A 55723-nucleotide genomic window follows, 5' to 3' on the forward strand; every position below is an offset into this window, starting at 1 on the left:
AGTGTTGGGATCGAGGCAGTGAAGGGCGAGTAATGCGAGTAGTTCTGACGGGCGGGCGCGGAATGCTTTCCTCGGCGATCGCCCGCGCGTGGCAAACGGAGCGACCTGGAGACAAGATCATCCGGCTCACTCGTGAAGACGCCGACTTGACCAACGCAGCAGACGCCCGTCGCGCGTTGGCGAACGCTCAACCGGACTTGCTGATCCACGCTGCGGCGAAGGTCGGTGGTATCGCGGCGAACGTAGCGGACCCTGCCGGCTTCCTGATGGACAATCTGCTCATCGACACGAGCGTGCTTCGGGCAGCGACTGATCTGGGGGTCCGCGATCTCGTCTATGTGGGCAGCTCGTGTATGTACCCCAAGGACTACCGCCAACCGCTTGTCGAGACGGACATTCTGGCGGCGCCGCTGGAACCGACGAACGAGGGGTACGCGATCGCCAAGATCGCAGCGGCCAAGTATTGCGAGTACGCCTCACAGCAGTTCGGACTCAACTACCGGGTGATCGTCCCCTCCAACCTGTACGGTCCGGGCGATGACTATGCGACCGGTCGAAGCCACCTTGTCGCCGCCGCAATCGCGAAGACCCACGCGGCGAAGATCGCGGGAGCGGGATCGGTAGAGGTCTGGGGAGATGGCACGGCCCGACGCGAGTTCACCTTCGTCGACGACGTCGCACGATGGCTCGCGACGGCCACGGGTGATATGGCCGAGTGGCCAGCGATGCTTAATGTCGGGGCGGGGCGCGATCACACGGTTCTCGAGATCCATCAGATCGCGGCACGCGTGACGGGTTGGGAGGGCGAGTTCGAGCTGCAGCCCGAGCGTCCTGCCGGTATGCGCCAGAAACTCATGGACTCCGGCGAGGCCAAGAAGCGTGGTTGGCGTCCGACTACCTCGCTGGAGAATGGCATGCGCATCGCGTACGAGGCTTTCCTCGCGCGGGAAGCCGAACAGCAGCAGGAAGGCACGAGGGTATGACGAGTAAGGAGCGCGGTCTGCCTCTCGCGACGACGACCTGGGACGACCGCGAATACGCGGCGATCCAGGAAGTGGTTGAAAGCGGTCGATTCACGATGGGCCCACGCGTGGCCGAGTTCGAGCGACAGTTCGCCGAATTCGTCGGTGCACGCTCTGCCGTGATGGTCAACTCCGGGAGCAGCGCCAACCTCGTCGGATTGACCGCAGCGGTATACGATCCCGACATCCCGCTCGGGCCGGGCGACGAGATCCTTGTGCCCGCGGTGTCGTGGGCCACGACCTACTATCCCGTGACCCAGCTGGGCATGAAGCTCCGGTTCGTGGATGTCGACGAGCACACCCTTAATATCGACCTCGACGCGTTGGAACAGCGGATCACTCCTCGGACCAAGGCGGTCTTCGCCGTCAACCTGCTCGGCAACCCGGTCGATTTCGCACGCCTACGGCACATCTGCGACAAGCACGATCTCGTGTTCTTCGAGGACAATTGCGAGTCGCTAGGCGCTCAATTCGAAGGTCGCCACGCGGGAACCCACGGCCTATTCGGCACCTTCTCTTCGTTCTTCTCCCACCACATCTCGACGATGGAAGGTGGGCTAGTCGTTTCCGATCGCCCCTACATCGAACAGGCTTCCCGTTCGTTGAGAGCGCACGGATGGACACGGGAGCTTGCCGCCGACAACCTGATCCATCCCAAGAGCGACGACCCGTTCGAAGACCTGTTTCGCTTCGTGCTACCCGGATACAACGTGCGTCCGGTCGAGATGTCGGGTGCCATCGGTTCCGAGCAGATCCGGAAGCTTCCGGACCTGATCACCGGTCGCCAGCGCAATGCCGAAACATACGTGCGTGTCTTCGCAGAGAGTGATCGCGTCGACATTCAGCACGAAACCGGGTCAAGCAGTTGGTTCGGGTTCGCCCTCCTGCTCAAGGGTGAGCTCGAAGGCCGGAGGAAGGACGTGGTCTCCGCGCTCACCGCTGCAGGCGTCGAAGTGCGGCCCATCGTCGCGGGCAACTTCGCTCGCAACCCGGTCATTCAACGACTTGACGCCGACGTGCCGCCGGAGCTGCCCAACGCCGACCGTGTGCACCACCAAGGGCTATTCATCGGCAACCACCACTACGACATCAGTTCTGAGATCGAGACGGTCGCGGAGATCGTCGAAGCGATTCGCTGACCGGCAGGGCACCTGCTGACCGGCGATTCAAGCTCGCCGGTCAGCGCTGATCCTTATCGGCTCACGACATCGATCCAGTGAGCGTGACCCTCGGTCTCCAAGCGCGCGACGTCGGCGTCGACCATGATCTCCGCGAGACGCGGCGTCAGGACGTTGGGCACCCAGCCGAGCGTTTCCTTCGCGAAAGAAGCGTCACCGATGAGGGAATCGACCTCGGTGGGGCGCAGGTATCGTTCGTCGAACTCGACATACTTTTCCCACTCGAGGCCGACATGCGAAAAGGAGAACTGAAGGAAGTCTCGGACCGTGTATGCCTCGCCGGTCGCGAGCACGTAGTCGTGAGGCTCGTCATGCTGAAGCATCCGCCACATCGCTTCGACGTACTCGGGCGCATACCCCCAGTCGCGAACCGCATCTAGGTTGCCCATGTAGAGCTTGTCCTGCACGCCTGCAGCGATGCGCGCCACGGCGCGAGTGATCTTCCGAGTGACGAACGTCTCGCCCCGTCGAGGCGACTCGTGATTGAACAGGATCCCATTGACTGCGAAGAGACCGTAAGCCTCGCGGTAGTTCTTGGTCATCCAGTACGCGTACACCTTGGCGGCGCCGTAGGGCGATCGGGGGTAGAAAGGCGTGGTCTCGCTCTGAGGGGGAGGAGTTGCGCCGAACATCTCCGAGCTGCTGGCCTGGTAATAGCGCGCGTTGACGCCGCTCACGCGGACCGCTTCGAGCAGTCGCATGGCACCCACGCCCGTAGTGTCGGCCGTATATTCGGGCTCATCGAAACTCACTCGCACGTGGGATTGAGCTCCCAGGTTGTATACCTCGTGAGGCTGGATGTCCCCGAGCAAGGTCACCAACCGGGACCCGTCGGTAAGGTCTCCGTAGTGAAGGGTCAGGGGGTGTACGTCTTCGTGCGGATCGCGAAAGAGGTGGTCGATGCGCGACGTGTTGAACGTCGAAGCACGCCGGATCAGACCGTGGACTTCGTAGCCCTTGCTGACCAGGAGTTCGGCGAGATAGCTCCCGTCTTGGCCGGTCACGCCGGTGATCAACGCGCGCTTTGGCTCGCTTGTGCTCATGATTTCTCCTTAGTACGGCTCAGCCGTACCATCTTGCCGGACGCGGGGGTTCTCGCCGAACCGGTCGCGATGCGCGTCGAAGAAGAACGCGGAAAGAGGGGCGGTCGCTCGCCATCGCCGAAGTCGCGATCCGCAGCTCCCGCGCCATCGACGTCATCTCAGCGGGTCGCCCGCCAGGTACGCCGATGACCCGCGTCTCCGTCGCTCTCGCGACCTTCAACGGTGCGCGTTACCTCGAGGAGCAGCTGTCGAGCATCCTGGTCCAGACCCGGCTGCCCGACGAGATCGTGGTGAGCGACGACGGGTCGACGGACGAGACGCACGAGCTCGTCGAGCGGATACGGGACGAACATCCCGAAGTGGAGTGGGTGATCGAATCCGGGGGAGGCCTCGGCGTCGTCCGCAATTTCGACCGCGCCGTGCGCGGGACCACGGGGGACGTCATCGTGCTGTCCGACCAGGACGACCGCTGGCACGACGTCCGGATCGAGCGCGCGCTCGCCGAGCTCGAACGGACGGGGGCGCTCCTGCACCACTCCGACGCGCGCCTCGTCGACGCGACAGGAACCGACCTCGGGGCGACGCTCTTCGAACGTCTCGAGATCGCCGACCGCACGTTCGGCGAGATCGAGCAGGGTGACGCGTTCGGCGTGTACCTGCGCCGCAATCTGGCCACGGGTGCGGCGACCGCGTTCCGACGGGAGCTGCTGGATGACGCGCTCCCGTTCCCGGAGGCCTGGGTGCACGACGAGTGGCTCGCCATCCTTGCTGCCGCACGTGGCCGGATCGCCATCGACAGGGCGCAGCTCATCGACTACCGCCAGCACGGCGCGAACCAGATCGGTGTGCGCCGGCCGACGCTCGCGCGAAAGGTCCGCCGGGTGTTCGAGCACCAGGGCGGGCGCAACGAGGACCTCGCGGTGCGGGCGCGCGTGTTGTTCGACCGGCTCGTGGAGGTGGGGACGCCGCAGCGGCTGACGGAGGCGGTCGCGCAGAAGGCGGCGATCGAGCAACGCCGCGCCGACCTGCCGCGCGGGCGCGTCAAGCGGCTCCCGGGTGTGGTGCACCTGTTGCGCACCGGCGCCTACGAGCGTTACGCGAGCCAGGGACGCAAGGACGCGCTGCGCGACCTGCTATCGCGGCGCTGAGGAGAACGGTGCGGCAGGCAGGGGCGTCAGCGCCTTGCGCCAGCTCAGGTTCTGGGACGCCTTCACGGCGCAGACGACGAACGTCAGCCAGCCGAACTCGACGAGCAGGTAGCTCTCGGCGAGGCCGACGGTGAGCAGCACGACGAGCACGAGCGCCGGCCAGGAGTAGATGACGCTGCGCCGGCGACCGGCCAGCAGCCACGAGCGCACGAACGCGAGGCCCACGAGACCGAGCAGCAGCGCGAGTCCGACGATGCCCGCCTGCAGCCACACGTCCACGTAGGCGCTCGCCGCGGAATGGCTGCGCTGACCGTCGACCGGGCCGATCGCGAAGTAGGGCGCGATGTTGCGGCGCCACTTGCCGAGCCAGCCCCAGCCCTCGAGCGGGTTGATCTGCAGGAAGGGCACGATCTCGCGCCACACGCCGAGGCGGTAGCGGAGTTCCGCGGACGCCGCGAAGGCGTCGACGAGGCGGCCGCGGGCGAGCCAGGCGAGGCCTGCGAGGCCCGCGGCGAGCACGAGGACCACGAACTGCAGCGCCGTGCGGGCCTCGGGCCGGGCGCGGCGCAGCCCGTAGAGCGCCGCCGCGGCGATGACGAGGATGACGAGCGTGCCGTAGGCGACGGGGGAGCGGGCGACGACGATGACGACTGCCGCGCCGATGAGCGACCAGATCCCCACCTCGCGTCGAACCGAGCGGGTGCGCAGCTCGGTGGCGAACGTGATGAGCGCGATCAGCGCGACCATCCCGAGCAGGTTGCGCGAGCCGAAGACGCCCTGGATCGGGCCGCCGGACGCCAGGTCTCCCTGCACGTCGATGATGTCGAACGAGGTGTCGAGCAGGAGACCGAAGACCACCTCGACGACGAGCGACGCGGCGAGGGCGACGCGCAGTACGTCGCCGAACGCGCGGACGATCTGGATCGTGTCGCGCGCGAGGGCGAGGTAGAGCCCGAGCACCGTGAACGCGAGCAGGTACGCGATCCCGCCGAAGGTCGCCCACTGGTACTCACTCCAGAAGATCGACGACACGATCCACGCGATATAGGCCAGCAGGCTGATGGGCAGCAGGCCGTGCCACTCGATGGCACGGCGGTCGAGGATGAGAGCGACGGCGGCGATGACGACGAGGGACGACAGGATCGCGATGAGGCCCGCCCATCCGATCATCCGGTGCAGTAGGAACGACCCCGCGGCGGTGGCGACGATGGTGAGCGAGAGAGCGCTCGCGAACCGCGGTGAGGCGACGAAGACGTGCACGGCGTGCAGTACGCGGTGGCGCGGTTCCGGGTCGCTCATGGCCCTCCCAACGTACGGTACCTACGCGGCCGTGCGCCGCCGATCCGCTTTGAGTCGCACGGCGAGGGTCACGAGCAGTACCCAGCCGAGCTCGGTCAGCAGCCGGCTCTCGGCGAACGACTGGACGAGCAGCGCGGTGAGCAGCAGGACGGGCAGCACCGATTCGGTCGTGAACCGGCCCGCGGCTCCGGACGCCAGTCGCGGGCGGTGGGCCGCCTGCCACCACGCGCGTACGAATGCGCTCAGGGCGAGCGTGGCGAAGAGCACGGCCCCGATCACGCCGACCTGGAACCAGAGGTCGAGCCACGCGTTGTGCGCCTGCAGGTAGGTCACGCCGCGGATGACCACGAGGTCGTCGAACGGCTCGACCCACGGCACCCAGTAGCTCACCCAGCCCCATCCGCCGACCGGCCGCTGCACGGCGAGGTCGGTCACGGCGGACCAGATGTCGAGCCGGTTCGTCAGGTCGCTGCTGCGGCCCAGGAGTCGCAGGAGCGCCTCCCGGCCGGCGATCGCGCCGACGATCCCGCCGACCGCGAGCACCGCGGTCACCGCGTACGCCGTGAGGCGCGCGCGATCGTCGAGTCGCCGCACCAGCAGGAGCAGAGCGAGGGCGAGGACCACCACGACGGCGGCCACGATGACCGTCGACGAGCGGGTGAGGGCGAGCACGGCGACGGCGACCACGATCCAGGTGATGCCCGCCCGACGGCGCACGGCCCCGCTCACGAGCCGGATCGAGAACACGATCAGCGCCAGCAGGGCGAGCATCGACAGGAGGTTCGCGTTGCCGACGATGCCCTGGATACGGCCGCCGTCGAGCAGGAGGGCGCGCGACCAGTAGAACGATCGCGGCAGGTCCGGCTGCTCCGGATCGAACGCGGGGAAGAAGGGGAGCACCGGCGCGCGGACGATGACCGCCGCGATCGCCTCGAACACGAGCGACAGTCCGAGCACCCATCTCAGCGCGAAGTCGAGTGCGCGGACGAACGCCGCCCAGTCGAGGCAGAACGCGAGATAGAACGCCCCGACCGTCGCGACCGCGGTGGTGCCGAGGGCGAGCGCGGTGGCGCCCGGGTAGAAGGACCAGATCAGCGACAGCCCGGCGAAGCCGAGGAAGAGCCACAGCGTGACGGGGACGCCGCGCCAGGTCGGTCGCTCGCGGACGAGTTCCACGGCGGCGAGGCCGAGCAGCACGAGGCACACCGTCGCCCATCCGGCCCAGCTGATCGAGTTGCGCCAGAAGTCGCCGGCCGAGACGGTGAAGAGGATGAGCGTCGCCAGCACTCCGCGATAGCCGGCCCGGTCGATCATCCCCCCAGGCTAGCGGCGGCGAGTACCGGACCGAGCTGGTCGTCGAGGGCGTCGGCCAGCGAGCGGCTGAACGTCGCCGTGACATGGTGGTCATCCGAGTAGACGAGCGTCGACCCGATGACGGCGGGGCACGTGCTCTCGTTGCAGAACCGGTCCGTCAGGTCGATCCGCGCGAGATCGCCGGCCGAGGCGAGTGCCTGTTCCGCGGCGGCGATCGGGGCGTTGAGCACTTCATCCCTGCTCTCCGCGCAGCGGTCGGCTGCGCTGAGGTTGGCCGACAGGCAGTACCTCGGCGGTGCCGTGAGCTGCGGGGTGTCGGTGACGACCGCCACCCGGGCGGACGGCAACCGCTCGATCGACGACGAGAGCGCCTCCTGCCAGCGCTCCTGCAGGATGCGCGGGTTGCGCTCGGGCATGGGCGGCAGGTGGTTGGCGAGCAGGATGAGGGCGGGCTGCTCGGCGACGAGTTCGGCGAGCGCGGCCTCGCGCCACTGCGTACAGCTCGGGTTCTTCGTCGAGCTCCACGCGACCTCGCTGTCGACGCTGCGGCACCCGGATTTCACGAGCGTGATCAACCGCACGCCGTGCCGGTCGACGACCTCGTGCAGTGCGGGGAACCATCGACCGGCGTGCGAGTCGCCGAACAGCGCCACGGTGGTCGCGGCATCCGGGTCGCCGTACTCGCACACGACGAGTTCGGGCTCGTTCTTCTGCTGCTGGCAGCCGTCGAGCTGCAGGTCTCCGACGTCGCGGGCCGCGCGGTCCAGAGTGGGGGCGAGGTTCGACGGCACGAAGGTCGTGCCGTCGGGGAGCTCCTCGCCGGCGGTGTCCGCGGCGACGCGGTCGGTGGCGAGCCGGGGGTCGGCGGATGCGGCGGCGGCGCCCGTGGCCGAACCGGCGAGCAGCAGCGTGGTCGCGAGCGCGGCGAGCAGGGTGCGGCGTCGCGGTGTCGGCACACCCCGCCGAACCCGGAACGGTCTCTCGACGGTACGGTGCAGCACGCCCGCGAGCGGCACGGCCAGCACTCCGAGTGCGATGGTCACCGCGAGCGGGAGGGGTGTCTGCAGCCCGACGGCCTCTTGCGTCAACCGCAGCAGCGGCCAGTGCACGAGGTAGAGCGAGAACGAGACGGCGCCGATCCATTGCACGGGGCGCAGCCCGAGCACCACGCGCGGCCCGCCGGGGGCGTCCCCGGCGAGTGCCGCGCACGTCGCCGCAACAGGCGCGAGCGCCGCCCATCCGGGATAGGCCGTCTCGGGGGAGAGCAGCACGGCGGTCGCGACGATGCCGCCCGCGCCGAGCCAGCCGAGGACGGCCGTGCCCGCGCTCGCGGGCAACGCGGGGAACAGGGCGAGCAGCGCTCCGGCGGCGAACTCCCACGCGCGGGTGTGCGGCAGGAAGAACGCCAGTGACGGGTCGACGGGAGTCGTCGCGACCGACGCGGCGAAGGAGGCGAGCGCCACGGCCCCGACCCCGGCGATGAGCACGATCCGGCGCCGGGCGAGCGCGAGCAGGATGAGCAGGAGCGGCCACACGAGGTAGAACTGCTCCTCGACGCCGAGCGACCAGTAGTGCTGGAACGGCGACGGGATGCTCTCGGCGAGGTAGTCGACGCCCTCGGCCCCGAAGCGCAGGTTCGGCACGAACAGCACCGTCGCGAGGGCGTCGAGCAGGGTCGTCTCGCGCCGGAGGGGCGCCACGAGGAACAGGCATCCGATCGTCGTCAGGGCGGCCACCACGAGCGCGGCCGGAAGAATCCGGCGGATGCGGCGCACGTAGAAGTCGGTCAGCCGGACGCGTCCGCGTGCGTTCAGCTCGTCGACGAGCTGCCCGGTGATGAGATAGCCCGACAACACGAAGAACACGTCGACCCCGATGAACCCACCTTCGAGGCCGGGGACGCCGACGTGGGCGAGCACGACGAGGGCGACCGCGACGGCGCGCAGTCCCTGGATGTCGGTGCGGAACCCGGTGGCGGAACCCATGGTCCATCGACGCTACGCCTCACGGGTGAACCGCGGGCGAACACGTCCGTTCCCTGAGCCTGTCGAAGGGAACCGGATGGGCGGCTCGCTTCGACAGACTCAGCGGCCGGCTCAGACGAACGCGGCCTTGCCCGTGATCGCCCGACCGACGATGAGGGTGTTCATCTCCCGCGTGCCCTCGTACGAGTACATCGCCTCGGCGTCAGCGAAGAAGCGCGCGACGTCGTAGTCGAGCACGATGCCGTTCCCACCCATCGACTCGCGCGCCCACGCGACGGTCTCGCGCATCCGGCTCGTCGTGTACGCCTTCGCGAGCGACGCGTGCTCGTCGCGCTGGATGCCTTCGTCGAGCATCTGGCTCACGCGCACGACCATGCCGATCGACGCGGTGATGTTGCCGATGCTCTTCACGAGCAGGTCCTGCACGAGCTGGTGGCTCGCGATCTCCTTGCCGAACTGGATGCGCTCGCCCGCGTACTTGAGGGCCGCCTCGTAGGCGCCGATCGAGTTGCCGACCGCCGCCCAGGCGACCTCCGCGCGGGTGAGGCGCAGCACGGCCGCCGTCTCGCGGAAGGAGTGCACCTGCTGCAGGCGGTTGGCCTCGGGCACGCGCACGTTCTCGAGGGTGATATCGGCGTTCTGCACGATTCTGAGGCTCTGCTTGTTCTCGATCTTGGTCGCCGAGTATCCGGGGGTGTCGGTCGGCACGATGAATCCCTTGACCTGACCGTCCTCGGCGCTCTTGGCCCAGATGATCGTGATGTCGCTGAAGGTCGCGTTGCCGATCCACCGCTTCGAGCCGTTGAGTATCCAGTCGTCGCCGTCGCGCGTGGCGACGGTGCGCAGGCCCTGCGCCGAGTCGGACCCCGACAGCGGCTCGGTGAGGCCGAACGCGCCGATGAGTTCACCCGAAGCGAGCCGCGGCAGCCACTCGGCGCGTTGAGCGGGGTTGCCGCCGACGCCGATCGCCCCCATGACGAGACCGTTCTGCACACCGACGAAGGTCGCAACGCTCGCGTCGACGCGGGCGAGTTCGAGGGCGATCCACCCGCGGAACACGGCCGAGTTCTCGAACGGGCGCGTCTCCTCCCACGGCAGCCCGAACAGTCCGAACTCCGCCAGGCGCGGGATGATCTCCCGCGGGAACTCGCCGCGTGCCCAGTAGTCGTTGACGATCGGCCGCACCTCGGTCTCGAGGTAGTGGCGCAGTTCGGTGAGTACGGCCTTCTCGCGGTCGGCGAGCAGGTTCTCGTAGCCGTAGAAGTCGCTGGGGATCGGGGAGAAGGTCATACTCGTCGCTCCATTGCTTGTGGGAAACCTCCATGAGGCTAGGCCCGCCCGACCCGGCCCTCCAGCGCGTTGGTACTTTGATCCAAGCCATCGGGAGGAACGACGACGGATGTTTGTAGCGATCACCAATACCCCGCGCGACTACGCCTGGGGATCGACGACCGCCATCCCGGAACTGCTCGGCACCGAGCACACCGGTGAGCCGCAGGCCGAGCTCTGGCTCGGCACGCACCCGGGTTCTCCCGCGCGCCTCGTCGAGGCGGCCGGGGACCTGCGGGAGGTCGTGCCGGACGGCCTGCCGTTCCTGCTGAAGGTGCTCGCCGCCGCGTCGCCGCTCTCCCTGCAGGCGCATCCGACGCTCGACCAGGCGCGCGAGGGCTTCGATCGCGAGAACGCCGCCGGCGTGCCGCTCGACGCGCCGCACCGCAACTACAAGGACCCGCTGCACAAGCCGGAACTCATCGTCGCCGTGAGCGACATCTTCGACGCGCTGTGCGGATTCCGTCCGGTCGCCGAGACGCGGGCCTCCCTCGACCGGCTCGGCGACTCCGTCGCGATCGACACGCTCCGCGATCGGCTCGCGGGGGACGCGGCCCTCCGTCCGGTGTTCGAGTGGCTCATCACGCGCGGCGAGGGCGTCGACGCCGTAGTGCAGGCCGTCGTGGACGCATCCGCCGACCTCGACGGACTCGAGTTCGAGACCGTGCGCCGCCTCGCCGACGCCTACCCGGGAGATCCGGGCATCGTGATCTCGCTGCTGCTGCACAGCGTGCGGCTCACGAAGGGCGAGGCCCTCTACCTGCCGGCCGGCAACATCCACGCCTACCTCGACGGTCTCGGCATCGAACTCATGGCCGCGTCCGACAACGTGCTGCGCGGCGGACTCACCCCCAAGTACATCGACGTGCCCGAGCTGCTGTCGGTGCTCGACTTCACCCCGCTGCCGGTGCCCTACCTGCGTCCGGAGACCACAAATGACGGGCTGCGCGTGTTTCGGCCTGACGTGCCCGACTTCGTGCTCGTCGAGTACGACGGTCCGTTCGAGGCGACGTGGAAGCTCACCGGTCCGGCGATCGCGCTGTGCACGTCCGGTGAGGTGTCACTCGTCGGCGCCACGTCGTCCACGCAGCTCTCACGATCGCACTCGGTGTACCTCTCGGCCGACGAGGACACGGTGCGGTTCTCCGGCGACGGGACGGTGTTCCTCGCCTCCACCGCGCTCTGACGGTACGACACCTGTTCCGCGGTGGTTCCCTTCGACAGGCTCAGGGAACGGTGGGTCAGCCGACGGCGCGCGCTCCGAAGGTGCGGCGGTAGGCGGTCGGCGTGGTCTGCAGCACCTTGAGGAAGTGGTGCCGCATGACCGCGGCGGTGCCGAAACCTGTCTCCTGCGCAATCGACTCGAGGCCGTTGTCGGTCTGCTCGAGCAGCTGCTGCGCGCGGAGCAGTCGCTGACGGTTGAGCCACGCCGCGGGCGTCGTGCCCGTGTCGGCGCGGAAGCGGCGCGCGAAGGTGCGGGTCGACATGAGCGCCTTACGGGCGAGCTGGTCGATCGTGAGGTCCTGGTCGAGGTGCTCGAGCATCCACTCCATCACCGGGGCGAGTGAGTCGGTACTGCTTTCGACGACGGCCGACTGGATGTACTGGGACTGCCCGCCCTGCCGCTGCGGAGGCACGACCATCCGGCGCGCGATCGCGTTCGTCGCGCCGGCGCCGAGCTCCCGGCGCACGATGTGCAGCGCGGCGTCGACACCGGCGGCCGTGCCGGCGCTCGTGACGATGCGGCCGTCCTCGACGAAGAGCACGTCGGGGTCGACCTCGATGTTCGGATACATGCGACTCAAGCGGTCGGTGTGCATCCAGTGCGTCGTCGCCCGGCGACCGTCGAGCACCCCGGCCTGTGCGAGCGTGAAGGCGCCGCTGCACACGCTGAGCACCCACGCCCCACGGTCGACGGCGTCGCGGATGACCTCGAGGTAGCGCTCGTCGACGTCACGGATGGCGTGGGCGGGCACCGCAATCAGGTCGGCGCCGGCGGCGTGCTCGAGGCCCTTCTGCACGAACAGGTCGACACCCATGCTCGTCGGCACGGGACCGGGATCCGCCGTGACGATGTCGAACTGGAAGCTCGGCCCGCCCGTGTCGCGGCGGTCCACGCCGAACACCTCGCAGACGACGCCGAACTCGAAGGGGGCGACGCCGGGGATGGCGAGCAGGGCGGCGGTCTTCAGCACGGTCACTCCTTGGCAGGAAATCGTCGGACATCGTCCAGTCTGCCACTCGTGGCCGGATCTCACCATTCCTAGAGTCACTGCCATGACCACTCTCCTGCTCGTCCTGCTGCTGCTGGCGTCGGTCGCCGTCGCCGCCACCGTCGTCTCGGTCGCCCGAGACGGCTACCACCGCGTGCCGGTGCGCGCCGGCCTCCCACATCCGGATCGCGTCGATCGGCGCTAGCGTTGGAGCCATGACCTGGCTCGTGACCGGCGGCGCCGGCTACATCGGTGCGCACGTGGTGCGCGCCCTCCTCGACGCCGAGCTCCGCGCGGTGGTGATCGACGACCTCTCGAGCGGACACGAGCGCTTCGTGCCCGACGACGTGCCCTTCGTGCGCGGGTCGATCCTCGACGGCGGGCTCCTGCTCGACGTGCTCGACGAGCACCGCATCACCGGCGTCATCCACGTCGCCGGCTTCAAGTACGCCGGCGTCTCGGTGCAGCGCCCGCTGCACACCTACGAGCAGAACGTCACCGGCACCGCGGTGCTGCTCGGCGCGATGCAGGAACGCGGCGTCGACCGGATGGTGTTCTCCTCGAGCGCGGCCGTCTACGGCACACCGGATGTGGACCTCGTCACCGAGGACACCCCGAAGAGCCCGGAGTCGCCGTACGGCGAGTCGAAGCTCATCGGCGAGTGGCTCCTGCGCGACCAGGAGGTCGCGTCCGGGCTGAGGCACACCTCCCTGCGGTACTTCAACGTCGTGGGTTCGGGCGACCCGTCCGTCTACGACACGAGTCCCCACAACCTCTTCCCCCTCGTCTTCGAGGCACTCGTCGCCGGGCGCACGCCGCGGATCAACGGTGACGACTACCCGACCCCCGACGGCACCGCGGTGCGGGACTACCTGCACGTCGCCGACCTCGCGATCTCCCACGTGGCCGCGGCGCGGCGACTGGATGCGGGAGAGAGCGTCGAGCGCGCCTACAACCTCGGCGGCGGCGAGGGCATCTCGGTCGGGCAGATCATGTCGACCGTGCGCGAGGTGACCGGCATCGAGTTCGAGCCCGACATCGGCCCGCGCCGCGCCGGGGACCCTGCGCGGATCGTCGCGAGCGGCGAACTCGCGGCGCGTGATCTCGAGTGGCGGATGCGGCACTCGTTGCGCGAGATGGTCGAAAGCGCGTGGGTCGCGCGTACCGCGGCACATTAACGACACGCCCGGCGTGCCGCAACCCTCAATACGGGGTGCAGGGTTCTAGGATCGCGGACTTGACTCACGGGTAATCACAACGGTGTAATTACTGCAGCGCCCCAGCCGTTCCGGGGGCGTAACGGGAGGGGAGGGCAGCCATGAGCCTGGTCGAACGACGTGGCGTTCCCGACGACTGGTTCGTCGATCCCGTCAAGCTCGGCGTGCCCGGCGTCCGCCGCCGCACCGACGAGGACGAGGATCCGCTCTCCTGGCAGGCCGACTCGCTGTGCGCGCAGACGGACCCCGAGGCCTTCTTCCCGGAGAAGGGCGGCTCGACCCGCGACGCCAAGCGCATCTGCGCCTCGTGCGAGGTCAAGGCGCAGTGCCTCGAGTACGCGCTCAAGAACGACGAGCGCTTCGGGATCTGGGGCGGGCTCTCGGAGCGCGAGCGCCGCAAGCTCCGCAAGCGCGCCTGAGCCCCGCTCAGCCTTCGGGCGATTGCGCGACTTGCCCCCGTCGTTGACGGGCCGGGTCGTTGCGCACGCATAGTCTCGACGGGATGCAGCCGAGAGTCACAGCGATCCTCGTCGCCCGCAACGGGGACGAGTACCTCGATCGCACCCTCGCCGCGATCCGCGCCCAGACCCGCCGACCGGATCGACTCGTCGGCGTCGAGGCGGGCGGATCCGATGCGACCCTGCGCCGGCTCGAGTCCACCGACGCGGTGGTGTCGGTCGGGCGGAAGCCGGTGGGGGAGGCGATCTCGCTCGCGCTCCGCTCCGACGACGCCCGCGGCGACGACGAGTGGTTGTGGCTGCTGACCCACGACAACGCGCCGACACCGACGACGCTCGCGGCCCTGCTCGGCACGGTCGAGGTGTCGCCGAGCGTCGCCGTCGCCGGCCCGAAGGTGATGCGCGCCGACGATCCCGACATCATCGCCCGCTACGGCGAGGCGGTCACGACCTACGGCGCCTCGCTCACCCTCGTCGAGAACGAGCTCGACCAGGGGCAGCACGACCGGTTGAGCGACGTTCTTGCCGTCGCGGCCGACGGGATGCTCGTGCGTCGCTCCGTGTGGGACGCGCTCGGCGGCTTCGACCCCGGCCTGCCCGCGGTCGACGCGGCACTCGACTTCTGCATCCGGGCCCGCCTCGCCGGACACCGCGTCGTCGGCGTGCCCGGCGCCCGCGTGCAGAGCGCGGGCGGTCCCGAACTCTTCGGCCGCACCTCCGTCTCGCCGAGTACTCACGACCGGCTCGTGCGCACGGCGCACCTCCACCGGCGACTCGTGTACGCCCCGGTGTGGGCGCTGCCGCTGCTCTGGCTCGCCCTCGTGCCCCTCGCCGTCGTCCGATCCCTCGGGCTCCTGCTGGCGAAACGCCCCGGCTCCGTGCCCGGGGAGCTCGGCAGCGCTTTCGCGGTCGCCTTCGGCGGCACCGGTGTGCTCGCCGCCCGTCGCACGCTGCGTCGCGGACGTCGAATGGGGTGGGGTGCGATCGCACCGCTGCGCATCCCCGCCGCCGAGGCGCGCGAGATCCGTGCGGCACGCCGCGACGCGTCGCGGGCCCGCGGCGAGAACGAGGTGTCGCTCACACCCCGCCCCGAGTTCTTCTCCTCCGGCGGTGCCTGGATCGTGCTCCTCGCGCTCCTGATCGGCGTGATCGTGTTCTCCCCACTGCTCGGAGCCGAGGCCGTCGCGGGTGGGGCGCTGCTGCCGCTGGCCGACTCCGTCGGGCAGCTGTGGTCGAACATCGGCGTCGGCTGGCGTGACCTCGGCCTCGGGTTCGAGGGCGCGGCGGATCCGTTCGCCACCGTGCTCGCCGTGCTCGGCACGCTCAGCCCGTGGCAGCCCTCCACCGTGGTGGTGGTGCTGTACTTCGTGTCCCTGGGTCTCGCGGCGCTCGGGGCGTGGTTCGCCGCCGCGCGGTTCAGTCGGCGCGGATGGGGGCCCGCGGTCGCGGCGCTGCTGTGGGCGTTCGCGCCGCCGCTGCTCGCCTCGCTCGAAAGCGGCCACCTCGGAGCGGTCATCGCGCACCTGCTGCTCCCGTGGCTCGTGCTGCTCGTCGTCGACGGGGCGCGCTCCTGGGCCTCCGCGGCGGGGGCCGGTCTCGTGTTCGCGCTCGTCGTGGTCTCCGCGCCGGTGCTGACCCCCGCGCTCCTGATCGCCTGGATCGCCTGGCTGGTGGCGCGACCCCGCGCCATCCATCGGCTCATCGCCCTGCCCCTCCCGGCGCTCGCCCTCGCGGCGCCGCTCGTGCTCGACCAGCTCGCCCGCGGCACGCCGCTCGCCCTGCTCGCCGACCCGGGCCGGCCCTTCGCCGAACCCGTGCCGCCGGCCTGGCAGCTCGCACTCGGGGCGCCCGAACTCGGCCTGCATGGGTGGACACGCGTGCTCGGCGCACTCGGCCTCCCGGATGGCGCCGCCGCGGTCCTCGTCGCCGCACTGCTGCTCGCCCTCGCCGCCCTCGCCCTGCTCGGCGTGTTCCTGCCCGGCACATCTCGCAGCATCCCCGCCCTCGCGCTCGCGGCGCTCGGCTTCGTCACCGCGGTCGCGAGCACCCGCCTCGAGCTCGCCCACTACGCCGATCATCCGGTGACCGTATGGGCCGGCTCCGGCGTGAGCCTCTACTGGCTCGGCCTCGTCGGTGCCGCCGTCTTCGCCATCGGTGCCCTCGGCCGCTCCGTCGCCGGCCCGGCCCTCGTCACGGCCCTCCTGACGCCCCTCGTCGCCATCCCGCTGCTCGCCGCGCTCCTCACCGGCGTCGCGACGGTGCACGCCGACGAGGGCTCGACGCTCCCCGCCTTCGTCATCGCCGAGGCGGAGGCCGACCCCGGAGTCGGCACCCTCGTGCTGACCGCGGAGTCGCCCGAGGCCATCTCGGCCGTCGTGCAGCGTGGACAGGGCGAGACCCTCGACGACCAGTCGACCCTCGCCGCCACCTCCACGCGAGCGAGCGACGACGAGCGGGAACTCGCCCGGCTCGCCGGCAACCTCGTGAGCGAGGCGGAGTTCGACGCCTCCACCGACTTCGCCACGTGGGGACTCGACTTCGTGCTGCTCGAGACCGACGGTGACCCGCGCCGCACGCAGAGCATGGAGGAGGCGCTCGACGCCAACCCCCAGTTCACCCCGGTCGGACAGACCACCGGCGGGCTGTTGTGGCGCTTCGCCGACGACACGGGTCTTCCGGATCGCGGACCCGGCAACACGGACACCGCCTACGGCGTGACCGTGCTCGTCGTGCAGGGCGTCATCATCGGGGCGACGCTCCTGCTCGCCGTGCCCACGCAGCGCCGCCGGCGAGTCCGCCGTTCCGAGGGGACGATCGACGATCCCGCCACGACCTTCGATGAGGATGACGGTGCCTGAGGAACCTCGCAACCAGGATGACGAGCGCCGCGCGCAGGCGTCGGCGTCCGACGAGCACGTCGGCGCGCCCGACTCGCACCCCGAGCGCGTGAGCGACGAGCGAACGACCGAGGCGTCGGTGGCCGGCGGCTCCGCGGACTTCGTCGCCGATGACACCCCTGAGACGCCGGTCGAGGTGCCGGTCCGGCGTCCCGTCGATCGTCGTGGCCTCGCCCTCGTCGGCGCCCGCGCGCTCACGGGCGTCGTCGCCGTCGCGGCCGCCGCCGGCCTCATCGCCGGGGCCTCCCTGCTGCCGCTGCCGAGCCTCCGCACCACCCCGCCGTCGGTCGCCGTGGTCCCCGACGCCACCGAGGAGCGTCTCGCCTGCCCCGGCCCGCTCGTCGAACTGACCGACGCGGGCGATGAGGGTGCCGCGGTGCGCGCCTTCGGCAGCGCCGATCCGATCGCCGATGCGACCGGCGACCTCGAGCAGACCGGGCTCATGGCGGACGACATCTCCGGTGCCGCACCGGTCGCGCTCACCGCGCAGCCGAGCGAGGACGAACCCGGGCTGCCCTCCCTCGTCGCCGGGGCGCAGTCTCAGAGCGCGGCGACCGCCGACGTGCGCGGGTTCGCGGCGACGGCGTGCGGTGTGCCGAGCGGCGACTCGTGGCTCGTGGGCGGCGCGACGACCACCGGTCGCACGACGTTCATCGGCCTCACGAATCCCACCGCGGTCGCGGCGAACGTCACGCTCACCCTCTACGGAGAGCAGGGCCCGGTCACCGCCCCGGGTACGGCCGGCATCAGCGTGCCGGCCGGTGGACAGATCGTGCTTCCCCTCGCCGGTTTCGCGCCCGACCTGGTCTCTCCTGTCGTGCACGTGCAGAGCCGCGGCGGGCAGGTCGTCGCCACGCTCCAGCAGACGATCGTGCGCGGGCTCGAAGCCGGCGGCGTCGATCTCGTCGGCGCTACAGCGGCCCCTGCCGCCTCTCTCACCGTCCCGGGCGTCGCCGTCACCGGGTCCGCCGCGCTCGCCGGGCGGATCGGCGAGGCCGGCTTCGAAGATCTGCAGACCGTGTTGCGGCTGTTCGTCGCCGACGACGCCGATGTCACCGCGAGGGTGAGCGTCGTGCCCGACGACGGCTCGACGACCGGTGCGTCGTTCGACCTGCCGCTGGAGGCCGGTCGGGTCACCGACCTGCCGCTCGACAACCTCACCGACGGCTCGTACACGGTGCACGTCGAGGCGGACGCCCCGATCGTCGGCGCCGTGCGCCTCTCGCAGGTCGGTGCCACCGGCGCGGTCGATGTCGGGTGGCTTCCGGCGGCACCGCCGCTCAGCGACGACGCGCTCGTGACGATCGCGCGCGGCGGTTCTCCGACCCTCTACCTCGCCAACCGCACCGACGACGCGGTCACGGCGGAGGTCTCCGGCCAGGCCGTCGAGGTGCCGGCCGGTTCGTCGGCGCGCGTGCCCGTCGCCGCCGGGTCGACGGTGCCCCTCGCGGGCGTGGAGGGGTTGTACGCCGCCGTGACGATCACGGGTGACGGGGCGATCGCCTCCTACCCCGTGCTGCCCCGCTCCGCGTCGGCCGACCCGGTGCGCGTCTACCCGTAAGCCGCCCGCCCCTCCGTGCCCGCGACGTACCGTCGCGTCAGAAGTGTCGGAACCGCTCGGGGGCGAGGTCCCACGGATCCTTGCCGAGCAGCTCGGCGACGGCGCGGAACGTGCAGCTCTCGATGTACGACCGGCGGTGCCAGTCGTCGTTCTTGTGCAAGCGCGCGAACCGCTCGATCGGCAGCCGGTACAGGATGACGCGACGTTCCCGCGGCACCGTCGACCAGCGCTGCACGCTCGAACGGCCGGTGGGGGAGACGGCGGGCATCGCGGCGACGTCGATGTGCACGTTCGCCATCTCATCCGGCCACTCATCCCGCAGGTACTCGATCGCCTGGGCGATCGCGGACTCGAAGAGGTCAAGACGCGTACGCAGTGGAGGCAGGTGGGGCCCGGTGACCGACGAGCGGATGCCGCGACCGTGACGATCGCGGGATGCCGCCCGGGTCGCGGCGCGACGAGCGGCTCGGGGCATGTCGCCATCCTAGGCCGCGCGTCGAGCGGATAGTCTGACTCCGATGAGTTCCCGGCCGTGCAGCAAAGTGGCGTGCACCAACGACGCCGTGAACACCCTCACCTACGACTACGCGGACTCGATGGCCGTGCTGGGGCCCCTCGCTCCCTCGGCCGAACCGCACAGTTACGATCTGTGCGAGAAGCACTCGCAGCGGCTGTCGCCCCCGCAGGGCTGGCACGTCGTCCGTCACGTCGTCGTAGGGGAAGTATGAGCATCGATCTCGCACCATTCGTGAAGAGCTACGACGTGCGGGGTCTCGTCGGGTCGCAGCTGACGAGCGAGGTGGTCGAGGCTCTCTCAGCGGCATTCGTCGACGAACTGGGCGCCGCCGGAACGGACGTCGTCGTCGGTCACGACATGCGCGACTCGAGCCCCGAGTTCGCGTCGGCGTTCTCGCGGGGCGCCCGCGCCCGCGGTGCGAACGTCGTCTCCATCGGGCTGTGCTCGACGGACGAGACGTACTTCGCGAGCGGCACCTTCCAGGCTCCCGCCGCGATGTTCACCGCATCCCACAACCCGGCGACCTACAACGGCATCAAGTTCAGCAGGGCCGGTGCCCAGGGCATCAGCTTCGACACGGGGCTCAAGGCCATCCGCGACCGCGCGCAGGCGTACCTCGACGGCGGGCTCGACCGCGTGGAGCAGGAGGGTACGCACCGCGAGGTCGACGTGCTCGCCGATTACGCCGCGTACCTGCGGTCGCTCGTCGACCTCTCGGGCATCCGGCCGATCAGAGTCGTCGTGGATGCGGGCAACGGCATGGGCGGCATGACGGTGCCCGCCGTGCTCGGCGAGGCGGCCGGTCTGCCGGCGCTGCCGATCGAGATCGTGCCGATGTACTTCGAGCTCGACGGCACGTTCCCGAACCACGAGGCGAACCCCCTCGAGCCGAAGAACATCGTCGACCTGCAGAAGGCCGTCATCGAGCACGGCGCCGACCTCGGGCTCGCCTTCGACGGCGACGCCGACCGCTGCTTCGTCGTGGACGAGAAGGGTGCCGCGGTCACCCCGAGCGCGGTCGCGGCGATCGTCGCACTGCGCGAGATCACCCGCGTGCAGGCGCAGAACCCGGACGAACACATCCGCGTCATCCACAACCTCATCACCTCGCTCGCGGTGCCCGAGACGATCGAGCGCGCCGGTGCGGAGCCGCTGCGCACGCGCGTCGGCCATTCGTTCATCAAGGACGAGATGAAGGCGAGCGGCGCCATCTTCGGCGGGGAGCACTCCGCGCACTACTACTTCCGCGACTTCTGGGGTGCGGACAACGGCATGCTCGCCGCGATGCACCTGCTCGCGGAGTTCGGATCGCAGTCCGAGCCGCTCTCGAGCCTCGCCGACCGCTTCTCGCCCTACCCGATGAGCGGCGAGATCAACTCGACCGTCGAGGACATCCCGGCCGCGTACGCCCGCATCGTCGACGCGTTCGCGCACGAGGAGATGGACGAGCTCGACGGTCTCACCGTGCGCGGCGAGCAGGACGGCGTCTTCTGGTGGTTCAACGTGCGTCCCAGCAACACGGAGCCGTTGTTGCGCCTCAACGCCGAAGCCGCGACCCGCGAGGTCATGGAGTCGGTGCGCGACCGCGTGCTCGCGCTCATCCGCGCCTGACCCGCCGCCTCCGCCGTTCCCGCGCCGGGCGCGGGTCGGTTTCCCGTCAGTAGGCGCCCCTTCGGCGGCGCTTGAAGGGCGTCTACTGACGGGAAACCGCTCGACGCGGACCGGCATCCGCCGGTGCCCCGGGCGCGACGCAGCGGCGGGTGGGACAATGGGCGCATGCCCACGCTCACCGCTCTGCAGTACAAGGTCGCCGACATCCGCCTCGCCGAGGCCGGACGGCACCAGATCCGGCTCGCCGAGCACGAGATGCCCGGCCTCATGGCCCTCCGCGAGGAGTTCGGCGCCGAGCAGCCCCTCAGGGGCGCGCGCATCGCGGGCAGCCTGCACATGACGGTGCAGACGGCGGTGCTCATCGAGACCCTCGTCGCGCTCGGCGCGGAGGTGCGCTGGGCGAGCTGCAACATCTTCTCCACCCAGGACGAGGCCGCCGCGGCGATCGTCGTCGGTGCGGGCACCCCCGAGGAGCCCGCCGGCGTGCCGGTGTTCGCCTGGAAGGGCGAGACGCTCGAGGAGTACTGGTGGTGCACCGAGCAGATCTTCGACTGGAGCGCCCACGGCGTCGACGGCCCGAACATGATCCTCGATGACGGCGGCGACGCGACCCTCCTCGTGCACAAGGGCCGCGAGTACGAGACGGCCGGCGTCGTGCCGAACCCGGACGCGTCGGCGAGCGCGGAGTGGCGGGTCATCCTCGACGTGCTGCGCCGCTCCGTCGCGGCGGCCCCGGACCGCTGGACCCGCATCGCGGCGGGCATCCAGGGGGTCACCGAGGAGACCACCACGGGCGTGCACCGCCTCTACGAGCTCGCGCGCAGCGGGGAGCTGCTGTTCCCCGCCATCAACGTCAACGACTCGGTGACGAAGTCGAAGTTCGACAACAAGTACGGCATCCGCCACTCCCTGCCCGACGGTCTCAACCGGGCCACGGATGTGCTGATCGGCGGCAAGGTCGCCTTCGTCGCCGGCTACGGCGACGTGGGCAAGGGTGCCGCCGAGGCGCTGCGCGGCCAGGGCGCTCGCGTGATCGTGAGCGAGGTCGACCCGATCTGCGCGCTGCAGGCCGCGATGGACGGATACCAGGTCGCCCGCATCGAGAGCGTGCTCGACCAGGTCGACATCTTCGTCACGGGCACGGGCAACGAGAACGTCATCACCGTCGAGCACCTGCTCGGCATGAAGGACAAGGCGATCGTGGCGAACGTCGGCCACTTCGACAACGAGATCGACATGGCCGGCCTCGAGGCCGTGCCGGGCATCCGCAAGGTCGAGATCAAGCCGCAGGTGCACGAGTGGGTCCGGCCCGAGGGCGGCAGCATCCTCGTGCTGAGCGAGGGCCGGCTGATGAACCTCGGCAACGCGACCGGGCACCCCTCCTTCGTCATGAGCAACTCGTTCTCGAACCAGGTGCTCGCCCAGATCGAGCTCTTCGCGCACCGGGATCAGTACGACACCCAGGTGTACGTGCTGCCCAAGCACCTCGACGAGAAGGTCGCCCGGCTGCACCTCGACGCGCTCGGCGTGGAGCTCACGACGCTGACCCCGCGGCAGGCGGCGTACATCGGGGTCGAGGTCGACGGGCCGTTCAAGCCCGACCACTACCGCTACTGATCGGGTTCTCGATACGGCGGGCTCCGCCGCGCCTACTCGACCAGCGGGGGCGGCGACCCCGCGTCAGCCGCGGTCGGGGAAGCCGTGCGGCATCCCGCCGAGTGTGGGGGAGAGGCGCTCGAGGTGCGAGTGCTGTCCGCTGAGGGCCACCGACTCGCGCTCGCGCCGCAGCGCGGACACTCCGGCGAGCAGCAGCTCCGGGTCGGCCTCCGGCACGGGTGAGACGAACGCGGCCGCTTCGCTGGCCAGATCGCGGGCGAGACGTGCGCGGGCCTCGGGCGACATGGACGCGGCCTGCCCGAGGAACGTGGCGATCCGACGGGCCAGCGGATCGGGCATCCGTGCCACGTCCGCCGTCTGCGCCCACTGCTGCAGCGGCACCGGGACTCCGTAGACCGGCGGGTCCGTCTTCGGCAGCCGCTCGTGTTGCGCGTAGGTGCCGGCGAGCAGGTCGCCCAACCGCTTCGCGCGCGGGTTGAGCAGACCGGACAGCGCGGCGAAGCCGCCGAGGCTGAAATACACCTCGAGCACGCCGGTCAACGCACGGATGAACGCGTGCCGGAACCCGATCGGTCCGCCGTCGTCGCGCACGATGCGCGCCCCGATCACGACCTTGCCGATCGAGCGCCCGTGGGTCGTGAGTTCGACGGCGGTGGGGATGACGACGATGCAGACCACGAGCGTGGCGAGCGAGATCGCGGCGGCGGCCGCCGGGTCGATGCCGAGCGCGTCGACGAGCTGGGCGATGAAGAACAGCAGCACGAGGTAGAGCGCGATGTAGGCGAGGAAGTCGATGATCGCGCCGGCCGCGCGCAGCACGAAACCGGTCGGGCGGAGGTCGAGGCCGACGGCCTCGCCGGTCATGAGCTCGTTCTGCTCCTCCACGTGGTCGACGATGTCGGGCGCGGACGGGCGGGCCATGCGATCATCTAAGCAGATGGACCTCGACGCCTATTCCGCCGCCCACCGCGATGAGTGGGAGCGTCTGGCGCGCCTGTCGCACGCGCGACGGCACACCGGTCGCGAAGCGGACGAGCTCATCGACCTCTACCAGGCGGGGGCGACCCAGCTGTCGGCGATCAAGACGACTGCGGGCAGTTCGGTGCAGGGGGACCGTCTCTCGCTCGCCCTCTCGCGGGCGCGCCTGCGGTTCGCCGGCACGGGCACGAACGTGCTGCGTCAGCTCACCGTGTTCTACGGGCTCCAGCTGCCGGCCGCGCTGTACCGCATCCGCTGGCTCTCGATCATGACGGCGATCGCGACGCTCGTCGTCGGCACGCTCTACGCCGTGTGGATCGCGACCGATCCGCGGGTGCTCGCGAACATCGGGTCGGAGGAGGAGCTGCGGAGCTACGCCGAGCAGCAGTTCGTCTCCTACTACTCCGACAACCCGGAGGGCTCGTTCGCGGGTCAGGTGTGGACGAACAACGCCTGGATCGCCGCGCAGTGCGTCGCCTTCGGCATCACCGGACTGTGGGTGCCCTACGCGCTGTTTCAGAACGCGCAAGGAGTGGGGCAGGCCGCGGGCATCATGGCGGAGTACGGGCGGCTGGACCACTTCTTCCTCTACATCGCGCCGCACGGACAGCTCGAGCTCTACTGCATCTTCGTCGCGGCCGCGGCGGGGCTCATGATCTTCTGGGCGTGGATCGCCCCGGGCGCCCGCACCCGCTCGCAAGCGCTTGCCGAAGACGGCCGCGCGTTGTTCACCGTCGCGATCGGTCTCGCCCTCGCCCTGCTGGTGTCGGGTGTCATCGAGGGGTACGTCACCCGCCAGGACTGGCCGTGGCCGATCAAGATCGGCATCGGCACGATCGCGCTCGGCGCGTTCCTCGCCTACCAGTGGATCGTGGGCGGGCGCGCCTATCGAGCCGGTCAGACCGGCGACCTCGAGGAGTTCGAGGGCGGCGCGCGGCGCCTCGTCGCCGGATGAGTCGCGTCGTGTTCGGCGTGTTGTTTTGAGCCGTTCACGATTGACTGCTTGACTCGGGTCGTGCCCGAGCTCGTCGACGAACTACGCGCCGGCGGACTCAAGGTCACGGCCGGTCGCGTCGCGGTGCTGCGCGCGCTCGAGTCGCACCCGCACTCCGACGCCGAAGAGGTGCTCGCCGCCGTCGTCGACGAGGTGCGCGGCATCTCGGTGCAGTCGGTGCACAACGTGCTCGCCGACCTCACCCGCGCCGGACTCGTCCGCCGCATCGAACCCGCCCGGTCCGCCGCTCGGTACGAGCGGCGCGTGGGCGACAACCACCACCACGTCGTGTGCACCGGGTGCGGTGCCATCACCGACGTCGACTGCGTCGTCGGTCACGCGCCCTGCCTGCATCCCTCGGATGCGGCGGGCTACGTGATCGATGTCGCCGAAGTGATCTTCTGGGGGCGCTGCGCCGCGTGCGCGTCGACCCCGGCAGCCACCGCGGACCGCGGTGGAGCAACACCGACACAACGAGGAGATTCGTGACCGACCCCACGACGACCAACAGCGGAGCCCCCGTCGCGAGCGACCAGCACTCGCAGAGCGTGGGCGCCGACGGCGCCATCGTGCTGACCGACCACTACCTGGTGGAGAAGCTCGCGCAGTTCAACCGCGAGCGCGTGCCGGAGCGCGTCGTGCACGCGAAGGGCGGCGGGGCGTTCGGCCGGTTCGAGACCACCGGCGACGTGAGTGCCTACACCCGCGCGGCGCTCTTCCAGCCCGGTGTCGAGACCGAGGTGCTCGTGCGCTTCTCGTCGGTCGCCGGCGAGCAGGGCAGCCCCGACACCTGGCGCGACCCGCGCGGGTTCGCCGTGAAGTTCTACACGAGCGAGGGCAACTACGACCTCGTCGGCAACAACACCCCCGTGTTCTTCATCAAGGACGGGATCAAGTTCCCCGACTTCATCCGCTCGCAGAAGCGCCTGCCCGGCAGCAACCTGCGCGACCACAACATGCAGTGGGACTTCTGGACGCTGCAGCCGGAGAGCGCCCACCAGGTCACCTGGCTCATGGGCGACCGCGGACTTCCCCGCTCGTGGCGCACCATGGACGGGTTCGGCTCGCACACCTACCAGTGGATCAACGCCGCCGGAGAGCGCTTCTGGGTGAAGTACCACTTCCGCACCAACCAGGGCCACGACATCCTGACCCAGGCGGAGGCCGACCGCATCGCCGGCGAGGACGCGGACTTCCACATCCGCGACCTGTACACCGCGATCGAGCGCGGCGACCACCCGAGCTGGGACCTCTCGGTGCAGGTCATGCCCTACGAGGACGCGAAGACGTACCGCTTCAACCCGTTCGACCTCACCAAGGTGTGGCCGAAGGGCGACTACCCGCTCATCCCCGTCGGCCGGATGACGCTCGACCGCAACCCGGAGAACTACTTCGCGCAGATCGAGCAGGCCACCTTCGCGCCGTCGAACTTCGTGCCGGGCATCGCGGCGAGCCCCGACAAGATGCTGCAGGCGCGCATCTTCAGCTACGCCGACGCGCACCGCTACCGCGTGGGCACCAACCACGCGCAGCTGCCGGTGAACGCCCCGAAGAACGAGGTGCACTCCTACTCGAAGGACGGCGCCGGGCGGTACAGCTTCAACGCCCCGAACGTGCCGGTGTACGCGCCGAACTCGTTCGGCGGTCCGCACGCCGACCCGCAGGCGCACGGGATCGTCGAGGGGTGGCACAACGACGGGGAGCTCGTGCGCTCCGCGGCGACGCTCCACCCCGAGGACGACGACTTCGTGCAGCCGCGCACCCTCGTGAACGAGGTGCTCGACGACGCGGCGCGTGACCGCCTCGTCGCCAACATCGTGGGTCACGTGTCGAAGGTCACCATCCCGGAGCTGCGGGAACGCGTCGTGCAGTACTGGCGCAACGTCGACGAGACGCTCGGTGCGCGGGTGGAGGCGGGCCTGCCGCCCATCCTCGAGCCCGCCGAGACGTTCCTGCCTGCGCCGCAGTCGCAGGTGCCCGCGCCCGTCTCGCGCTGAGTCGCCCGCAGCGGCCTCGTCCTCCTCGGAGGGCGGGGCCGTTCCCGTGCAGTCGGTCGGGGCCGGCGGGTGGCGCGGTCGGTTTTCCGTCAGTAGTCGCCCTCATCGCGGTGGCATGAGGGCGTCTACTGACGGAAAACGGATCGGGTCGTCAGAGGCGCCCGGCCGCCTTGAGGGCGAGGTAGCGGTCGGCGAGAGCGGGCGGCAGGTCCTGCGGGGCGCCCGTCACGACCTCCGCGCCCAGGCGGCGCAGTGAGGCGGCGACGCGCTCACGATCGAGCAGGGCGCGCTCCGCGGCGGCCGCCCGGTACACCGCGTGGCGGTCGCCGCGGTCGTTCGTGGCGTCGATCACGGCCGGGTCGGTGGGTGAGGCGACGACGACCTGGTGGGTCCGCGTGAGCTGCGGGACCGCAGCGAGCAGACTGCGGGATGCGCCGGGTGCGTCGATCGAGGTGAGCAGCACCACGAGGGAGCGGTGGGCGGTGACGCCGCGCACGAGGGTGGGCACGGCCGCCCAGTCGGGCTCGATCAGTTCGGGCTCGATCGGCGCCATCACGTCGACCATCCGGGAGAGCAGTTCCGCGCCGGTCGCGCCTTGCACCCGACCGCGCACCCGCCGGTCGTAGACGACGAGATCGACGCGGTCTCCCGCACGGGTGGCGAGCGCCGCGAGCAGCAGGCTCGCCTCGAACGCGGTGTCCAGGCGCGGTTCGTCGGCGATGCGGGCCGCCGACGTGCGACCGGAGTCGACGACGAGCACGACCCGCCGGTCCCGCTCCGGGCGCCAGGTGCGCACCATGAGCTTCTGCGTGCCGACCCCGTCGGCTCGGCGGGCGGTCGCCCGCCAGTCGATCGATCGCACATCGTCGCCGCGTACGTACTCGCGCAGACTGTCGAACTCGGTGCCCTGCCCGCGGATCATCACGCTCGTGCGCCCGTCGAGCTCGCGAAGGCGCGCCAGACGCGAGGGCAGGTGCCGTCGCGACGCGAACGGGGGCAGCACCCGCACCGCGCCGGGCACGGCGATCGTCGCCTGCCGGGCGGCGAGACGCAGCGGACCGAACGACCGCACCGTCACGTGCGCGGCCCGCCGTTCACCGCGGCGGAACGGTGTCAGCGTCGTCGTGAGCGCACGGCGCTCGCCGGGCGGGAGGTCGAGCGGCATTCGGGACCGGCCGATCCCCGCCGATGGCGTCCACGCGTCACGCAGGATGCCGCGCACGCGGCGCCGGCCGGTGTTCGAGACGCGGAGCACCGACGACGCGGTCTCGCCCAACCGCATCCGCGACGGCAGCTCCCGTTCGAATCGCAGCAGCCGCGGCGACCCGGCGAACGCGAGGTCGACGGCGAGCAGCAGGGCGAGCACTCCGAGCCACGCCGCCGGGAACCAGGGCGCGTCGAGCAGCACGGTCGGCACGACGCCGGCCGCGACGAGCGCGACGAACCAGCCGGAGATCGCCACCTAGATCGGCACCTGCACCTGCTGGACGATGGAGCGCAGGATCGCGTCGGCCGAGACGCCCTCGAGTTCGGCCTCGGGTCGCAGCTGGATGCGGTGCCGCATGACCGGCAGCACCATCGCCTGCACGTGGTCGGGGGTGATCGCGTCGAACCCCTGCAGCCATGCCCACGCCTTCGAGGCGGCGAGCAGCGCGGTCGCTCCGCGGGGGCTCACGCCGAGCCGCACCGACGGGCTCGAGCGGGTGGCGCGCACGAGGTCGACCGCGTAGCCGAGCACGTCCGCACCGGCGGTCACCCGGCGCACGGCGGCTTGCGCGTCCGCGAGCTGGGCGGCGTCGAGCACGGGGGAGACGCCGGCGCCGGCGAGGTCGCGGGGGTTGAATCCGGTGGCGTGCCGGGCGAGCACCTCGACCTCGGTCTCGCGCGCGGGGAGGTCGAGCACGAGCTTGAGCAGGAACCGGTCGAGTTGCGCCTCCGGCAGCGTGTAGGTGCCCTCGTACTCGATCGGGTTCTGCGTCGCCGCGACGAGGAACGGCACGGGCAGCGGCCGTGTCTCGCCGTCGGCCGACACCTGACGCTCCTCCATCGCCTCGAGCAGCGCCGATTGCGTCTTCGGGGGCGTGCGGTTGATCTCGTCGGCGAGCAGGATGTTGGTGAACACCGGCCCCTCGCGGAACTCGAAGCTGCCGCTGCGCGGGTCGTAGACCGTCGACCCGGTCACGTCCCCGGGCATGAGGTCGGGCGTGAACTGCACGCGCGTCGTCTGCAGCCGGAGCGTGTGGCTGAGGGTGCGCACGAGCAGCGTCTTGGCGACGCCGGGCACCCCTTCGAGCAGCACGTGCCCGCCGGCGAGCAGGGCGATGATGAGGCCGGTGACGGCGCCATCCTGTCCCACGACGGCCTTGCCCACCTCGCTACGCACCTGGCCGATGGCCTGCCGGAGGTCGTTGTCGGTCATGCGTTCATTCTCCCTGGGTGGTGGATCGGGGATCGAGGCGCTCGGCGACCTCGCGTTCGAGCACGAGCAGGCGGTCCGAGAGGGCGACGAGCTCGCCGTCGGTGACCGGTTCGCTCTCGAGCAACAGGGCCCGGATGTCGGGGTGCGGCCGGGCGAGGAGTTCGGCGGTCGCGATCACGACCTCCTCGACGGAGGCGGAACGCGACAGGCCGAGGGTGTTCGCGAGGCGGGTGACGGTGCCCACGCGCAGTGCGTCGAGGGCGCGCAGGCGGGCCGCGTTGCGTTCGTAGAGCCGGGCCCGACCCTCCATCGTCTCCCCGGCCCGCACGGCGACGGGCAGGTTCTCCACCACGAGCGGTCCGAAGCGTCGACCGCGCCACACGGCGCCGGCGAGCGCCGTGATGAACAGCAGCGCGACGGTCGGCGTCACCCACGACGGGGTCAGCTGCCCGAGGGTGGGGAGGGAGGCGGTGTCGAGGTCGGCGGTCGACGGGACGTACCAGACGAGCCGCTCGTCGGTGCCGAGCAGGTTGAGCGCGAGCGCCGCGTTGCCGGCCCGGCCCACGACCTCGTTGGTCAGCGCGTCGCCGAGCCCGAACACCACGACCTCGCGGCCGTCGGCCTCGACGGTCACGAGCGAGAAGGTGTCGTCGTCGCCCGCGAGGCAACCCGTGGCGGCCGCGGAGTCATCGATCACGCGGTACGCCTCGCCGTCCGCGGCGACCTCGCCCGCCCGCCCGACGGCGGGTACGGCGCAGTCCGCGTCGAACCGGTCCGTCGACGCGGAGCCCGCGTTCGCCACGGCGGGCACGACATCCTCGAGCTCGTCCACGCCCGGCTCGAGTAGCACGAGCCGCTCGGCGGAATCGGCGAGACGTTCGCGTCGCTCGGAGTCGAGGATGCCGTCGCGGTCGTGGAGCAGCACGGTCGCCCCGGTCGTGCGGTCGAGCGTGCCGTCGAGGTCGCGGGTCAGCTCGACGTCGACGCCCTGATCGCGGAGCACCTCGACGACCGCGCGGGCGCCCTCGGGGGCAGGACTCGACGGGTCGAGCCGCACCGCTTCCTGTTGCAGCCCGCTGCGCGAGATCGCGACCGCCGCGACGACGAGGATGAGCAGGAGCGCGCCGACCCAGAACAGCGATCGCCGGGCGGTGGTGCGGACGCGCGGCGTCAGCACCTCGGGTGCGCTCACGCGGGAGCCCCCGTCGGCTCCGGCAGCACGGGCCGCGCGGCGCTCAATCGGGCGTCGAGCGCGCTCACACGTTCGTAGCCCGCGCGGTCGCCCGCACGGCCGAGGTACCGGACGGCGTCGAACAGGTCGGCCGACCAGCGCAACTCGTCGGCGGCATCCGGAAAGGCACCGGCGGCGCGATCCGCGAAACCGTGGGCCGTCGTGCCGGGGCTCACGGTCACGAGGGTGCGCTCGGCGAGGCCCCGAGCAAGGGCGCGGAACCCCTCGACCGAGGCGAGCGTCCAGTCCTCGCGGGCCGCCGCATCCGCCGCCGCCCGCCGGATGGTGGCCGCGTCGCGCTCGTCGTCGACACCGAACAGGTCGAGGTCGGCCCTGCTGCGGCGGTTCACCCGCGGCAGGCCGTAGATGAGGAAGGCGAGCAGCAGGGCGACCAGCACGAGCGCGCCGACCACGATGAGCGGGAGCACCGGCGGTCCGTCGACCCCGCCGAAACGGAGCGACGTGAACCACTCCCATATGGCCTGCGAGATGCGGTCGAACAGCGTCGGTCGCGCGGCCTCGTACTCGGGGCCGGCGAGCTCGCGCAGGATCCACTCGCGGGCCTCCGGGGCGTCCGGATCGACCGGGACGTCGAACGCGCCGGTCATCCTGCGGCGGCCGGCGACGCGTAGGGGTCGGGCACGTCGTGCCCCGCCTGCCGCGCCTCGACGTAGCGCACGAGGTCGAGGTCGAAGCCCTCCTTGCGCATCCGCAGGTCGAGGTACAGCAGCGCCGTGACCGCGGTCTGCACGACGGCGCCGATCGCGCCGAGCACGAGGCTGACGAGGATCACGAGGATGTTGAGCGCGAGCAGCACGCCGATCGACCCGGACGGGTCGTCCGGGTCCGCGCCGTTCGGGAACAGCAGGGCACCGCCGAAGCCGCCGAGCAGTGAGACAGGGAAGGTGACGACCTGGGCGGCGGTGCTGATGATCACGGAGACGAGCAGCTGGGTGCCGAGCGTCTTCCAGAACGGGGCGTACCCGGTGGTGAGCCACCAGGAGCGGCGGATCGCGGCGCCGAGGGGGAGACGTTCGATCATGAGCACGCTCGGCACGAGCGAGAGCTTGGTGCCGAGCCAGAATCCGAGCGCGACGAGGGCGAGGAATCCGAGGATGCCGACGAGCACCCCGAGCACGATCCCGGCTTCGCCCACCGTGATCACGAGCACCGCGACGAGCCCCGCGACGATCCCGATCGCGATGACGACGGCGAGCGTCACGAGCAGCGACCAGCCGATGAGCGCGCCGATCCGACCCCGGGCGAGGCGCAGGAGCCCGGGCAGGCGCAGCTTCTCGCCGAGCGTGCCGCGCGCCACCTCGAGCACGAGCACGCCCTGCAGCAGTGCGCTCGCGATGAGCCCGAGCACGACGGGGACGAGGGCGGAGAGGATGACCGTGGCCACCGCGCCCGCGGCGACCGCATCGCGGTCCTCGGCCGAGGCCTCGGCGACACGGCCGAATGCGAGCACCGACACGACGCCGACGACACCGCCGGCCACGAGGAGCACGAGCACCTGCACGAGCAGGGCCGTGCCGAACGTCGTACGCGGGTTGCGACGCAGCACCTGGAACGGGGCTCCGAGGAGCGTTCCGAACCCGAGCGGCCGCAGGGGGATGAGGCCCGGGCGCGGCGGCGGGGTCCAGCCCTGCTGGGGCGCGCCGGGAGCGGCGACACCGTACGCCGGTCCGGGTTGCGCGGTCGGCCCGGGCGGCGGCACCGACGCCCCGTAGGGCGACGGGCTCGGTTGCGGGGCCGGATCGCCCGGCGACTGCCACTGCTGATCGTCGGTCACGGATTCCTCCTCGCGCGCACGCTTCCCTTCATGCTGGCACATCCGGCCCCCGCGTCGCCGGGAAACCCCCGGTGAGGGGGCACGGCACGGCGCGCCTCCTCGGCTACTCTGGTGCCACCTGCTTCCCGCCCGATCCGGAGACCATGACACCCCGCATCCTGGTCGTCGACGACGACACCGCTCTCGCCGAGATGCTCGGCATCGTGCTGCGCGGTGAGGGCTACGAGCCGCACTTCTCCGCCGACGGCACCTCCGCGCTCGAGGACTTCCACACCGTGCGACCGGACCTCGTGCTGCTCGACCTCATGCTGCCCGGCATCGACGGCATCGAGGTGTGCGGGCGGATCCGCGCGGAGAGCGGCGTGCCGATCATCATGCTCACCGCCAAGAGCGACACGGTCGACGTCGTGCGCGGGCTCGAGAGCGGTGCCGACGACTACGTCGTGAAGCCGTTCAATCCGAAGGAGCTCGTCGCGCGCATCCGCACCCGGCTGCGCCCGACCTCGGCGGCCGTGAGCGAGACCGTGAAGATCGGCGACCTCGTGCTCGATGTCGCGGGTCACGAGGTTCGTCGTGGCGACACCAAGATCAACCTCACGCCGCTCGAGTTCGAGCTGCTGCTCGCCCTCGCCTCGAAGCCGCAGCAGGTGTTCACGCGCGAGATGCTGCTCGAGCAGGTGTGGGGCTACCACTACAAGGCCGACACCCGGCTGGTGAACGTGCACGTGCAGCGTCTGCGGGCGAAGGTCGAAGAGGATCCGGACAACCCCCGCATCGTCATGACCGTGCGGGGCGTGGGCTATCGGGCCGGCGCCTCGGTCTGACCGGGTGCCCGGATGGACTGGCGTCGGTACCTGAGGCGGCTCACGCGGCAGTGGCGCTCGTCGCTGCAGCTGCGCACCGTCGTCATCACGGTGCTGCTCTCGGCGGTCGCCATCGGCACCGTCGGCGCGTACATGTCGGTGAGCATCGCGAACAACATCACCGACTCGCGCACCGCTCAGCTGCTCAACGCGACGGAGGCGGCGGCCGTGCAGGCCCAGGCGACGTTCGACTCCGCCGTCGAGGTGGGCGGGTTGACCGAGCTCGAGGCGGCGGGCCGCAACGTGCTCGACGCGGTGTCCCGCGCGACGGCGACCACGGGCGGCACGTCGGTCGCGCTGCTGCGCGCGCCCGGGCAGGGCGGTCAACCGGCGCTGCTCGACACGTTCAGCGTCGGGTTCCAGGTCGACGAGGTGATCAGCGACGAGTTGCGGGACGCGGTCGTCGACGCCGATCAGCAGCGCCTGTACTCCCAACCGGTCGAGCTTTCGGCCGGAGGCGACGGAACGGCGCCAGGCCTCGCCGTCGGGACGCCGCTCGACATCCCGCAGGCGGGACGGTACGAGCTCTACGCCGTCTACAACCTCAGCGACGCGCAGCGCACGCTCGACTTCGTGCTCCAGACGCTGCTGCTCGCCGGGCTCGCCCTCGTGCTGCTCATCGGCGCCGTCGTCTACGTCGTCGTGCGTCTCGTGATCGGACCCGTGCAGGTCGCCGCGGAGACGAGTCAGAAACTCGCGGCGGGGCAGCTGCAGGAGCGCATCCCCGTGAAGGGCGACGACGTGCTGGCGACCCTCGCCCGCTCCTTCAACGGCATGGCCGACAGCCTGCAGCGGCAGATCACCCGGCTCGCGACGCTCTCGCAGGTGCAGCAGCGGTTCGTCTCCGACGTGTCGCACGAGCTGCGCACTCCGCTCACCACGATCCGGCTCGCGGGGGACGTGCTCTACGACCAGCGGGAGGACTTCCCGCCTGCGACCGCCCGCACGGCGGAACTGCTGCACACGCAGATCGACCGCTTCGACTCGATGCTCGCCGACCTGCTCGAGATGAGCCGGTTCGACGCCGGCGCGGTGCAGCTCGAGACGGAGCCGACCAACCTCGTGCGGCTCGTCGAGGAGTCGGTCGAGGCGGTCCGTCCGCTCGCGTCCGAGAAGGGGTCAGAGCTGCGCATCGAGGCGCCCGGCGGCTACTTCGAGGCGGAGGTCGACGCCCGGCGCGTGCGCCGCATCCTGCAGAACCTGCTCGGCAACGCGATCGACCACGGTGAGGGCCGGCCGATCCTCGTGTACGTCGACAGCGACGAGCACGCCGTGGCACTCGCCGTGCGCGACTACGGCATCGGGATGGACGAGACCGCCGTCAAGCGCGTGTTCGACCGCTTCTGGCGCGCCGATCCGTCGCGGCAGCGCAGCACCGGCGGCACGGGTCTCGGGCTCGCCATCGCGCTCGAGGACGCGACGCTGCACGAGGGGTGGCTCGAGGTGTGGTCACGCGAAGGCGAGGGGTCGTGCTTCCGGCTCACCCTGCCGCGTCGTGTCGGCGACACGCTGCGCGCGTCGCCGTTGCCCTTGCCGCCCGACCCGCCGGAGGGGGAGTCCGATGACTAGCCGGATGCGCGGCGTGACCGCGCTCGCGATCGCGGCGTTGTTCGCCCTCGTCGGCTGCGCGGGGGTGCCCACGAGCGGAGCGGTGAGCGAGGGCGAACCGTTCGACGCCGACACCGCCCCGGAGTTCGCCCTGCGGCCCAACGGCCCGCAGCCGGATGCGACACCGGAGGACATCGTCAACGGGTTCCTCCGCGCCGGGGCCAGCCCGCAGGGCGGGTACGCGATCGCGCGGCTGTTCCTCACCGACGACTTCCGCGACGAGTGGAATCCGAACGCCGGGGTCAGCATCCGCTCGGAGGCCCGCGGCACGACGTCGCCCGACGAGGAGACGGTCGAGTACTCCTTCACCACCGCGGCGGCGGTCGACGACAGCGGGCGGTACAGCGAGCAGCGCACGGCGTCGTCGACGACGCGCGTGTTCCGGTTGACGCAGGACGACGACGGCCAGTGGCGCATCAACGAGGCGCCCGACGGCATCGTCGTCTCGCGGGACACCTTCACGACCGTGTTCGACCCGTACGAGATCTGGTACTTCGAACCCGCGTTCCGTTATCTCGTGCCCGAGCTGCGGTGGTTCGCCTCCCGGGCGAACGTCGCGACGGCGGTCGTCGCCGCGCAGCTCCAGGCGCCCCCGGCCTGGCTCGAAGGGGCCGTCGTCAACGAGTTCCCCGCCGGCACGACGATCGCGGGCGGTGTCGAGATCGAGGGTGGCGTCGCCACCGTCGACCTGAGCGAGCAGGCCGCATCGACCTCCGAACAGCAGCGCGATCGGATGCGGCAGCAGCTGCTCGCCACGCTGCGGTCCGGCTTCGGAGTCGGATCGGTGGTGCTGACCGCCGACGCGTTCCCCATCCAGGTTCCCAGCGACGCGACGCAAGCCGCCATCACGCAACCGCTCGTGCAGCCGGCGCCGCTCATCGCCCGTGAGGGCGACGTCGGCTTCGCCTCCGGGTCGGCCGTCACGGGACTCGGGGCGCTCGGCAGCGCGATCGGGGCACTCGGGCCCACCGCCGTCACCCTCGGTCCCGGCCGGGACGGCGCGGCCGTGCGCGCTCCCGGCGGCGTGTATTTCGTGCGCTCCGGACAGGATCCGCTGCTCGTCGACGCCCGCGACGCCGCGATCGCGCCCTCGATCGACCCGTTCGGCTTCGTCTGGAGTGCCACCTCGACCGGACCGCCCGACGTGCGCGCCACCGGCGCCGACGGCACCCAGCATCCGATCGACCTGCGCCTCCCGCCGGACGCGCGCCTCGTCTCGCTCGACGTCTCGCGCGACGGATCCCGGCTGCTCGTCTACTGCTCGACCGACGCCGGACCGCAGCTCGCCGTCGTCGGCATCGTGCGCGACGAGGGAGTGCCCGTGGGCGTGTCCGGCATCCCGGAACAGCTCCCGGTCGAACCCGGCACGCCGATCGACGCCGAGTGGGCCGACGGCACGTCGGTGACCGCCCTGTCGGACACCGCGTCCGGCGAAGTGCTCACGCTCTACCCGATCGGCGGACCGCGTACGCGCATCGGCGGCATCGCCGGGGCGACGCGGGTTGCGAGCGGCAACGGCGGCGCGAGCGGCCTGTTCGTGCTCGTCGGCGACGAGGTGCTGCAGAGGCGCGGATCGTCGTGGCAGAGCGTCGGCGCCGCCTCCGTGCTCGGCACCCAGCAGTAGTTCTCCACAGAACGGGTCGGATGGTGCGGCGGCGGCCGTCGCGTCGGGGAGCATGGCCGGATGCCGCCCCGCCCCTTGCGCGAGTCGATCCGCGACGCTGTGCTCGACGCCTGGTCGATCCTCATGCCCGTGGAGTGCGCGGGCTGCGGCCGACCCGATCGAGCGCTTTGCGCCGCGTGCCATCGTGCGCTCGCCCCGGTCGCGACGCCGCGCAGCCTCCCCGACGGCACGCGGCTGATCACCGTGCTGCGTTATCAGGGCGTGGTGCGCGAGGTCGTGCTCGCGTTCAAGGAGCACGAGCGGGTCGACGTGGCCATGGCGCTCGCCATCGCGCTGCGCGCCGCGGTGCGGGCGGCACTCGCCGAGGCGGACGCCACGACCGAGGTCACCTGGGTGCCCTCGAGCCGGCGCGCGTACCGCCGTCGCGGCTACGACCCGGTGCGGATGCTGTTGCGGCGCTCCGGGATGCGGCCCGCGCGAGTACTGCGACCGCCGGTCGGCGCGGCACGGCAGAAGACGCTGCACGTCGAGGAACGCGAGCGGAACGCGGCGGGCCGGTTCCGGGCGCGACAGCGGCTCGAGGGACGCCGGTTCGTGCTCGTCGACGACGTCGTGACGACCGGCTCGACCCTCGCCGACGCGGCCCGTGCCATCCGTGACGCCGGGGGTGAGGTCGTGGCCGCCGCCGCGCTCGCCTACACCCCGCGGCTTCTCCGACACTCAGGGGACTGGTCGGTCGCTTCCCGTGACTTTGCCATCGGGGAGGGCTAGGTTTCTCCGAAAGGCGCGTGGCACCGCCTGTTCCAGGCGGCGCGTCGGACAGAAGGAGGCCGTCATGGACGTGTTCATCACCGGCAGGAACGTCGACATCACCGACCGATTCCAGGATTACGCCACCGAGAAGTCCGAGAAGATCGCGAACCTCGCCGACAAGGCCATCGCCTTCGAGGTCCGTGCCAGCCGACACGCCGAGTCCCGCGGCTTCAAGGGGGACGACCGGGTCGAACTGACCGTCATCTGCCCCGGACCCCTCGTGCGAGCCGAAGCGGAAGGAGCGGACAAGTACGTCGCGTTCGATCTGGCGATGGACAAACTCGTCGAGCGGCTGAGACAGGCCAAAGACCGCAAGAAGGTGCATCACGGGCAGCATCGCCCACCGACGCTCCGGCAGCCGCAGAACGGCGAGTTCCGGGTCGCCGACATCGTGCCCGCGAGCGTCGACGTGATCGAGCGGGTCGCGACCGGGGCCATCCCCGTGCAGGTCGAGGAGGAGCAGGAGGACTACAGCCCGGTCGTCATCCGCCGGAAGGTGTTCCCGTCGGAGCACATGACCGTCGAGAGCGCCGTAGACCGGATGGAGCTCGTCGGACACGACTTCTTCCTGTTCGTCGACAGCGAGACCGACCGTCCGAGCGTCGTCTACCGCCGCAAGGGATGGGACTACGGCGTGATCTCGCTCGAGGAGCAGCCGGCCGACGACGACGATCAGGGTCGTCGTCGCAGGAGATGATCATCGGGGCTTGCTAGCATGTCGGGCGGCGGTACGGCGTTTTTCCACGTGGGCGGCCGCCGCCCGGCGAGCGAGGTGCCCAGCCCCGCCGCCCCGAGCACGTGATGAGGTAACCCGTGGCTAACGTTCTCGAGAAGGTACTGCGCGTCGGTGAGGGTCGCACCCTCCGCCGCTTGAAGGCCTACGCCGAAGCGGTCAATCACCTCGAAGAGGACTTCAAGCAGCTCACCGACGACGAGTTGCGGCACGAGACGGTCGAGCTGCGCGAGCGCTACGCGAACGGCGAGTCGCTCGACGATCTGCTGCCCGAGGCCTTCGCGGCCGTGCGGGAGGCCTCCGTGCGCACCCTCGGCATGCGCCACTTCGACGTGCAGCTCATGGGTGGAGCGGCCCTCCACCTCGGCAACATCGCCGAGATGAAGACCGGTGAGGGCAAGACGCTCGTCGCGACCCTCGCTGCCTACCTCAACGCGATCGCCTCGCGCGGCGTGCACGTCATCACGGTCAACGACTACCTCGCGAGCTACCAGTCCGAGCTCATGGGCCGCATCTACCGTGCCCTCGGCATGACCACCGGCTGCATCATCGCCGGTCAGACGCCCGAGGTGCGTCGCGAGCAGTACGCCGCCGACATCACCTACGGCACCAACAACGAGTTCGGCTTCGACTACCTGCGCGACAACATGGCGTGGCAGGCGCAGGACATGGTGCAGCGCGGCCACTTCTACGCGATCGTCGACGAGGTCGACTCGATCCTCATCGATGAGGCGCGCACCCCGCTCATCATCTCCGGCCCCGCGTCCGGTGAGGCGAACCGCTGGTTCACCGAGTTCGCGAACGTGGCCAAGCGGCTCGTCGAGGGCGAGGACTACGAGGTCGACGAGAAGAAGCGCACCGTCGGCGTGCTCGAGCCCGGCATCGAGAAGGTCGAGGACTACCTCGGCATCGACAACCTGTACGAGTCCGCGAACACCCCGCTCATCTCGTTCCTCAACAACTCGATCAAGGCGCGCGCCCTGTTCAAGAAGGACAAGGACTACGTCGTCATGAACGGCGAGGTGCTCATCGTCGACGAGCACACCGGCCGCATCCTGGTCGGACGCCGCTACAACGAGGGTATCCACCAGGCGATCGAGGCGAAGGAGGGCGTGGCGGTCAAGGCCGAGAACCAGACCCTCGCGACCATCACGCTGCAGAACTACTTCCGGCTCTACAACAAGCTCTCGGGCATGACCGGTACCGCCGAGACCGAGGCGGCCGAGTTCATGTCGACCTACAAGCTCGGCGTCGTGCCCATCCCGACCAACAAGAAGATGCTGCGCATCGACCAGTCCGACCTGGTCTACAAGGACGAGCAGTCGAAGTTCCAGCAGGTCGTCGAGGACATCGTCGAGCGGCACGCGAAGAAGCAGCCTGTGCTGGTCGGCACGACGAGCGTCGAGAAGAGCGAGCACCTGTCGCGGATGCTCGCCAAGCGCGGCGTCAAGCACGAGGTGCTCAACGCGAAGAACCACGCCCGTGAGGCGGCGATCATCGCGCAGGCGGGACGTCTCGGTGCCGTCACCGTCGCGACGAACATGGCCGGTCGTGGCACCGACATCATGCTCGGCGGCAACGCCGAGTTCCTCGCCGTGGCGCAGATGAACGCGCGTGGTCTCAACCCGAACGACACTCCGGAGGAGTACGAGAAGGAGTGGGACGGCGTCTACGAGCAGGTGAAGAAGGATGTCGACCGCGAGGCCGAAGAGGTCATCGCGACCGGAGGCCTCTACGTGCTCGGCACCGAACGGCACGAGTCGCGGCGCATCGACAACCAGCTGCGCGGTCGTTCGGGCCGTCAGGGCGACCCGGGTGAGAGCCGCTTCTACCTGTCGCTGCAGGACGACCTCATGCGCCTGTTCAACGCCGGCGCCGCCGAGGCGCTCATGGGCCGCTCGAACGTGCCCGACGACCTGGCGATCGAGTCGAAGGTCGTGAGCCGCGCCATCCGCTCGGCTCAGTCGCAGGTCGAGGCGCGCAACGCCGAGATCCGCAAGAACGTGCTCAAGTACGACGACGTGCTCAATCGCCAGCGCGAGGCGATCTACAGCGACCGCCGCCGCATCCTCGAAGGCGACGACCTGCAGGACCGCGTGCAGCGCTTCCTCGTCGACGTCGTCACCGAGGTCGTCGAGACGCACACCTCCGAGGGTCAGAGCGACGACTGGGACCTCGAGGCGCTGTGGACCGAACTGCGCACCCTGTTCCCCGTGTCGATCACGATCGACGAGGTGCTCAGCGAGGCCGGAGGTCGTCTCACGAGCGCCTTCCTCGCGCAGGAACTCGTCTCGGATGCGCAGGTGGCCTACACCAAGCGCGAAGAGAGCCTCGGCGAAGAGGCGATGCGCGAGCTCGAGCGGCGCGTCGTGCTGTCGGTCATCGACCGCCGCTGGCGCGACCACCTCTACGAGATGGACTACCTCAAGGACGGCATCGGCCTGCGGGCCATGGCGCAGCGCGACCCGCTCGTCGAGTACCAGCGTGAGGGTTACGCGCTGTTCCAGACGATGATGGGGCAGATCCGCGAGGAGACCATCGGATTCCTGTTCAACCTCGAGGTCGAGGTCACGGGCGGCGCAGGCACCGCTCGCGTCGCGGCGAAGGGTCTCGGCGGCACGCAGGCCCCCTCGGAGCGGCTCAGCTATTCCGCGCCGAGCGCCGACGGCGACGTCGAGGTGCGCGACCAGCGCGGCCGGCTCGAGACCGCAGGTACGCAGCGCGCCCAGCGCGCCGCCGCGCAGGCGCGCGCCGGCCAGTCGCCGCAGGCGGCTCCGCCCGCGGCGCGCCAGCCGCAGCAGGGCGCGGGTCGGGCTCCCGCCGCGACCGCCGAGCGCGGCGCGTTCGGCCAGCGTTCGGGTGACGACGCGGTGGCGAACAACCGTGCCCAGCGTCGCGCGCAGGACAAGAAGACGAAGGGGCGCTGAGCCGCCTCACTCCGACGAAGGCCCGTGCCGCACGACGGCACGGGCCTTCGCCGTTCCACACGGCCGCTCGGTCGCGTACAGGTCAGAGCACGTTGATGGCGGTGGCGCGCCAGCGCCGATCCATGCCTTCGAGGCGGATCGCGACGGCGCGGGTGCGTGCGCGGCCCATGACGATGACGACCGCCTCGACGACACCGTCCCGCGGGGCGCAGACGGTCGTCGAACCGATCGTGAACGTGGGCCGCACGGGCGCCTGACCTCGGGCCTGGCGAGCGCGCGAGGACAGCACCACCCGCTTGAGCAGGTGCCGGTACACGTCGTCCGTGACCCATCGCGAGATCTGCTCGAGGTCTCGCGCGCCGGCGAGGATCTCGATGACGCTGCGCGTGAGGTTCTCGAGCAGCACCGCGGGATCGGGCAACTGCTCCGATGAGGTGGGCTGGTGTCCGAAGAAGTCGTCGGCTTCGTGTCCTCGAATGGGCCGGGGCTTCGCCGCCGTGGCGGTCGCCGCCGACCTCGTCGAATACGAGCCGAGGCCCACCACTGGCTTCATCGCTTACCCACCATCACGGACGATCCTGTCGACCCCCGAACGGGGGTGCCGATACTCAAGCAAAGATCGCATCGGAAGTCCATGCCCCCGTTCCGGGGTTGTGGAGAACCGGCTCGGCGCCAGGTTCGCGCGGCTACGGTGCCCGCATGCGCTGGAACAACCTCTTCGACGACCTCGAGAGCCAGCTCGAGCAGGAGCTCGGGGCGGAGCAGCTCGACGTCGCCGCCGAGGAGGAGCGCTTGCGGTTGAGCCGGCTCACCGTGCGCGAACGACTCATCGCCCTGCACCGCACGCGCCCGGGCGATCCCGTGCGCGTGGAACTGAGGGACGGCACGGTGCTCGACGCGGTGCCGACGGCGTTCGGCCGCGACTGGATGGCGGTCGACGTGCGCACCGAAGGGGTGCACCGCGCGGCCGGCGTCCTGCCGTTGGCCGCCGTGCGCACGCTCACCCTGACGCGGGCGCAGATCCCCGACACGCTCGTCGCGGGGGCTGCCGACGAGCCGGCGAGCGCCCTCTCGGCGCGGCTCGGGCTGCCGTTCGTGTTGCGCGACCTGTGCCGGCGTCGCGCCGCGGTCGCCGTCGCGCTGCCGGGGGCGACGCTCCGCGGCACGATCGACCGCGTCGGCCGCGATCACGTCGACCTCGCCCTGCATGACCCGGCGGAGCCGCGCCGCGAGTCCGCCGTGCAGGGGTACCGCATCGTCGCGTTCGATCAGCTCTTGTTGGTGTGGATCTGACCGCCCGACAGCTCCGGCAGGTTCGCGTAGTCGGACTGGTTCCACAAGCTCGCCCGGCGGGACTGCTCGTACATCGCCTCGATGTACGACTCGAGCACCGTGCGTTCGATGCGCCAGTGCCCGGCGCCACCGACCTTGATGGCGGGTAGTTCCCCTGACCGCACGAGACCGTAGGCCTGACTGACCGAGATGTTCAGCACCTCCGCCGTGTCGGCGAGGGTGAGGAATCGGCTCACCGACGACATCCCGTTCTCGGTCATGCGTCGATTATGGGCGGGCCCGGATGCGGGCGACCGCGATGTGGATAACTCGCGGCGGCGCGCTGCGGCGCGACGCACCATGGGCACGACCGAGCGAGGGGAGCACCATGACCGCACCATCCGGGGAGCCTGCCCGCGCGCCGCGCCGACGCCTCTCGGTGGACCCGCGGCTGCTCATCGGGCTGGCACTCGTCGCGGTGTCGGTGGCCGGGGTCGTGGCACTGCTGGGCGCCGCCGACACCTCCGTGCCCGTCTACGCGGCCCGTGAGGCGCTCGCGCCCGGCGACGAGATCGACGCGGGCGACCTCGTCGCGGTCGAGGCACGGATCGACGACGCGGAGTCGCACTACCTGCTGGCGAGCGCCCTGCCGTCCTCCGGCGCGGTGGTCACGAGGGCGGTCGGCGCCGGCGAGCTCGTCCCGCTCAGCGCCGTCGGTCGCGCCGACTCCGGCCGCCTCGCCGCGGTCGTCCTGCCGCTCGGCGGCGCGCTCGCGGAGGGGGTGCGGGAGGGGCGTGCCGTGGACGTGTGGGTCGCCCGCGAGAGCGAGGACGGCCGGGTCGAGGCGCCGAGCGTGCTCGTCTCCGGCGCCACGGTCGCCCGGATCGTCGAGACGGACGGGCTCGTGGTCGACGACGAGGCGGTGCAGGTCGAGGTGCTCGTGCCGACGGGGCGGCTCGCGCGGGTCATCGAGGCGGTCGCCGCCGGCGACGTGCTCTCGCTCGTCCCCGTCGGACTCGAACTGGGGGAGTGACCGTGCGCGTCGCGTTCGCCCTTCCCGCACCGCAGCTCGACTGGTTCCGCGAGGTGGCGCGGCGCCACGCGCACCTCGATGCCGGTCACGCCTCCGATGCGAACGGTCTCGCGGGCATCGTCGCCGCCGAACGCCCGGATGCGGCGCTCGTCTCAGCGGAGCCGCGCTACCTCGACGCGCACCTGCTCGCGGCGTGCGATGCGGCCGGCACCCGCCTCGTCGCGGTCGTCGGCAGCGACGTGCAGCGTCGGTATGCGGCCTCGCTCGGCATCTTCGAGACGGTGCCGGATGACGCGGTCGCCATCCCGGTGCGGCTGAGCACGCCGGCTCCGCCGGTGCCGACCGCGGGGCGCGTCATCGCCGTGTGGGGGCCGGCCGGTTCCCCGGGCCGTACCACCGTCGCGGTGGACATCGCGGCCGAGCTGGCGGCCGCCGGCCGCCGGGTCGTGCTCGCCGACGTGGACACCCACGGCGCGTCGATCGCCCCGGCCCTCGGGCTGCTCGATGAGGCCCCCGGATTCGCGGCGGCGTGCCGGCTGGCCTCCACCGACAGTCTCACCATCCCCGAGCTGGAACGCATCGGGCAGCGCTACGAGAGCCCCCTCGGCGGCTTCTGGGTGCTCACCGGCATCGGGCGCGCGAGCCGGTGGCCGGAACTCTCCGCCGAGCGGGTGACCCGCACGATCGCCCGGTGCCGGGAGTGGGCCGACGACGTCGTGCTCGACACGGCGGCGAGCCTCGAGAACGACGAGGAGATCGCGAGCGACCTCGCCGCCCCGCGCCGCAACGCGGCGACGATCGCCGCCCTGCGCGAGGCGGACGAGGTCGTCGCCGTCGGTGCCGCGGATCCGGTCGGGCTCTCCCGCTTCCTCCGCTCGCACGTCGACCTTCTCGAGACCGCGACGACGCATCGCGTGCGGGTCGTGATGAACCGGGTGCGCGCGAGCGCGATCGGTCTCGACCCGCAGTCCCAGGTGACGCAGACCCTCCAGCGTTTCGGCGGCATCCGCCCGGACGCTCTCGTGCCGCACGATCAGAACGGCGCGGATGCGGCGATCCTCACTGGTCGCACCCTCGCCGACGCCGCGCCGAGATCGCCCGCCCGGCTCGCGCTGCGCGGCTTCGTCGAGAACCACCTGCTGCCGCCGGAACTCGCCACCCGCTCCGCCCGCCGGTCGAAGTTGCGCGCGCAGCCGCGCGGGATGCTGAGGCGCCGCGCGTCCTGAGGGCACGTGTGCGCTCGCCGGGAACACGGGCGGAATCCAGCCGATCGTGGTTGCCTCGGAGGATGACTGAGCTGCCGGTGTTCCCGCTCGGTTCGGTGCTGCTGCCGAACGTGCCGCTCGCGCTGCGCATCTTCGAACCCCGCTACCTCGTGATGCTCGCCGAGGTGCTGCAGGACCAGCCGCCCGCGTTCGGCGTGGTGCTCATCGAACGTGGGCAGGAGGTCGGCGGCGGCGACCACCGTTTCACCGTCGGCACCGTCGCGCGCATCGTCGAACTCGGCGAGGGCGACGGCACGATCGAACTCGTCGCCACCGGCACGACGCGGTTCCAGGTGAACGGCTGGCTCGATGAGGACCCGTATCCGCGCGCCGACGTGCGGATGCTTCCCGAACTGCCGTGGCAGGAGGAGGACCGGGCTCTGCTCGAGACCGCCGAACGCACCGTGCGTCGGGCGCTCGCGGTGTCGAGCGAGTTCACCGAACAGCGCTTCCCCTCCGACGTCGTGCTCGCCGAGGACCCGGCGGAGCGGGCGTGGCAGCTCGCCGGGGTGGCGCCGCTCGGTCCGTTGGACCAGCAGCGGCTGCTGCTCGCCACGAGCATCCGGGAACTGCTGACCGACCTCGCCGAGACCGCCGACGGCATCACGACGGCGTACTCTTCCGGGTGGCGGGAGGACTGATCCCGGCGGTTTACGCTAAGGGGCATGTCGACGCTCTCCGACCTCGTGCTCGCGCAGGGACGATCCACCGAGGCCGACGTCGAATGGCTGCACCTGCTCGTCGGGGACTGGCAGCTGCTCGCCGATCTCGCCTTCGCCGACATCGTGTTGTGGGTGCCGACGGCCGAGGGCGGCTTCGTCGCGGTCGCCCATGCCCGCCCGTCGAGTTCCGCCACCTTGTTCTACCGCGACTTCGTCGGGCAGCAGGTGAAGCCGGAGTGGCGCGCGCAGGTGACCGAGGCGTTCGAATCGGTGCGGATCGTCGACACCTCGGCGCCCGCCTGGTACGAGGAGACGCCGACCCGGGTTCGGGCCGTCCCGGTGATGCGCCGACTGGCGCCGAGCGGCGCCGCCACGACGGAGTTCCCGATCGCCGTGATCACCCGGCACACGAACCTGTCTGAGGCGCGCACGCCGAGCCGTCAGGAGCTCACCTTCAACGAGTGCGCCAACGACCTGTTCCAGATGATCGCGACCGGCGACTTCCCCGACCTCGGGGCTCCGAGCGGTCCGCGCCGCGGGGCGCCGCGCGCCTCGGACGGCCTCATCCGGCTCGACGTCGACGGCATCGTGACGTTCGCGAGCCCGAACGGGTTGTCGGCGTTCAACCGGATGGGCTTCGCCGGCGAGCTCGAGGGCGAGTCGCTCGCCGAGGTGACGACGAACCTCATCACCGGCAAGATGACCGTCGACGAGTCGCTGCCGCTCGTCGTGACCGGCCGCGCGCCGTGGCGCACCGACATCGAGGCGCGCGGGGTGACCGTGACGCTGCGGGCCATCCCGATCCGCGTGCGCGGCGAGCGGGTGGGCGCGATCGTGCTCTGCCGCGACGTCACCGAGGTGCGGCACCAGGAGCGCGAGCTGCTCACCAAGGACGCGACGATCCGCGAGATTCACCACCGGGTGAAGAACAATCTGCAGACGGTCGCGTCGCTGCTGCGCATCCAGGCGCGGCGGGTGCACTCCGACGTCGCGCGCGAGGCGCTCACGCAGGCGATGCGCCGCGTCGCGGCGATCGCCGTCGTGCACGACACCCTCTCGGAGGGGCTCAACCAGAACGTGGACTTCGACGCGGTGTTCGACCGGGTGCTGCTGCTCATCGCGGAGGTCGCCGCGAGTCACAACACGACGGTGCACCCCAAGTCGACGGGGAGCTTCGGCGTGCTGCCGAGCGAATATGCGACACCGCTCGCGCTCGCCCTCACGGAGCTCGTCACGAACGCCGTCGAGCACGGACTCGAGGGTCGCGACGGCGAGGTCGAGATCGTGGCGCGGCGCAACGACGAGGCGCTGTCGGTGAAGGTGCGCGACAACGGCGTGGGCCTGCCCGAGGGCAAGGTCGGATCGGGGCTCGGCACGCAGATCGTGCGGACGCTGATCCAGGGTGAGCTGGGGGGCACGATCGACTGGCACACCCTCGAGGGCGAGGGCACCGAGGTCACGATCGACGTGCCGCTGCTCTATCTCAGCCGCGCGGCGCGCGATCGTTCACGGTGAACCGGGGCCGGCGTCGCCGGCCGGGGAACGGGTCGCGAGCGAGAACGCTCGGGCCCGGATGGGGTCAAGAAGCGCGGCGGGCGCGGGCGGCGCGACGCTTGAGCGCGCGACGCTCGTCTTCGCTCAGGCCGCCCCACACGCCGTAGTCCTGGTTGGTCTCGAGGGCGTACTGCAGGCAGGTCTCGGTGACCGTGCAGCGGGCACAGACCGATTTGGCCTTCTCGATCTGGTCGACCGCCGGGCCGGTGTTGCCGACGGGGAAGAAGAGCTCGGGGTCTGCGGTCAGACAGGCGGCCTTGTCACGCCAATCCATGGTGGTGCTCCTTTGTGGTACTCGGGCGCGCCAGGAATGCAGGCACGGCCGTCGGTCCTGAGACCGGTTCGGGTGAGAGAAAGAGTCGGGACTCGCTCACCGCGCCGTGAGCTGCAAATCAACCTCGGATAGGCTCGCACACCACTACACCGAAATCAATAGGTTTGTATGGGATTGAGCTGTGAGCGGACGCGCACGACCGAAGACCCTGATCACGCTGGTGATCCTGCTGATCGCCGAGGCGGCCGTAGTGGCCTCCGCAGCTGTGTTCCTGCTGTATGAGCTCGTGACGGAGCCCGCCGCGTCCGTCGTGAGCGCCGTCGCGCTCGTCGTGCTCGCGGCTCTCGCCGCGGTCTGGCTCGCGGTGCTCGCGGCCGCGACGTGGCGGCGCCGACCGTGGATCCGCGGCGGCGCGCTCGTCTGGCAGGTGCTGCAGCTCGCCGTCGCCGTCGGCAGCTTCCAGGGGCCGGCGCCGCGTCCCGACATCGGCTGGGCGCTCGCGATCCCGGCGGTGATCGTGCTCGTGCTGCTTTTCACCCCCGGAGTGCTCGCGAGCACCCGACGCGAGGCCTGAGCCGGTCTGCGCGGAGGGTCAGGCGTCGAGCCCGAGCTTCTTCCGCAGCGACGCCACGTGACCGGTCGCCTTCACGTTGTAGAGGGGGAGCGTGATCGCACCCTGCTCGTCGATGACGAAGGTCGAGCGGATGGAGCCGGTGACCGTCTTGCCGTAGAGCGACTTCTCGCCCCACGCCCCGTAGGCGCGATGCACGGCGAGGTCCGGGTCGCTCAGCAGGGGGAAGTTCAGCTGCTGCTCGTCGCGGAACTTCTGTAGCGCCGCCGTCTCGTCCTTCGAGACGCCGAGCACCCGGTAGCCCGCCGACTTGAGCGAGTTGAGGCTGTCGCGGAAGTCGCACGCCTCCTTGGTGCACCCGGGCGTGCTCGCCGCCGGGTAGAAGTACACGATGACCTTCTCGCCGCGCAGGTCGGAGAGCGCGACCTGATCGCCGTTCTCGTCGGCGAGGGTGAAGTCGGGGGCGGGGCTGCCGGCGGTGAGGCGGTCGGTCACGGCGGTCTCCTTCGCGAGGGATCGGGCGGCGGCGCGACTGCCGCGCGCGCCACCCGTCATGCTGGCACAACGCGCTGACGCCCGCGGTCAGCCGGCGGCGGGACGGTGGGTGGAGGTCGGCGCGGCCCGGTCGTCGATCGCGGCGGCCAGTCGGTCGAGCCGGTCGATCGCCTCGGAGAACCGGTCGGCGGCATCCCAGAGTGCCGGATGCGCGGTCCGGATCGCGGCGTCGTCGTCACCGGCGGAGCGCAGCGCGGCGAGGTCGTAGCTGAGGTTCGCGCGGGCTCCCGCGAGCGCGCCGCGCAGCGACGCCGTGGCGACGGCGACGTCGGCGATGAGAAAGGGCTTGCCGTGCTCGGCGAGCCACTCGAGGTCGGCGATGGCCGCGCATGCGTGCTCGCCGAGGGTCGCCGAGGAGCGTGCCGCGTCGAGCGACGCCGTGCGGATGTCGCCGTGGTCGCGGAAGGCCGCACCGAGAGCGCCCGACACCGTGGCGTCGTCGTCGGTCAGGCGCAACGCGGTCCGCTGCAGCGCACGGGCCCGCTCGGCCGGTTCGTCCGCCTCCGTGTACGCCGCGACCATCGACATGAGCCCCGCGGCGATCGACAGCATGACGCCGACCGCGGCTCCGCCGCCCGGCACCCCGGCCGGTTCGGCGAGGCGCCGCATCCATTCCCCGACGGTGGAATCCCCGGTCGACGGTACGTCCATGCCGTCAGTCTGCCCGCATCCGCCCCGACGCGCCTGGGCGCGATGGCCGGGTTCGACGCGGGGCGGGGGAGATGCTATCGTTGACCCTCGGTTCGGAGAACATCCCGAACGCGCACCTCTAGCTCAATTGGCAGAGCAACTGACTCTTAATCAGTGGGTTCCGGGTTCAAGTCCCGGGGGGTGTACGGATCGCCCCGTGAACTCTCGCCAGTTCGCGGGGCTTTTCATTTCCCGCCGCAGCCCGCGGCCGCGGGCGGCCGCGAATCGCCGGCGTGTGATCGCGCTGATGCCGCCCCGGCTCGCCGTCTGGACACTGCGTCGGCGCTCGACGCGGTGCCCAGAGGCGGCGGGCTCGACGCGGTGTCAGACGCGCGCGAGCGCCGGGTAGAGCGCCTCGAGCGGGGCGGAGAGCGCGGCCTTCGTCGCGCGGCTCGCCTCATCGGCGAGCACCTCGTAGTCGCCCGCCTCCAGGCCGTCGAAGATCGCCGCGACGATGTCGTCCGGGTTCTCCTTCGGCACGTCCAGCCGCTCGGTCATGGGGGTGTCCGTGTAGCCGAGGTGTGCTCCGACCAGGTGCGTCCCCTGCTCCCGCAGTTCGACGCGCAGCGCGTTGCTCAGTGACCAGAAGGCCGCCTTGGAGCTCGCGTAGACACCGGTTCCGAGCCAGCTGAGCGCCGAGTGGATGTTCACGACCGCGCCCCCGCCGTTGTCGGCGAGCACGGGGGCGAACCGCTGCGTCATCGCCAGTTGCGCCACGACGTTCGTGCCGAGGATGCGCCGGGCGTCGTCGACGGGGATCGACAGCACGCGTCGTCCGCCGTCGGAGACGCCGGCGTTGTTGATGAGGATCGTGGTGTCGGTGGCCACGGCGGCGGCCGCCTCGACCGACTCGATCGAGTCGATGTCGAGTGCGAGGGGGACGACTCGCGCGTCGTCCCACTCCTGCGGGGTGCGTGCCGTGGCGTACACCTTCCGCGCACCCCGAGCGAGTGCCTCGCGGACGAACGAGCGGCCGAGGCCGCCGTTCGCCCCGGTGATGAGCACGGTGGAGTCGCGCAGTGCGGTCATGACGGTGGGCCTTTCGTCGGCTGGGATCTGGTGCGGCGGATCACCGCACCTAGGTAGGAATTGCCAACCTAGCACCCTGGATATGGCAAGACAATCCAGCGTAGGATCGATCCATGATCAGCCCGGCCGAACGGAACGCGCGCTGCTCGGTGGCGCGCAGCCTCGAGGTGCTCGGCGAGAAGTGGACGCTCCTCGTCGTGCGCGAGGCGCTCGCCGGGGTGACCCGGTTCAGCGGGTTCCGCGAGCGACTCGGGATCGCCCCCGACATCCTCACGGCGCGGCTCGACACCCTCGTCGGGGCCGGCGTGCTCGAGCGTCGCCCCTATCGCGAGGCGGGTCGGCGTCAGCGTGACGAGTACGTGCTCACCGACGCGGGCCTGCGCCTCACCACGGTGCTCGCCGCCTTCGTCGACTGGGGCGACGCCCACCGGCCATCCGGCCACGGACCCGCCACCGTCTACGTCGATCGCGCCTCCGGCGAGCCCGTGCGGCTGGCGTTCCTGCGCTCCGACGGCTCGGAGCTGCAGCCCGATCGGGTGGCCACCGTGCCGGGTCCCGGCGCGCTGTCGGCGGCCGGATGACCGGCCCCGCGTCGTCCGAGACTGAGTATCCGCTCGACTCTCCCTGATGACACGAGAAGCGGTTCCTAGGCTTCCTCGCATGGCACGCACCCTCCTCGTCGTCGGCGGATCCAGCGGCATCGGCCGTGAGGCGGTGCGCGAACTGGCCCCGGACTTCGACCGCGTGCTCATCCTGGGACGGGATGCGAGCCGCGGGCGCGCGGTCGCGGAGTCGATCTCGACCACGTCGGACGCGCACGCCGCCGGGATCGATGTGTCGACCCGCGCGGGTCTCGCCGAAGCGGACGACTGGGTCCGCAGCGTCACCGGCTCGGTGCAGGCCGTCGTCTTCAGCGCGGGCGTGATGCCGCACCGCCGCGTCGAGACCGCCGACGGGCACGAGCTCAACCTCGCGGTGCATCATCTCGCGCCCTTCGGGCTGACCGCGTTGCTGCTCGACCTCATCGCCGACGGCAGCCCCATCGTGCAGGTCAACTCGGTGGGGCACCGGTGGCCCCTCGCCGGTGCGCGGCGACTGCGCCTGCCGCTCGACGACCTCGACTTCCGCCGCGACTTCGAACAGTACGAGGCGTACTCGCGGTCGAAGCTCGCCAATCTGCTCGCCGTCTACGGGTGGGCGCAGGTGCTCCCACGCGGCATCGTCGTCAACGCCCTCCACCCCGGTCTCGTGCGGACGCGCATCGGCCGTGATCAGCCCCTCGGTCGGGTGCGGCTGTACAACGCCATCGCCGTGCATCCTGCCATCCCGGGCGCCCGGATCGCGCGCCTCGTGCGGGCGGGTGCATCGCTCGGCTCGGGCGCCTACTGGGACCGCGACGTGCGTCAGGCGTCGTCGTCGCTCTCGTACGACGCCGAGCTGCGCGCCGGCTTGTGGTGGGAGACGCTGCGGATGCTCGAACCGTTGCTCTCCGAACGCGACGCCGTGCCTCCGACGCCCGACCGGTGATCCAGCCGGAGACGGGCGCCCGCCGGCGCCCGGGTGTCAGACTGATCGGGCGTGCCGGCCGATCGCCGGCGCTGGTCGTGGGGGAGGGGAATCCATGTCGGTGACGGTCCGAGCGATGCAGTGCGCTCCCGAGCGCGTGTTCGCGGTGCTGGCCAACGGCTGGCTCTACCCGTCGTGGGTGGTCGGCGCCTCACGGATGCGCGAGGTCGACGACTCGTGGCCACGGCCGGGGAGCCGGTTGCACCACTCGGTCGGGTCGTGGCCGTTCGTGCTCGACGACGAGACCGTGTGCGAGGAGTGGGATCCGCCCCGCCGGGCCGTGCTGCTCGCCCGCGGGTGGCCGCTCGGCGAGGCCCGGATCGTGGTCGAGGTGCGCGAGCGCCCGGGCGGATGCGTGGTGAGGCTGACCGAGGATGCGGTCGAGGGGCCCGGTGAGGCGGTGCCGCGCGTGCTGCGCGAGCCGCTCATCACCGTTCGCAATCGGGAGACGCTGCGGCGTCTCGCGTTCCTCAGCGAGGGCGGCGCGGCCTAGGCGGGTCCGCCGGACTCCGTGTCGGATTCCGTCTCGGCGTTGTGGTGGTCGGGCGACGGGGCGTCGGCGTCGTCGTTGCGACCGCTCCCTTCGCCCTCGTCGGCGAGTCGGCGCACTTCGCGGTCCTGCTCCCGTCGGAGCTCGAGGGACTCGTCGCGGGCGTCGTTGGTGGTGTCGTCGATGTCGGACATGACCCGATTCGACCACCGGCTCGACGAACGTCGGGGCGGAGCGGCCCGATGCTCAGGCGACCTTCAGGAGTAGCATCCCGGGCATGCCTCCCTGGGAGAACGTGATCGCCTTCACCCTGGCCGCCGCGGTGCTCATCGCGATCCCCGGCCCGAGCGTGCTGTTCGTGATCGGACGAGCGCTCGTGCTCGGACGCCGCGGCGCCCTGTTGAGCGTGCTGGGCAACACGGTCGGAATCAGCCTGCAGATCGTCGCCGTCGCCGCTGGGCTCGGCACGCTGCTCGAACAGTCGATCGTGCTCTACACGGTCGTCAAGTACGTCGGTGCCGCGTTCCTCGTGTATCTCGGGGTGCAGGCGATCCGTCACCGGCGCCGGATCGGCGCCGCCGACACGACCGCCGTCCCCACCCGGCGCATCGCCGTGCTGCGGCAGAGCGTGTTCGTGGGGGTGAGCAACCCGAAGTCGATCGTGTTCTTCGCGGCCGTGTTCCCGCAGTTCACGGATGCGGCCGCCGGACCACTGCCGATGCAGATGTTGGGGCTCGGCGCGATCTTCGCGGTACTCGCCCTGCTCATGGACGGCACGACCGCCCTGCTCGCCGGGGCGGCGCGTGACTGGTTCGCCCGGTCACCGCGGCGGATCCGCACGCTCAGTGCGACGGGAGGGGTGGCGATGATCGGCCTCGGCGCGGGACTCGCCGTGAGCGAGTCCCGCGCCTGAGCGCGGTCACTCGGTCGGCGGCGTCTTCGGCGTGCGCTTGGGAGCGGGCTTCGCCGCGGTGGAACGCGTGCGTGCCGGCGTCGAGCGCGGGGCGCGTGCCGGCTTCGGGGCGAGGTCGTCCGGAAGCTCCGTGGTCGGCGACAGCGGCTCCGCGGGCGCGATCCTCTCCGTCGGTGCGGTCGGCTGACGTTCCGCAGGCGCCGTGACGGGCGCCGCGCCGGAGCTCGCGGACGCCGGGGCGGTGACCGGACCGCCGTCGGCCGGAGAGGTGCTCGTGGCTCCGCCGGCGACGGTCGGGGTGTCGCGTGACGGGGCGGGCGTGGGCGTCGCCGCCGGCTGCGCGCCGCCGACGGGCGGCGTGGCAGGTGCTGCCGGGGGGCTCGCCGGGCTCGCGGGGCCAGCCGGCTGCGGGTGGTGGGCCGCGGGGGCGGGGTGGTGCGGGTCGGTCGTCGGCACCGCGGGCGCGTGCTGCGCCACGTAGAGCTGAGCGGCGCGGGTGGCGACGAGCAGGAACCGCACGAGGAAGAACCCGACGACGATCAGTCCGGAGATCAGGAGCAGCCAGCCCATGATCGACAGGGCGCCGGTCACCGAATGGAACAGTGCTCCGGGGAACGGGGAATCGAAGTCGTCGCGCACGTCAGTACTCCAGTTCGCGGTCGTTGTCAGTGGCTTCTTTCACGACGGTGCCGATCGCGATCGCGGTCGTCGCCGCCCAGCTCACCCACATGAGCAGCAGCCGCCAGTCGCGCGGACCCTTCCGCGTGGTCTGGAGCGTGGTGAACGCGCCGAAGATGGCGCTGATGATGGCTCCGTTGAACAGGAATTTGCGCATGTCGACTCCTTACGGTCGCCCCCACGCTAGCGAGCCGGGCTGATCGGAGACCAGCCGTCCAGTCGGCACGCAGGATGGCCCGGCGCGGATGATTGACGCGATCGACCGTCCTGGGTACGTTCTCACCTGGTGTTGGGCTCGGCGACGGTCGACAGTCTGGGGGCGTTCGGATGAGTTCGCAGTTCGAGGTCGTCGTGTACGGCGCCACATCGGCGGGCGTCTGCGCCGCCGTCGCCGCAGCGGAAACCGGCGCCCGCACGGTGCTCCTCGAACCGGGACGTCATCTCGGCGGCATGACCTCCGGTGGACTCGGCTACACGGACGTCGGCGACGTGCGGGTACTCGGGGGCATGGCCGACCGTCTGCGGCGCGACATCGCCGAGCACTACGGGGTCGCGCCCGGCCACTACGCCGGTCCCGAACCGCACGTGGCGGAGGCGATCTTCCGTCGATGGCTCGACGAGGCCCGTGTCGAGGTGATCTTCGATGCCCAGGTGACCGGGGCCGAGGTCGTAGAGGGCCGCATCCGCAGCATCCGCACCGCCGAGGGCATCGAGGTGGTCGGTGCCGTCTTCGTCGACGCGAGCTACGAGGGCGACCTGTTGCCCCTCGCCGGCGTCCCGTTCGCGATCGGGCGCGAGGACCGAGCGCTGTACGGGGAGCGGTTCGCCGGACGACAGGAACTCGCGCCCGGCCGGCACAACATGCCGCCGTGGATCTCGCCGTTCCGGGACGACCCGACCGGGCTGGAACCCGGAGCGCTCCTGCCGCAGATCAAGCCCGAGCCCCTCGCCGAGGTGGGCGCGGGTGACGGCGGGGTCATGTCGTTCGGATACCGCGTGTGCCTCACGACCGCGCCCGACCGCATCCCGATCACCCGACGCGTCGGATACGACGAAGCGCACTGGGAGCTCGGACGGCGCTTCTTCGCGGAGCACGGCGACCTGCCGACCGGGCGCTACATCGGGCTCGAGGAGAACCTGCCGGGCGGCAAGTGCGACGGCAACTCGCTCGGGCCGTTCTCGTTGAGCGTGCTCGACGGGTCGGCGTGGGAGTACCCGGACGCCTCGCTCGACCGTCGGGAGGAGCTGCGGCTGCACCACCTGCACCACGCGCAGGACTTCTTGTGGTTCCTCGGTCACGACAAGGCGGTGCCCGCGCACATCCGGCAGGAGTTCCAGCGCTGGGGCCTCCCCGCCGACGAGTTCGCGGACACGGGCCACCTGCCGCACCAGTTGTACGTGCGCGAAGCGCGCCGGATGCTCGGCGAACACGTGCTCACCGAGCACGACCTCGCGACGCCGGTCGCGCATCCGGACGCCATCGCGATGGGTTCGTACCACTTCGACATCCGTGAGGTGCAGCGCACGTGGCGGTGGGCCTACGAGCACCCGGCCCCGATCGCGTATGTCGCGACGGAGGGGTACCTGTCGGTCGCCGTGCCGCCCTACCAGGTGCCGTACCGCGCGTTGTTGCCGCGCCGGGAGGATTGCGCCAACCTGCTCGTCGCCGTGTGCGTGTCGGCGTCGCACGTGGCGTTCTCGTCGATCCGGATGGAGCCGCAGTACCAGATGCTCGGGCACGCCGCCGGAGTCGCGGCGGCGCTCGCCGCGGGCGCGCCGGGACCCGCGGCCGGCGCCGTGCACGAGGTGGACGTGCCGCGGCTGCAGCAGCGGCTCGCCGACGCGGGGCAGGTACTCGCGCTGTAGCCGGTGGGCGGCCGGTCGCGGTCGGGCTGTCGACGCGTTGTCCCAGTCGGAGAACCCGGTCGCTGAGCCGTTGCGGCGCGTTGCCCCGACGGAGAACTCGGTCGCTGAGCCTGTCGAAGCGACGATCCAAACTACCTTCTGCTACTCCTCCCCAGCAACACCGAAACGACGCTTCTCCACAGCGAAACCGCCTCCTGACCGGGTAAAACCAAATGTCAGTGGTCCGGTTCACGCTTTGAGTATGGACGAAGCGGCGGCGCTCATCGAGCAGGCGGAACACCTCCTCCGCCGCGCCGCCGCGCTCCCGATCGAGCACCTCACCGACACGGCCCTGTGCGATCTCACCGGACGCGTCGAACAGGTGGGTCGCCTCGCTGACGCCCTCCGGATCACCACGGCGGGTGAAGTCGCGGAACGCTCCCGCCCCGAACTGCGCAGCGAGGGCCTCGGATACCGACAGGGGTGCGCCCGCCCGGCGCACCTCATCGAGCGCATCAGCCGCGTCTCGCAAGCCGAGGCGGCGCGGCGGATCCGCCTCGCAGCTGCGCTGCGCACGCGCATGGCGCTGTCGGGCGAGGTGTTGCCTGCGTTGCGCCCGCTCGTCGCGGATGCGGTGCGCGAGGGGCGGATCGGTGTGGAGTCGGCCGGGCACATCGTCCGCATCCTCGACAGCGCCGACACGGCGACCTCGGCGCAGCTCGAGCATGCGGAGCGGATGCTCGTCGAGGCGGCCGAGGTCGACTCCGCGGATCTGGTGAAGACCCAAGCGCTGGTGTGGCGCGAGTACCTCGACCCCGATGGTGCCCGCCCACGCGACGAGATCCTCCGCGCGCAACGACGATTCTCGATCGGACGCGAAATGAACGGGATGACCCCGTTCTCCGGCGTCGCCGACCCGCTCTCCGCCGGACTCC

General features: G+C 70.9%; 55 protein-coding genes and 1 tRNA gene (1 of these 56 cut by a window edge). 34 read left to right on the plus strand and 22 right to left on the minus strand.

Going from position 1 to position 55723, the window contains the following annotated elements:
* The first annotated feature begins 32 nt into the window (after positions 1-32).
* Both CLV46_RS03840 and CLV46_RS03845 read left to right on the plus strand, forming a co-directional pair.
* Entirely contained in the window at positions 33-983 is a 951-nt protein-coding gene (locus CLV46_RS03840) for an NAD-dependent epimerase/dehydratase family protein (RefSeq protein ID WP_100363553.1), read from the plus strand.
* Entirely contained in the window at positions 980-2161 is a 1182-nt protein-coding gene (locus tag CLV46_RS03845; protein WP_100363554.1) for a DegT/DnrJ/EryC1/StrS family aminotransferase, read from the plus strand. The genes CLV46_RS03840 and CLV46_RS03845 overlap by 4 nt, the downstream gene beginning before the upstream one ends.
* 53 nt (positions 2162-2214) lie before the next feature.
* Here CLV46_RS03845 and gmd read toward each other — a convergent pair whose 3' ends face one another.
* Positions 2215-3243, minus strand: coding sequence for a GDP-mannose 4,6-dehydratase (gmd, locus tag CLV46_RS03850; RefSeq protein WP_100363555.1), 1029 nt, complete (start codon positions 3241-3243; stop codon positions 2215-2217).
* 185 nt (positions 3244-3428) lie between these two features.
* Here gmd and CLV46_RS03855 point away from each other — a divergent pair, with 185 nt between their 5' ends.
* Positions 3429-4391 carry a glycosyltransferase family 2 protein gene (locus tag CLV46_RS03855; RefSeq protein WP_100363556.1) on the plus strand — a complete coding sequence of 321 codons (963 nt, stop codon included), beginning with the start codon at positions 3429-3431 and terminating at the stop codon, positions 4389-4391.
* Here the strand turns inward: CLV46_RS03855 and CLV46_RS03860 are convergent.
* The 4 genes from CLV46_RS03860 to CLV46_RS03875 all read right to left on the minus strand — a co-directional run bounded on the left by CLV46_RS03860 (position 4377) and on the right by CLV46_RS03875 (position 10279).
* Positions 4377-5690, minus strand: coding sequence for an O-antigen ligase family protein (locus tag CLV46_RS03860; protein ID WP_100363557.1), 1314 nt, complete (start codon positions 5688-5690; stop codon positions 4377-4379). The two genes, CLV46_RS03855 and CLV46_RS03860, sit on opposite strands and share 15 nt — an antisense overlap.
* A 21-nt stretch (positions 5691-5711) precedes the next feature.
* Positions 5712-7004, minus strand: coding sequence for an O-antigen ligase family protein (locus CLV46_RS03865; protein ID WP_100363558.1), 1293 nt, complete (start codon positions 7002-7004; stop codon positions 5712-5714).
* A complete protein-coding gene (locus CLV46_RS03870) occupies positions 7001-8989 on the minus strand; it encodes an acyltransferase family protein (RefSeq protein WP_100363559.1) in 1989 nt (662 codons plus the stop codon). Before CLV46_RS03870 ends, CLV46_RS03865 begins: the two co-directional genes overlap by 4 nt.
* 111 nt (positions 8990-9100) lie before the next feature.
* Positions 9101-10279 carry an acyl-CoA dehydrogenase family protein gene (locus CLV46_RS03875; protein WP_100363560.1) on the minus strand — a complete coding sequence of 393 codons (1179 nt, stop codon included), beginning with the start codon at positions 10277-10279 and terminating at the stop codon, positions 9101-9103.
* A 109-nt stretch (positions 10280-10388) separates the two neighbouring features.
* On the opposite strand from CLV46_RS03875, the gene manA reads away from it, so the two are divergent.
* The gene (gene manA, locus CLV46_RS03880) at positions 10389-11504 is read left to right on the plus strand and encodes a mannose-6-phosphate isomerase, class I (protein WP_100363561.1); all 1116 of its coding nucleotides are present in this window, start codon (positions 10389-10391) and stop codon (positions 11502-11504) included.
* A 55-nt stretch (positions 11505-11559) separates the two neighbouring features.
* Here manA and CLV46_RS03885 read toward each other — a convergent pair whose 3' ends face one another.
* Positions 11560-12513, minus strand: coding sequence for a GlxA family transcriptional regulator (locus CLV46_RS03885; RefSeq protein ID WP_100365879.1), 954 nt, complete (start codon positions 12511-12513; stop codon positions 11560-11562).
* Positions 12514-12595: 82 nt separating this feature from the next.
* Here CLV46_RS03885 and CLV46_RS16625 point away from each other — a divergent pair, with 82 nt between their 5' ends.
* From CLV46_RS16625 to CLV46_RS03905, 5 genes are all read left to right on the plus strand, one after another.
* Positions 12596-12736, plus strand: coding sequence for a hypothetical protein (locus tag CLV46_RS16625; protein WP_157802211.1), 141 nt, complete (start codon positions 12596-12598; stop codon positions 12734-12736).
* A 10-nt stretch (positions 12737-12746) separates the two neighbouring features.
* Complete coding sequence (gene galE / locus CLV46_RS03890; protein WP_100363562.1) at positions 12747-13709, plus strand: UDP-glucose 4-epimerase GalE; 963 nt, start codon at positions 12747-12749, stop codon at positions 13707-13709.
* 140 nt (positions 13710-13849) lie between these two features.
* Positions 13850-14167, plus strand: a complete 318-nt coding sequence (locus CLV46_RS03895) for a WhiB family transcriptional regulator (RefSeq protein ID WP_100363563.1) — start codon at positions 13850-13852, stop codon at positions 14165-14167.
* 83 nt (positions 14168-14250) lie between these two features.
* The gene (locus CLV46_RS03900; protein ID WP_100363564.1) at positions 14251-17064 is read left to right on the plus strand and encodes a glycosyltransferase family 2 protein; all 2814 of its coding nucleotides are present in this window, start codon (positions 14251-14253) and stop codon (positions 17062-17064) included.
* Entirely contained in the window at positions 17057-18664 is a 1608-nt protein-coding gene (locus CLV46_RS03905; RefSeq protein ID WP_157802212.1) for a DUF5719 family protein, read from the plus strand. Before CLV46_RS03900 ends, CLV46_RS03905 begins: the two co-directional genes overlap by 8 nt.
* A gap of 37 nt (positions 18665-18701) precedes the next feature.
* Here the strand turns inward: CLV46_RS03905 and CLV46_RS03910 are convergent, their stop codons facing one another.
* Positions 18702-19139, minus strand: a complete 438-nt coding sequence (locus CLV46_RS03910; protein ID WP_100363566.1) for a metallopeptidase family protein — start codon at positions 19137-19139, stop codon at positions 18702-18704.
* Positions 19140-19182: 43 nt separating this feature from the next.
* On the opposite strand from CLV46_RS03910, the gene CLV46_RS03915 reads away from it, so the two are divergent.
* The 3 genes from CLV46_RS03915 to ahcY all read left to right on the plus strand — a co-directional run bounded on the left by CLV46_RS03915 (position 19183) and on the right by ahcY (position 22409).
* Positions 19183-19392, plus strand: coding sequence for a DUF3499 family protein (locus CLV46_RS03915; RefSeq protein WP_100363567.1), 210 nt, complete (start codon positions 19183-19185; stop codon positions 19390-19392).
* Positions 19389-20792: a phosphomannomutase/phosphoglucomutase gene (locus CLV46_RS03920; protein ID WP_100363568.1), complete on the plus strand. Its 1404-nt coding sequence runs from the start codon at positions 19389-19391 to the stop codon at positions 20790-20792. Before CLV46_RS03915 ends, CLV46_RS03920 begins: the two co-directional genes overlap by 4 nt.
* A gap of 165 nt (positions 20793-20957) precedes the next feature.
* Positions 20958-22409 carry an adenosylhomocysteinase gene (gene ahcY, locus CLV46_RS03925; protein ID WP_100363569.1) on the plus strand — a complete coding sequence of 484 codons (1452 nt, stop codon included), beginning with the start codon at positions 20958-20960 and terminating at the stop codon, positions 22407-22409.
* A gap of 63 nt (positions 22410-22472) precedes the next feature.
* Here ahcY and CLV46_RS03930 read toward each other — a convergent pair whose 3' ends face one another.
* Positions 22473-23330: an RDD family protein gene (locus tag CLV46_RS03930; RefSeq protein WP_245866488.1), complete on the minus strand. Its 858-nt coding sequence runs from the start codon at positions 23328-23330 to the stop codon at positions 22473-22475.
* Positions 23331-23346: 16 nt separating this feature from the next.
* Between CLV46_RS03930 and CLV46_RS03935 the strand changes: the two genes are divergently transcribed.
* Genes CLV46_RS03935 through CLV46_RS03945 form a run of 3 tightly spaced genes read left to right on the plus strand, consistent with a single transcriptional unit; the run spans position 23347 to position 26378 of the window.
* A complete protein-coding gene (locus tag CLV46_RS03935; RefSeq protein ID WP_100363570.1) occupies positions 23347-24342 on the plus strand; it encodes a stage II sporulation protein M in 996 nt (331 codons plus the stop codon).
* A 60-nt stretch (positions 24343-24402) separates the two neighbouring features.
* Entirely contained in the window at positions 24403-24870 is a 468-nt protein-coding gene (locus CLV46_RS03940) for a Fur family transcriptional regulator (RefSeq protein WP_100363571.1), read from the plus strand.
* Complete coding sequence (locus tag CLV46_RS03945) at positions 24867-26378, plus strand: catalase (RefSeq protein ID WP_100363572.1); 1512 nt, start codon at positions 24867-24869, stop codon at positions 26376-26378. The genes CLV46_RS03940 and CLV46_RS03945 overlap by 4 nt, the downstream gene beginning before the upstream one ends.
* 151 nt (positions 26379-26529) lie before the next feature.
* Here CLV46_RS03945 and CLV46_RS03950 read toward each other — a convergent pair whose 3' ends face one another.
* From CLV46_RS03950 to CLV46_RS03970, 5 genes are read right to left on the minus strand one after another with little or no spacing between them, the layout of a single operon-like run.
* A complete protein-coding gene (locus tag CLV46_RS03950; protein ID WP_100363573.1) occupies positions 26530-27840 on the minus strand; it encodes a DUF58 domain-containing protein in 1311 nt (436 codons plus the stop codon).
* Entirely contained in the window at positions 27841-28797 is a 957-nt protein-coding gene (locus CLV46_RS03955) for an AAA family ATPase (protein WP_100363574.1), read from the minus strand.
* 4 nt (positions 28798-28801) lie between these two features.
* Positions 28802-29989 (minus strand): DUF4350 domain-containing protein, encoded by a 1188-nt coding sequence (locus tag CLV46_RS03960; protein WP_157802213.1) that lies wholly within the window; start codon positions 29987-29989, stop codon positions 28802-28804.
* Positions 29986-30636, minus strand: a complete 651-nt coding sequence (locus tag CLV46_RS03965) for a DUF4129 domain-containing protein (RefSeq protein ID WP_100363575.1) — start codon at positions 30634-30636, stop codon at positions 29986-29988. The genes CLV46_RS03960 and CLV46_RS03965 overlap by 4 nt, the downstream gene beginning before the upstream one ends.
* The gene (locus CLV46_RS03970; protein ID WP_245866489.1) at positions 30633-31823 is read right to left on the minus strand and encodes a hypothetical protein; all 1191 of its coding nucleotides are present in this window, start codon (positions 31821-31823) and stop codon (positions 30633-30635) included. Before CLV46_RS03970 ends, CLV46_RS03965 begins: the two co-directional genes overlap by 4 nt.
* Before the next feature lie 143 nt (positions 31824-31966).
* On the opposite strand from CLV46_RS03970, the gene mtrA reads away from it, so the two are divergent.
* From mtrA to secA, 6 genes are all read left to right on the plus strand, one after another.
* Positions 31967-32647: an MtrAB system response regulator MtrA gene (gene mtrA / locus CLV46_RS03975; protein WP_100363576.1), complete on the plus strand. Its 681-nt coding sequence runs from the start codon at positions 31967-31969 to the stop codon at positions 32645-32647.
* Positions 32648-32659: 12 nt separating this feature from the next.
* Positions 32660-34255, plus strand: a complete 1596-nt coding sequence (mtrB, locus tag CLV46_RS03980) for an MtrAB system histidine kinase MtrB (protein ID WP_100363577.1) — start codon at positions 32660-32662, stop codon at positions 34253-34255.
* Complete coding sequence (locus CLV46_RS03985; protein WP_100363578.1) at positions 34248-35918, plus strand: LpqB family beta-propeller domain-containing protein; 1671 nt, start codon at positions 34248-34250, stop codon at positions 35916-35918. Before mtrB ends, CLV46_RS03985 begins: the two co-directional genes overlap by 8 nt.
* Before the next feature lie 60 nt (positions 35919-35978).
* The gene (locus tag CLV46_RS03990; protein ID WP_157802214.1) at positions 35979-36689 is read left to right on the plus strand and encodes a ComF family protein; all 711 of its coding nucleotides are present in this window, start codon (positions 35979-35981) and stop codon (positions 36687-36689) included.
* Positions 36690-36753: 64 nt separating this feature from the next.
* The gene (gene hpf / locus CLV46_RS03995) at positions 36754-37428 is read left to right on the plus strand and encodes a ribosome hibernation-promoting factor, HPF/YfiA family (protein ID WP_100363580.1); all 675 of its coding nucleotides are present in this window, start codon (positions 36754-36756) and stop codon (positions 37426-37428) included.
* A 116-nt stretch (positions 37429-37544) separates the two neighbouring features.
* Positions 37545-40391, plus strand: a complete 2847-nt coding sequence (secA, locus tag CLV46_RS04000; RefSeq protein ID WP_100363581.1) for a preprotein translocase subunit SecA — start codon at positions 37545-37547, stop codon at positions 40389-40391.
* Between the two features lie 82 nt (positions 40392-40473).
* On the opposite strand, the gene CLV46_RS04005 is transcribed toward secA, so the two are convergent.
* Positions 40474-40944, minus strand: a complete 471-nt coding sequence (locus CLV46_RS04005) for an Rv3235 family protein (RefSeq protein WP_245866490.1) — start codon at positions 40942-40944, stop codon at positions 40474-40476.
* A 146-nt stretch (positions 40945-41090) separates the two neighbouring features.
* Here CLV46_RS04005 and CLV46_RS04010 point away from each other — a divergent pair, with 146 nt between their 5' ends.
* Entirely contained in the window at positions 41091-41684 is a 594-nt protein-coding gene (locus CLV46_RS04010; RefSeq protein WP_100363582.1) for a hypothetical protein, read from the plus strand.
* Here the strand turns inward: CLV46_RS04010 and CLV46_RS04015 are convergent.
* The gene (locus CLV46_RS04015; protein ID WP_100365884.1) at positions 41660-41929 is read right to left on the minus strand and encodes a helix-turn-helix domain-containing protein; all 270 of its coding nucleotides are present in this window, start codon (positions 41927-41929) and stop codon (positions 41660-41662) included. The two genes, CLV46_RS04010 and CLV46_RS04015, sit on opposite strands and share 25 nt — an antisense overlap.
* A gap of 122 nt (positions 41930-42051) precedes the next feature.
* Between CLV46_RS04015 and CLV46_RS04020 the strand changes: the two genes are divergently transcribed.
* The 4 genes from CLV46_RS04020 (at position 42052) to CLV46_RS04035 (ending at position 46138) form a co-directional block, all read left to right on the plus strand.
* On the plus strand, positions 42052-42696 hold the full coding sequence (locus CLV46_RS04020; RefSeq protein ID WP_157802215.1) for a hypothetical protein: 645 nt from the start codon (positions 42052-42054) through the stop codon (positions 42694-42696).
* On the plus strand, positions 42693-43922 hold the full coding sequence (locus CLV46_RS04025; protein WP_245866492.1) for a CpaE/TadZ family protein: 1230 nt from the start codon (positions 42693-42695) through the stop codon (positions 43920-43922). The genes CLV46_RS04020 and CLV46_RS04025 overlap by 4 nt, the downstream gene beginning before the upstream one ends.
* Positions 43923-43984: 62 nt before the next feature.
* Positions 43985-44602: an LON peptidase substrate-binding domain-containing protein gene (locus CLV46_RS04030; RefSeq protein WP_100363584.1), complete on the plus strand. Its 618-nt coding sequence runs from the start codon at positions 43985-43987 to the stop codon at positions 44600-44602.
* A gap of 24 nt (positions 44603-44626) precedes the next feature.
* Complete coding sequence (locus CLV46_RS04035) at positions 44627-46138, plus strand: sensor histidine kinase (protein WP_100363585.1); 1512 nt, start codon at positions 44627-44629, stop codon at positions 46136-46138.
* A 64-nt stretch (positions 46139-46202) separates the two neighbouring features.
* On the opposite strand, the gene CLV46_RS04040 is transcribed toward CLV46_RS04035, so the two are convergent.
* Positions 46203-46451: a WhiB family transcriptional regulator gene (locus CLV46_RS04040; RefSeq protein ID WP_100363586.1), complete on the minus strand. Its 249-nt coding sequence runs from the start codon at positions 46449-46451 to the stop codon at positions 46203-46205.
* A gap of 181 nt (positions 46452-46632) precedes the next feature.
* On the opposite strand from CLV46_RS04040, the gene CLV46_RS04045 reads away from it, so the two are divergent.
* Entirely contained in the window at positions 46633-47025 is a 393-nt protein-coding gene (locus tag CLV46_RS04045) for a hypothetical protein (RefSeq protein ID WP_100363587.1), read from the plus strand.
* Positions 47026-47043: 18 nt separating this feature from the next.
* On the opposite strand, the gene bcp is transcribed toward CLV46_RS04045, so the two are convergent.
* Positions 47044-47517, minus strand: a complete 474-nt coding sequence (gene bcp / locus CLV46_RS04050; RefSeq protein WP_100365886.1) for a thioredoxin-dependent thiol peroxidase — start codon at positions 47515-47517, stop codon at positions 47044-47046.
* 87 nt (positions 47518-47604) lie between these two features.
* Positions 47605-48228, minus strand: a complete 624-nt coding sequence (locus CLV46_RS04055; RefSeq protein ID WP_100363588.1) for a cyclodeaminase/cyclohydrolase family protein — start codon at positions 48226-48228, stop codon at positions 47605-47607.
* Between the two features lie 112 nt (positions 48229-48340).
* Between CLV46_RS04055 and CLV46_RS04060 the strand changes: the two genes are divergently transcribed.
* Positions 48341-48413: transfer RNA gene (locus tag CLV46_RS04060), tRNA-Lys, on the plus strand.
* A 178-nt stretch (positions 48414-48591) separates the two neighbouring features.
* On the opposite strand, the gene CLV46_RS04065 is transcribed toward CLV46_RS04060, so the two are convergent.
* Entirely contained in the window at positions 48592-49296 is a 705-nt protein-coding gene (locus CLV46_RS04065; RefSeq protein ID WP_100363589.1) for an SDR family oxidoreductase, read from the minus strand.
* Positions 49297-49409: 113 nt separating this feature from the next.
* Here CLV46_RS04065 and CLV46_RS04070 point away from each other — a divergent pair, with 113 nt between their 5' ends.
* The 3 genes from CLV46_RS04070 to CLV46_RS04080 all read left to right on the plus strand — a co-directional run bounded on the left by CLV46_RS04070 (position 49410) and on the right by CLV46_RS04080 (position 51355).
* Positions 49410-49877 carry a winged helix-turn-helix transcriptional regulator gene (locus CLV46_RS04070; RefSeq protein WP_170028522.1) on the plus strand — a complete coding sequence of 156 codons (468 nt, stop codon included), beginning with the start codon at positions 49410-49412 and terminating at the stop codon, positions 49875-49877.
* A 79-nt stretch (positions 49878-49956) separates the two neighbouring features.
* Positions 49957-50823 carry an SDR family NAD(P)-dependent oxidoreductase gene (locus CLV46_RS04075; protein ID WP_170028524.1) on the plus strand — a complete coding sequence of 289 codons (867 nt, stop codon included), beginning with the start codon at positions 49957-49959 and terminating at the stop codon, positions 50821-50823.
* Positions 50824-50917: 94 nt separating this feature from the next.
* Positions 50918-51355, plus strand: coding sequence for an SRPBCC family protein (locus tag CLV46_RS04080; RefSeq protein ID WP_100363591.1), 438 nt, complete (start codon positions 50918-50920; stop codon positions 51353-51355).
* Here the strand turns inward: CLV46_RS04080 and CLV46_RS04085 are convergent.
* Positions 51352-51546 carry a hypothetical protein gene (locus CLV46_RS04085; protein WP_100363592.1) on the minus strand — a complete coding sequence of 65 codons (195 nt, stop codon included), beginning with the start codon at positions 51544-51546 and terminating at the stop codon, positions 51352-51354. The two genes, CLV46_RS04080 and CLV46_RS04085, sit on opposite strands and share 4 nt — an antisense overlap.
* Positions 51547-51629: 83 nt before the next feature.
* Here CLV46_RS04085 and CLV46_RS04090 point away from each other — a divergent pair, with 83 nt between their 5' ends.
* Entirely contained in the window at positions 51630-52265 is a 636-nt protein-coding gene (locus CLV46_RS04090) for a LysE family translocator (RefSeq protein WP_100363593.1), read from the plus strand.
* Between the two features lie 6 nt (positions 52266-52271).
* Here the strand turns inward: CLV46_RS04090 and CLV46_RS04095 are convergent, their stop codons facing one another.
* Entirely contained in the window at positions 52272-52904 is a 633-nt protein-coding gene (locus CLV46_RS04095; RefSeq protein WP_100363594.1) for a hypothetical protein, read from the minus strand.
* Between the two features lies 1 nt (position 52905).
* Entirely contained in the window at positions 52906-53100 is a 195-nt protein-coding gene (locus tag CLV46_RS04100) for a hypothetical protein (protein WP_100363595.1), read from the minus strand.
* Between the two features lie 170 nt (positions 53101-53270).
* On the opposite strand from CLV46_RS04100, the gene CLV46_RS04105 reads away from it, so the two are divergent.
* Positions 53271-54809, plus strand: coding sequence for an FAD-dependent oxidoreductase (locus tag CLV46_RS04105; protein WP_100363596.1), 1539 nt, complete (start codon positions 53271-53273; stop codon positions 54807-54809).
* Between the two features lie 241 nt (positions 54810-55050).
* Positions 55051-55723, plus strand: partial view of an HNH endonuclease signature motif containing protein gene (locus CLV46_RS04110; protein ID WP_100363597.1) — the 5' end (the start) only. The gene runs 686 nt beyond the window's last position; only the first 673 of its 1359 coding nucleotides appear in the window; the start codon lies at positions 55051-55053; the stop codon falls past the right edge of the window.

This window comes from Diaminobutyricimonas aerilata (assembly GCF_002797715.1).
Taxonomy (GTDB): domain Bacteria; phylum Actinomycetota; class Actinomycetes; order Actinomycetales; family Microbacteriaceae; genus Diaminobutyricimonas; species Diaminobutyricimonas aerilata.

Bases quoted from the DNA above. Each gene is read 5' to 3' on its own strand.
- CLV46_RS03840 (WP_100363553.1), top strand. From the start codon at position 33: ATGCGAGTAGTTCTGACGGGCGGGCGCGGAATGCTTTCCTCGGCGATC.
- CLV46_RS03845 (WP_100363554.1), top strand. From the start codon at position 980: ATGACGAGTAAGGAGCGCGGTCTGCCTCTCGCGACGACGACCTGGGAC.
- gmd (WP_100363555.1), bottom strand. From the start codon at position 3,243: ATGAGCACAAGCGAGCCAAAGCGCGCGTTGATCACCGGCGTGACCGGC.
- CLV46_RS03855 (WP_100363556.1), top strand. From the start codon at position 3,429: ATGACCCGCGTCTCCGTCGCTCTCGCGACCTTCAACGGTGCGCGTTAC.
- CLV46_RS03860 (WP_100363557.1), bottom strand. From the start codon at position 5,690: ATGAGCGACCCGGAACCGCGCCACCGCGTACTGCACGCCGTGCACGTC.
- CLV46_RS03865 (WP_100363558.1), bottom strand. From the start codon at position 7,004: ATGATCGACCGGGCCGGCTATCGCGGAGTGCTGGCGACGCTCATCCTC.
- CLV46_RS03870 (WP_100363559.1), bottom strand. From the start codon at position 8,989: ATGGGTTCCGCCACCGGGTTCCGCACCGACATCCAGGGACTGCGCGCC.
- CLV46_RS03875 (WP_100363560.1), bottom strand. From the start codon at position 10,279: ATGACCTTCTCCCCGATCCCCAGCGACTTCTACGGCTACGAGAACCTG.
- manA (WP_100363561.1), top strand. From the start codon at position 10,389: ATGTTTGTAGCGATCACCAATACCCCGCGCGACTACGCCTGGGGATCG.
- CLV46_RS16625 (WP_157802211.1), top strand. From the start codon at position 12,596: ATGACCACTCTCCTGCTCGTCCTGCTGCTGCTGGCGTCGGTCGCCGTC.
- galE (WP_100363562.1), top strand. From the start codon at position 12,747: ATGACCTGGCTCGTGACCGGCGGCGCCGGCTACATCGGTGCGCACGTG.
- CLV46_RS03895 (WP_100363563.1), top strand. From the start codon at position 13,850: ATGAGCCTGGTCGAACGACGTGGCGTTCCCGACGACTGGTTCGTCGAT.
- CLV46_RS03900 (WP_100363564.1), top strand. From the start codon at position 14,251: ATGCAGCCGAGAGTCACAGCGATCCTCGTCGCCCGCAACGGGGACGAG.
- CLV46_RS03910 (WP_100363566.1), bottom strand. From the start codon at position 19,139: ATGCCCCGAGCCGCTCGTCGCGCCGCGACCCGGGCGGCATCCCGCGAT.
- CLV46_RS03915 (WP_100363567.1), top strand. From the start codon at position 19,183: ATGAGTTCCCGGCCGTGCAGCAAAGTGGCGTGCACCAACGACGCCGTG.
- CLV46_RS03920 (WP_100363568.1), top strand. From the start codon at position 19,389: ATGAGCATCGATCTCGCACCATTCGTGAAGAGCTACGACGTGCGGGGT.
- ahcY (WP_100363569.1), top strand. From the start codon at position 20,958: ATGCCCACGCTCACCGCTCTGCAGTACAAGGTCGCCGACATCCGCCTC.
- CLV46_RS03930 (WP_245866488.1), bottom strand. From the start codon at position 23,330: ATGGCCCGCCCGTCCGCGCCCGACATCGTCGACCACGTGGAGGAGCAG.
- CLV46_RS03935 (WP_100363570.1), top strand. From the start codon at position 23,347: ATGGACCTCGACGCCTATTCCGCCGCCCACCGCGATGAGTGGGAGCGT.
- CLV46_RS03955 (WP_100363574.1), bottom strand. From the start codon at position 28,797: ATGACCGACAACGACCTCCGGCAGGCCATCGGCCAGGTGCGTAGCGAG.
- CLV46_RS03965 (WP_100363575.1), bottom strand. From the start codon at position 30,636: ATGACCGGCGCGTTCGACGTCCCGGTCGATCCGGACGCCCCGGAGGCC.
- mtrA (WP_100363576.1), top strand. From the start codon at position 31,967: ATGACACCCCGCATCCTGGTCGTCGACGACGACACCGCTCTCGCCGAG.
- mtrB (WP_100363577.1), top strand. From the start codon at position 32,660: ATGGACTGGCGTCGGTACCTGAGGCGGCTCACGCGGCAGTGGCGCTCG.
- CLV46_RS03985 (WP_100363578.1), top strand. From the start codon at position 34,248: ATGACTAGCCGGATGCGCGGCGTGACCGCGCTCGCGATCGCGGCGTTG.
- CLV46_RS03990 (WP_157802214.1), top strand. From the start codon at position 35,979: ATGCCGCCCCGCCCCTTGCGCGAGTCGATCCGCGACGCTGTGCTCGAC.
- hpf (WP_100363580.1), top strand. From the start codon at position 36,754: ATGGACGTGTTCATCACCGGCAGGAACGTCGACATCACCGACCGATTC.
- CLV46_RS04005 (WP_245866490.1), bottom strand. From the start codon at position 40,944: ATGAAGCCAGTGGTGGGCCTCGGCTCGTATTCGACGAGGTCGGCGGCG.
- CLV46_RS04010 (WP_100363582.1), top strand. From the start codon at position 41,091: ATGCGCTGGAACAACCTCTTCGACGACCTCGAGAGCCAGCTCGAGCAG.
- CLV46_RS04015 (WP_100365884.1), bottom strand. From the start codon at position 41,929: ATGTCGTCGGTGAGCCGATTCCTCACCCTCGCCGACACGGCGGAGGTG.
- CLV46_RS04020 (WP_157802215.1), top strand. From the start codon at position 42,052: ATGACCGCACCATCCGGGGAGCCTGCCCGCGCGCCGCGCCGACGCCTC.
- CLV46_RS04030 (WP_100363584.1), top strand. From the start codon at position 43,985: ATGACTGAGCTGCCGGTGTTCCCGCTCGGTTCGGTGCTGCTGCCGAAC.
- CLV46_RS04035 (WP_100363585.1), top strand. From the start codon at position 44,627: ATGTCGACGCTCTCCGACCTCGTGCTCGCGCAGGGACGATCCACCGAG.
- CLV46_RS04040 (WP_100363586.1), bottom strand. From the start codon at position 46,451: ATGGATTGGCGTGACAAGGCCGCCTGTCTGACCGCAGACCCCGAGCTC.
- CLV46_RS04055 (WP_100363588.1), bottom strand. From the start codon at position 48,228: ATGGACGTACCGTCGACCGGGGATTCCACCGTCGGGGAATGGATGCGG.
- CLV46_RS04065 (WP_100363589.1), bottom strand. From the start codon at position 49,296: ATGACCGCACTGCGCGACTCCACCGTGCTCATCACCGGGGCGAACGGC.
- CLV46_RS04070 (WP_170028522.1), top strand. From the start codon at position 49,410: ATGATCAGCCCGGCCGAACGGAACGCGCGCTGCTCGGTGGCGCGCAGC.
- CLV46_RS04075 (WP_170028524.1), top strand. From the start codon at position 49,957: ATGGCACGCACCCTCCTCGTCGTCGGCGGATCCAGCGGCATCGGCCGT.
- CLV46_RS04080 (WP_100363591.1), top strand. From the start codon at position 50,918: ATGTCGGTGACGGTCCGAGCGATGCAGTGCGCTCCCGAGCGCGTGTTC.
- CLV46_RS04085 (WP_100363592.1), bottom strand. From the start codon at position 51,546: ATGTCCGACATCGACGACACCACCAACGACGCCCGCGACGAGTCCCTC.
- CLV46_RS04090 (WP_100363593.1), top strand. From the start codon at position 51,630: ATGCCTCCCTGGGAGAACGTGATCGCCTTCACCCTGGCCGCCGCGGTG.
- CLV46_RS04100 (WP_100363595.1), bottom strand. From the start codon at position 53,100: ATGCGCAAATTCCTGTTCAACGGAGCCATCATCAGCGCCATCTTCGGC.
- CLV46_RS04105 (WP_100363596.1), top strand. From the start codon at position 53,271: ATGAGTTCGCAGTTCGAGGTCGTCGTGTACGGCGCCACATCGGCGGGC.